The sequence below is a fragment of the Salinirubellus salinus genome (assembly GCF_025231485.1).
Lineage (GTDB): Archaea > Halobacteriota > Halobacteria > Halobacteriales > Haloarculaceae > Salinirubellus > Salinirubellus salinus.
Window position 1 is genome coordinate 3,875,907 of sequence record NZ_CP104003.1, and the last position, 56,702, is coordinate 3,932,608.

Here is a 56,702-nt window from a genome sequence, read left to right on the forward strand (position 1 = left end):
AGACAGCGCGTCGGCGAACCGACCGCTGGGGTAGTGGACGAGCGCGTACGTCGCCCACATGAGCGTCAGGGCAGTGCCGACGGCGAACGGCGAGACCGCGAGGTCCTCGGTGATACGCGGGAGCAGCGGCGGGATCGTCTGGCGTCCGAGCTGGAGGGCCAGCCAGCCGACGGCGAGCGTGACCGAGAGACGCCCTCGATAGCCCGTGAACAGCCGTTCCGGCTCTCGGGGCGAGGGCTCGGTCGGACGCCGCGGCTCGGGTCTACCCACGGTGTGGACGTGCAGGGGGGTCGAATAAAACTGCCGACGCCGACCAGACCGGTCCGGACGACACCCCCGATGCACGGATATGTTTATGTCTCTCGTTCCGTTGCTACTGGTAGAGGACTACATGAGTTCAAGAGCGGTGGACCTCACCCCGACGACGGTCGAGGTGATCCGCAACCAACTGGTGAACATCAGTGAGGAGATGCAGGCGCGGGTGATGAACTCGGCGTACTCGTCGATGTGGCAGGAGGCCGGCGACCTGTCGGCGGCCCTGCTGAGCCCCCGGGCCGAGGTGGCCGGCCAGTCACAGCGGGCCATCCCGATCCACGTGGCGACGATGGTCACGTCGGTCGGGCAGATCGTCGAGCAGACGGGTGGGTACGACGCGCTGGAACCGGGTGACATCCTCGTCCAGAACGACCCGTACTCCGGGAACAACCACCTCCCCGACTTCGTCGTCGCGGAGCCGGTGTTCCACGACGACACGCTGCTCGGCTTCTCTGCCGTCCGTGGCCACTGGCTCGACGTCGGCGGCTCCTCACCGACCAGCTACGCCATCGACACCGGCGAGATACTGAAGGAGGGACTCCGGGTCCCGCCCGCGAAACTGTACGAAGCCGGCGAGCGTAACGACGCGCTCTACCGGGTCATCTTCGCGAACGTTCGTGACAGCCACGAGCGGGTCGGTGACTTCAACGCCCAGCTCGCGGGCGTCAGACAGGGTCGCCGCCGACTCCAGGAGGTCGCCGAGAAGTACGGTGCCGAGACGGTCGTTGCGACCATCGACCGGCTCCTCGACAACGACGAACGACGGATGCGGTCGTGCATCCAGGCGCTGCCCGACGGCGACTACGAGGCCGAGGACTTCCTCGACGGTGACGGCATCGAGGACGAACTGCTGCGCATCCACGCGACGGTCCGCGTCCGCGGCTCGGACATCGAGGTCGACTTCGCGGGAACCGACGGGCAGGTGAACGGCGGCATCAACGCCCCGCCGTCGGTGACGCGCGCGGCGACCCACTACGGCATCAAGTGCACGCTGAACCCCGGTGTCCTCCGCACGTCCGGGGAGTTCCGGCCGGTCGACATCGACGCGCCGCGCCGCTCGCTCGTGAACCCGGAGCACCCCGCGCCGGTCGTCGCGGGCAACCACGAGACCGCCAACCGTGTCTTCGACACCGTGGTCCGGGCCATCGGTACCATCGACGCCGACCTCGTGTTCGGCGCCGGCGAAGGGAGCACGAACGGGCTCACCTACCGCTCGCTGGAGACGAAGGTCGCGAACCGGACGCGTGGGATGGGCGGCGCCGGTGCGTGCTCGACCCGCGATGGCATCAACGGCATCCGCTCGGGCGTCGGCAACACCGGTATCGAACCCGTCGAACGGTTCGAGGAACGGTACGACTACGTCACCATCGACGAGTTCTCCATCGTCACCGACACCGGAGGCGGCGGCCGGTTCCGCGGCGGCAACGCCACCCGCTTGACCACCCGGTTCGCCGACGACGTGGAACTCATCGTCACCAGTGACCGTGCGAAGACCGGTCCCTACGGGGTCGCCGGTGGTGGCGAGGGGGCGCGCGCACGGCACGTCCACGTCACGCCCGACGGCGAGCGCCACGAACTCCCGTCGAAGTGCTCGACGACGCTCGACGCGGGCTCGGCGTTCGAACTGCAACCGGCTGGTGGTGGTGGGTACGGTGACCCGCACGAGCGGCCTCCCGAACGCGTACTCGACGACGTGCTCGACGGGTACATCACCGCCGAAACTGCTCGGGAGACGTACGGCGTCGCCGTCAGTGGCGAGCCACTCGGCGTCGACTGGGATGCGACGGAGGAGCTCCGCGATGTCGAGTGAGCCAACGCGGGACGTACCCCACCGGATAGCTTATGAACACATCCCCCAATCCGAGTACCAATGCACCGAGTGAGCGTCGACACCGGTGGGACTTTCACCGACACCGTGCTGCTGGTCGACGGTGTGGTCCACACCGTCAAGACCCCGACCACCGACGACCTGATAACCGGCATCATGACCGGTATCGAGCGCGCCTGCGCCGACGCCGACGTCTCGCCGGCCGACATCGACCGGTTCACCCACGGGAGCACCGTCGCCGTCAACGCGCTCATCGAGGGCGAAGGTGCGGAGACCGCACTCGTCACCACTCGTGGCTTCCGTGACGTCCTCGAGATCGGTCGCGGGTTCCGGCGGAGCTCACTGCTGTACGACCCCTGTGGCTCCTACGAACCACCGCTCGTCCCCCGCCGACGTCGCTACGAGGTGACCGAGCGGATGGGCGTCGACGGCGAGGTGGAGACGCCGCTGTCGCTCTCGGAGGTCGACGACGTGGTCGCCCAGCTCCCCGACGACGTGGAGGCTGTCGCGGTCTGCTTCCTCCACGCGCACAAGAACGGCGAGCACGAACGACAGGTCGCCGACCGCATCGCCGAACTGGCGCCGGCGCTCGAGGTGAGCATCTCCTCGGCAGTCTCTCCCGAGATACGTGAGTACCGGCGGACGGCGACCACGGCCGTCGACGCCTACCTGAAGCCGACGGTCGCCTCGTACATCTCCCGGCTGGAAGCCGAGTGTGAGGCGAGGGGGCTGACGGCCGCACTCGACATCATGAAGTCCGACGGCGGGAGTGCCCGTTCGGTCATCGCGAAGGAGCGGCCGGTCACGCAGACAGTCTCCGGCCCGGTCGGCGGCGTGAAGACCGCCCAGTACCTCGGCGAGCAGACCGGCCTCCCGAACCTCATCACGTTCGACATGGGCGGCACCTCGTGCGACACGGCCATCGTCATCGACGGCGAACCCGTCGAGACGGCGTACCGTGACCTCCGCGGGATGACCATCAACGGCCCCTTCGTCAACATCGAGACGGTCGGGGCGGGCGGCGGCTCCATCGCCTGGATCGACGCGGTCGACTCGCTCCAGCTCGGCCCACAGAGCGCCGGGTCCGTCCCCGGGCCGGTGTGTTACGGCCGGGGCGGCGAGCAACCGACCGTGACGGACGCGGACCTCGTGCTCGGGCTGCTGAACCCGGAGAACTTCGCAGGCGGCGAGTTCGACCTCGACGCCGCGGCCGCCGAACGCGCCATCCGCGAGCGGGTCGCCGAGCCCCTCGACCTCACGCTCGAGGAGGCAGCCGTCGGCATCAAGACGGTCATCGACAGCAACATGGCCGGCGCCGTCCGCACGGTGTCGGTCGAGGAGGGGTTCGACCCACGCGAGTTCGGACTCGTCGGGTACGGCGGCGCTGGACCCATGCACGCCTGCGACGTCGCGACGGAACTCGGTATCGACACGGTCGTCTTCCCCGACAACCCCGGATTGACGTCCGCGATGGGCTGTCTCCTCTCTGACATCAAACACGACTACGTCCGCTCGGTCGTCACGACCGTGGACGAGGCGGACCACGACGCGCTGAACGCGGTCGTCGACACGCTCCGACGGGAGGGGGTGCGCGACCTCGACGCCGAGGAGGTGCCGACCGACCAGCGCTCGTTCGCCGTCTCGATGGACCTCCGCTACCTCGGGCAGGCGCACAACCTCAACGTCGCGCTCGACGGCGACCGGGTCGACGACGCCTCCCTCGATGCCATCGTCGAGCGGTTCGAGCGCCGCCACGAGGACCGCTACGGCTTCGTCGACGAGCGGAACCCCGTCGAGATCGTCAACGTCCGGGTGACGACCGTCGGGCACACCGCGATCCCGGAACGCCGGGCTGCGGCCGCGGTCGACGCGCCCGTCGACGCCGCGAAGCGTGGCACCAGAGACGTCGTCCTCGACGAGACGACGACCACCGAGGTCCCGTTCTACGACGGCAACGCGGTCGGTCCCGGCCACGAACTCTCCGGACCGGCGGTCGTCGAACTCGACAACTCCACCGTCTGGATCCCCCCGGAGTTCGACGCGACGGTCGACGAGTACCGGAACATCGTCGCTCGTCGGACCGACTGACCGGCGCACAAACTATTTCTCGTCTCGCGGCACCCCTGTCTCATGCACGACGCAGTACGCGACGCGTTTCCGGAGCTGGCGGACCTCGCGGACGCCGACCTCGCCGACCGCGTGGCGCAGGTCTGGGCCGACGGCCTCGCGGCGAGCGACTTCGAGACGCTCGAGGCGGTGCCGTTCTCGCCGAAGTACGCCGAAGACATCGGTGACGTGCGGCTCGTCGACCACACCCGTGACGTGACGCGCTGGGCGACGACGCTCGCCGACACCGCGGTGTCGCTGCAGGACGTCGACCTCGACCGCGACATCGTTCTCGCGGGGGCCGTCCTCCACGACGTCAGCAAACTCCACGAGTACTCGGCGTACGCCGACGGGATGTTCGGCGACCAGGTCCCCCACCCGTACTACGGGGTGCACATGGTCGCGGCCGCGGACCTCCCGACCCACCTCCAGCACATCGTCGTCTCACACAGCGGCTCGACGCCGGTGAAACCAACAACCATCGAGGCGAAGCTCGTCGAGTACGGCGACCTGCTCGCGGTCCACGGGCTGTTCTGGAACACAGCGGAGAAACTGTTTCCCAACGACTGAGCGTCAGTGCGGGAGGTCGGCCGTCGCGCTGCCGGTCAGCACGACGACGTCGTCCCCGGTGGTGGCTTCGAACGTCACGTCCACGACGACGTGGTCGTCCGTGGGTGTCACGTCGGTCACCTCGCCGGTCACGCGGACGGTATCACCGGGCCACACCTGCGCGCTGAACCGCGTCCTGAACCGGCGGACGTGCTCGATACCGAACCAGTCGGTGACCAGCGTGGACGCGAAGCCGGCGGTCAACATCCCCTGTCCGAACACGCTCGGGTACCCGGCGGCCTCGGCGAACGGCTCGTCGTAGTGGATGCGCGCGAAGTCGCCGCTCGCCCCCGCGTACCGAACGAAGTCCTCGCGCGAGAGTGCCTCGACGACGACTGCCGGCCCCGAATCACCGACGGCGACGGTCTCGGCCGCGACGGGGAACGTGCTCACGGCTCCGCCTCCCCGCCGACGGGTCGCCCGGTCTCGATGCGGGTGTTCCGGACGACGACGACGAGGTCGCCGTCGGCGTCGCGGAACTCGGTCTCGAACACGGCGAACGTCATCGTGCCGCCCTCGCCGCCCTCGCGCTGGTAGACCTCGGCGAGCGTCGTCACGCCGGTGAGGACGTCGCCCTCGCGGACGGGCCGCTCGAACTCGTACGCCTGTTCGCCGTGGACGCTGCGGTCGCGGTCGAACCCCAGTTCGAAACCGAACTCCCAGTCCGCGGTCGCGGTCCGGTACTGCGGGAAGTACGACGTCCGGGTGAACGTCAACGGCGCGACCACGGGCTCGTCGCGTTCGGTCGCACGGAACTCGGGGTTGTCGTCGTGTATCGCCCGGGCGAACTCCTCGACCTTCCCGCCCTCGACCCGGAGATTCCGGACTGTGACGTTCGACGTGCCGACCTGTGCCTCGAGGTCGGCGAGTGGGTATCGCGGCATCCTCAGACCCGCGTGAGTTCCTCGCCGTCGCCGACGGTCTCCCGGAAGCTCTCGGCGAGCGACTCGATGGTCCACCCGTCGTCGTTGACGGCGGCCCTGACCGTCGCCGGGTCGTTCATCAACCCCACCATGTCGCCGCTCGCGCGCAGCGAGCAGCCGGTGATGTCGGTCGCCTCGTCGCTCATCATGTACCCCACGAGCGGCGTGACCTTCTCCGGGGGCTTGTTCTCCTGGTAGTTCTGCTTGAACTCCTCGTCGGGCATCGAGGCGATCATCCGGGTGTACGCCGACGGCAACAGCGCGTTCACCCGGACGTTGGTGCGGTGGAGCTCCTTCGCTGCGGTCCGTACCATCGCGAGGATACCGCCCTTCGCGGCGGCGTAGTTCACCTGCCCGACGTTGCCGTTCGTCGCCGCCGTACTGGAGACGGCGAGGAACGACCGCTGGCTGGCGAGGCCGTCGTCGGACTCCTGGGCTCGCTGGCGCCAGTGTGCCGCGAGGTTCCGCAGCAGCGCGAAGTGCCCACGGAGGTGGACGTTGATCACCGAATCGAACTGCTCGCCGGTCATCTTGTAGCAGATGCTGTCCTGCAGGATGCCCGCGAAGTTCACCGCGCCGTCGACGCGACCGTACTCGGCGACGGTGTCGGCGACGAGTTCCTCGGTGTACTCGAGCGAACTGATGTCGCCGTAGTGGGCCATCGCCTCGCCGCCCGCGTCCTCGATGGCGTCGACGACCTGCTGGGCGGGCTGTTCCGTCTCCGATTCTCCGGTGAGCGAGACGCCGAGGTCGTTCACCACGACGCTCGCGCCCGCCGCTCCGAGTGCTGTCGCCGTCGCACGGCCGATACCGTTGCCACCGCCGGCGACGATGCAAACCTTGTCGGTCAACATAGTGTGTGAGAGTTCCACCCACTGGGCAAAAGCGTTGTGTCGGGCACCGAGCCGTCACCCGATTCACCGGTATCTTTTTGCGTCGATACTCGAAAGTCCGGGCATGTGTGCGGCTAGCAACAAGCAGGACGGACTCCACTTCGAGCCATCGCAGCAGGTTCGACTGTTCAACAAGCAGCTCGACGAGTTCCTCAGACAGGAGGTCGAGCCCCTCGAAGACGAGTACGAGCAGTTCCTCGGCGAGTTCGGCGAGCGCAACCGCGTCGACGACGACGGCCGACTCGTCGACGAGTATCTCGAGGTCCGCGAGACCATCCAGCGGCGGTCACACGAGGCGGGCTTCTACACGATGTACATGCCCGAGGAGTACGGCGGCGGCGGACTCTCGAACCTCGAGTTCACGCAGGTCATCGAGCACCTCCACAACCGCAACCCCGACGGCTTCCACGAGCTCATCCTCGACACGCTCTCGGTGCGCCCGGCGGTCATCCCGATGGCCCACGACGACTATCAGCGCGAGAAGTACTTCGACCCCATCATGGCGGCCGACAAGCACCTCGCGTTCGGCCTCACCGAACCCGACCACGGCAGCGACGTGACCTGGATGGATACCCACGCCGAGAAGGACGGCGACGAGTGGGTCATCGACGGGGCGAAGTGCTTCACGACGAACGCGCCCTACGCGGACTTCATCACCGTCTACGCCCGCACGTCGGGCGAGGACGGCGACGCCCGCGGTATCTCGTCGTTCATCGTCGACGCCGACAACCCCGGCTGGGAGGTGGGCAAGATCCAGCCACCGATGGGCACGCAGGTCGGCGAGCAGTCGTTCAACCACTTCACGAACTGTCGCGTCCCCGACTCGCACGTGGTCGGCGAGGAGGGCGAGGCGCTCATCGACGCGATGTCGTGGGTCAACGCCGCGCGCATCCGTCTCCCCGCCGAGGCCGTGGGGCGGTGTCAGTGGATGGTCGAGCAGTGCATCGAGTACGCGAAGGACAGGAAGACGTTCGGCGAGCCCATCGGCGAACGGCAGTTCGTCCAGGGGCACCTCGCGGACATGCGCGCGGACATCGAGATGGTCCGCTGGCTCTACCGCTACGCGGCGTGGGAGATCGACCGCGACAACGACCCGCGGTGGCTGCTCAGCGCCGCGAAACTCCGTGGGGCCGAGCTGTGGTGGGACGTCGCCGACCGCGCCGTCCAGATCCACGGCGGGGCGGGCTACATGCGCTCGCTCCCGTTCGAGAGCGAACTGCGGACGGCACGCGCTGCCCGCATCTACGACGGCACCGACGAGGTCCAGCGCCGGACCATCGCCCGTGACCTGCTGAACCTCTGAGTCGCTACGCGTACCGCTTCGTCAGCGCCTCGATACCGCCACAGAGGACGTCACAGCCCCGCTCGGCCAGCTCGTGTGTGAGCACGAGCGGGGGGAGGAGCCGGATCACACAGCCGTGGCGGCCAGACACCCACACGACGAGGCCGTGGTCGAGACAGTAGCGCTGGAGGTCGGCGACGAACTGGGTGAACGGCTCGCCGTCGTCGTCGTGGAACTCGATGCCCGTGAGCATCCCCTCGCCCCGGACCTCCGCGACGTAGGGACTCGTCTCTCCCGCCGCACGGAGCCGGTCCCGGATCAGTTCGCCCACCTCGCGGCCGTGCGCCAGCAGGTCGTGCGCCTCGATGTACTCGATCGCGCGGGTCCCGGCGACCATGGCGGGGACGTACCCCCGGAAGGTGCCCTTGTGGGTCCCCGGTTCCCACGTGTCGAACTGCTCGTGGAACATGATACCGGAGAGCGCGTGGCCGCCGCCGAGCGCCTTCCCCATCGCGATGGCGTCGGGCGTCGTCTCGGACCACTCGCTGGCGAACCACTTGCCCGTCCGCCCCATCCCGGTCTGTATCTCGTCGACGACGAGCATGAGGTCGTGCTCGTCACAGAGCGCTCTGACCCGCGGCAGGAACTCGCGAGGCGGGACGACGACGCCGCGAGAGCCCTGTATCGCCTCGACCCAGACGCCGATGGGGTCCGGGATGCCGCTGTACGGGTCCTCGAGCAGCTCCCGAAGCTCACGGATGGAGCGCTCGACGGCTTCCTCGGCGCTCACACCCTGCTGGAGCGGGTACGGGTACGGGACGTGCTCGACGCCGGGGACGTACGGCCCGCGACCCTTCGTCTTGTACTTGTTCACGCCGCTGAGCGAGAGGGCGCCGGCCGTCTGTCCGTGGTTCCCGCCGCGGAAGGCGACGAGCGAGGAGCCGTCGCTGTTCGCCCGCGCGAGTTTGATGCTCGCCTCGATGGCGTCGGTGCCGGTCGGCCCGCCGAACGCGAGCCGGCTGTTGCCCGCGAGATCGCCGGGGGCGATGCTCGACAGCCGCTCGAGGAACTCCACGCGTGCCTCGCTCGGGAAGTCGAGCGTGTGGGTGATGCGGCCCGTCTGCTCCTGGACGGCCTCGACGACGTAGGGGTTCGAGTAGCCGACGTTGAGGACGCCCGCCCCCGCCACGAAGTCGATGTAGACGTTGCCGTCGGCGTCACGCAGCGTCGCGCCGCGACCCTCCTCGAAGGCGACGGGGAGCGACCGCGGGTAGGTGACGACCCGACTCTCGAGTTCGAACTGCTGGTCGATCAGCTCGCGAGAACGCGGGCCGGGAACGGACGAGACGTTCGGGGCGTCGGAGAAGTGCAGCTCCTCTATCGGGGGGCCGACTGTCATGGCTGCCCATTCGCCCTGTCCGACAAATAGCTTTGCTCCCCGGTCAGCCGTCGAGGTGGTTCCGGACGGCGGCGAGCCGGTCGCCCAGGAGCGAACGGGTCGCGCCCACCTCGTGGCCGAGACGTACGAGGTCGAACCCCGCGTCGAGTGCCGCCGTCGTCGCCGCGGCCGACGATGCCGTCCGGCCGACCGGGACGCCCGCCGCCGTCGACGCGTCCCGCACGGTCTCGATGGCGGCCGTCACGTCCGGGTGGTCGGTCTCCAGCGGGTGGCCCGCGGACACCGAGAGGTCGCTCGGCCCGAGGAACGTGAACCCGAGGTCGGGGACCGCCAGTATCTCCTCGACGTCGTCGACGGCGGTCAGGTTCTCTATCATCACGCCCACGAGCACGTTCGCGTCCTGCCGGGCGGCGTAGTCCTCGGTGTCGCCGCCCCAGCCGCTCGCGCGGGCGCCGGCGTAGCCGCGCTCGCCGACGCCACCGTCGTACCTGAATCGGGCGGCTTCGACCGCGCGCCTGACCTCCGCGGCGGTCTCCACGCGAGGGACCAGCAGGTTCTGGATGCCGGTGTCGAGCACCTTCCGAACCAGCGAGGGGTCACCGGACGGGAGCCGCACGAGCGGTTCGATGCCCGCGGCGTCGGCCGCCCGCGCGAGCCCCGCGACGACGGTGGCGTCCTCGGGGTGTGGACCGGCGTTCTCGAAGTCGAGCCAGACGAAGTCGAGGCCGAGCGCACCGTACACCTCGACGAACGCCGGGTCGAGCGTCGTGACGCCGGCACCGAGGACGGGTTCACCCCGTTCGAGCGCTCGTCGAAGCGTGTTCGTCGTTCGCCCCCGGTCACTCACTGACGACCACCTGCGCCGGGCCGAACGCACCGTAGTCCGCCTTGTTCGTCGTGATGTCGACGGCTTCCTCGAACGCGTCGAGCCCCCGTACCTCGTGGGTGATACAGTCGGCGATGTCGACCCGGCCGTCGGCGACGAGTTTCGCGGCGAGGTCGCCGGAGTCCGCGTTCGGGCCGAGCGAGACGACGCCACGCAGGGGGTTGATCCACTGGAGCTGCTTCGAGCGCATCTGCCGCGGACTCACCGTCAGCTCGCCGGCGATGCTCCCCACCTGCACGATTCGACCACCGGAACGGAGCATCTGGACCGCCTGCGCGAGCGGGTCGGTCCCCTCGTTGGCGTGCGACTGGTCGCCGCCGACGCACTCGAGGACGACGTCGGCACCGATACCGTCGGTGAGGTCGTCGACGACGGCGACGGGGTCGTCGGTCGAGGCGTCGACACCGATCATCCCGCGTGACTCGGCCAGCTCGGCCTTCTCCGCGTTGACGTCCACCGCGACGACGTCGCTCGCACCCTGCTGGAGCGCGAGCTGGCCACACTGGTAGCCCATCACCCCCGCGCCGGTGACGACGACCACGTCGCCGTCGGCGATCTCGGCGTCCCGAACACAGAGGACGGCGCTGGCCATCGGCTGGAGTGCGGCCCCCTCCGCGTCCGAGACGCCGTCGGGAACGCGACGGAGCGGTCCCGGTGGGAGCGTCAGGTACTCCGCACACGCCCCCGGAGTCTGGAGACCGATGGTGGCTTTCGCCTTGCAGAACTGCGTGTAGCCGGCCTCACAGTAGGTACACGCGTGACACGGGAGCTTTCCGGCGGCGTAGACGCGGTCGCCGACGGTGAACCCGTCGACGTCCGCGCCGACCTCGGCGACCTCCGCACAGAACTCGTGGCCGAACAGCAGGCCATCCCCCGCGGCCATCCGGTCGCGGACGGACTCGTAGTGGACGACCTCCGCCCCGTGGTAGAGCTGACACTCCGTGATGCTCAACTGGACGCGCTTGACGGCCAGCAGCAGTTCGTCGGCCGCCGGCTCCGGAGTCGGTACCTCGGCGACGCGACACTCCTCGAAGTCGTCGCAGACTATCGCTCGCATACCTCCACGATTCGAGGGGGCCGTAATAGCCGTTGTGTCGTTCGGTACCGACAGGCACGCTTAATACCGCCGGCCGACCAGAACGAACGACCGACATGCCTAGAACCCTGACCGACGGCATCGAGTGGATCCAGGGGTGCATCCCACGGCCCGGCCTGACCACCGACTACGTCGCCGACCCGCCCGACTGGTACGAGCCCGAGCGCGAGGTCCACACCTGCCAGAACGCCTACCTCGTGACGGGCGAGCGGACGCTCCTGTTCGATACGCTCTCGCCGGCGAACCGCGAGCACGTGCTCGAGGAACTCGACGTCGCGCTCGACGGCCGCGACCTCGACTACCTCGTCGTCTCGCACCCGGAAGCGCCCCACGCCGGCAACGCGTTCGCCATCCTCGAGCGCCACCCGGAGGCGACGCTCGTCGCGCCCGCCCACGGTAACGAACACGAACTGTACCATCTCGGGGACGCCGAGCAGGTGGCTCCCGGCGACACCATCGACCTCGGGGGGCGCGAGGTCGAGTTCCTCCAGCCGCTGTTCCTCGACCACGCCATGCACATCTGGATGCGCGAGACGACGACTGGAACCTTCTTCCCGGTCGACTGGCTCGGCTTCCCACACATGGACGGTGAGTGTCTGACCGTCGTCGAGGAACTCGACCACGAGGTGACCGTCGACCAGTTGCTCGCGTTCCACGGGCGCGTCTTCTTCTGGTACCAGTACGCCGACGTCCAGAAGACGAACGGCGTCGTCGAGGAGCTCGCCGACCGCTACGCATCGGACGTCGTGGCGCCGGCTCACGGCCTCCCGATCACGGCCGACGCCGGGGCGTTCATCGAGCGGATGACGGCGATCGTCGAGCACGTGAGTGAACGCGGCCGTCTGGACGTGTTCGGGTGACCATGTCCGTCCAGCTCACCGAGGACGTGACGTGGCTCGCCGAGAGCTACCCGCACGGCGAGAAGCACCTCCACGTCTCCGTCTACCTCGTCGAACACGACGACAGCTACATCCTCGTCGACTCGGGCTCGTTCTATCACCGCGAGCAGATCGACGCGCAACTCGCCGAGACCATCGGCGACGCGCCCGTCGACGCGCTCGTCCTCTCACACGCCGACCTCCCGCACTCGGGGAACGTCCCCGAGTTCCGGGACCGCTGGCCCGAGTTGACGCTCGTGTCGTCGTCGGGATCACCGGCGGTCGTCGGCCTCGGCCACGCCGACGTGACCGCCGAGATCGGCGGTACGATGGACATCTGCGGGCGGACGTTCTCGTTCGTCGACCCGCCGCTCGCGGACATCCAGCACTCGACGTGGATATTCGACCACGACTCGGGCGTGCTGTTCACGGCCGACGGTTTCGGCAACTACCACGCACCCGAACACGCCGGCGAGCCGTTCGGGGCCGTCGACGGCGGCGTCCCGACCGCGGACATCCGCGACTACCACCGGGACGCGCTCCGGTGGCTCTGCTACGTCGACCCGGCGCGTATCGACCCGGCCGTCGACGCGCTGTTCGAGGACCTCGACGTGTCGGTCCTCGCCCCGACGCACGGCAACCCGATCGAAGCCGCGGACTTCCCCGAGTACCGGGCACGACTCTGGGCGGCCATCGAGGAGATCTCGCGGACGGACCCCCACGACCTGTAGCTCAGGGTTCGAGCGTCGTCCCCGGTTCCATCACCACGATGTCGACCTGTCCTTCGAGCCCGCGTTCTCGACAGTGGGCGACGAACTCCTCGGGCCGCGTCGACCCTTCGGCGTAGTGCATCGGGACGATGGTGTGGACGGAGGGGGCGAGCCACTCGGCGACGAGTGCCGCCTCCTCGGGGAACAGTTCGGGCGAGTGTTCCGGTCCGGCCGCCCCGACCGGGAGACAGCAGACGGTCGGCTCGTACAGCTCGCCGAACAGCTCGATGTCGCCGAAGATGGACGTGTCCCCGAGGTGGTAGATGGTCTCACCGCCGAACTCGACGACGTACGCTTGGGCCGCACCGACGAGCCGCTCCTCGAAGAACTGCGAGGGGTGGTGGGATTCGAGGACCCGCGCGTACCAGCCGTCGCCCTCGGCCTCCATCCCCCAGACGTACCGGCGGATCAACTCGTCGGGAAGCCGGTCGCGGAGGACGATGCTCGTCGTACAGTCACAGACGATGGGAGCGTTCGCCCGCTGTGCGATGGCGGGCGCGTCGCCGAGGTGGTCGCGCGCACCGTGGGTGACGAATATCGTCTCGACCGCGTCGAAGTCGTCGACCGTGGCGGTCGTGTGCGGGTTTTCGACGATCCAGGGGTCCAGCAGGAGGGTCCGGCCGTCGTCGTCCGCACACTCGAACGCGGCACAGCCGTGGTAGGTCAACTCCATACCCTCGACTCTCGAAGATGGATACTTACCGTTTCTGTCGGTGTCGCTGTCAGTCGCCCGCCCGCTTCGAGACACGCCCCCGTGCTGTCTGGTCGCGGAGGAGCGTGCCGACCACGAGCAGGAACGTGAGCGCCACCAGCCCGGCACACGCGAGGTACTCGGCGCGGAAGCCGAACCTGACCGCGAACGGGAGCGCGACCAGCGGCCCGGCCGAGGAGCCGAGGTCCCCGAACACGTTGTAGACCCCGCCGACCTTTCCCACGTCGCCCTCGGGGCTGATGTCTCCGAGGTACGCCAACAGCGGGGGGCTCGTGCCGCCGACGCCGATGCCGATACAGGCGACCCCGATCAGCGTGACGGGGAGCGTCGGTACCAGCCCGAGTGCGACGAACCCGAACGCGAACGTCGCCAGCGCGGGGAGCGTGATGAACACGCGGTTCCCGACGGCATCGGAGAGCCGTCCGGAGATGAGGGTCGTTCCACCGGAGAACAGGACGCTGAGCGCCATGATGAGGCCGCTCGCGCCGACCGCGGAGAACTCGCCGATGCCGATGTCGTACGTCGTCGCGTAGAGCACGATAGTCGAGAGCAACACGCCCGCGAACAGGAACCGGACGGTGAAGTTCACGACGCCGACGAGGGCGATACGGGGCTCCCGACGGATGAGACCCGGTAGCGCTCGCAGGCTCGTGGTCGTCTCGACCGACGGTCGTAGATCCGGGAGGACGGCGGCGGCGACGCCCGTCGCGACGAGCCCCAGCGTGCCCGCGGTCGCGAACGCCACGTCGTAGCTGTAGAGGTCGGTCAGCAGTCCGCCCGCGACGAGGCCGGTCGGGAATCCGATGCTCTGGGCGCCCCGGAAGTACCCGATCCACTGCCCTCGATTCGCCTCGGAGGTCACGTGGACGACGGTACTGAACGAGCCGACGAACACGAACGCGGAGCCGAAGCCCCAGACCATCCGCGCGGCGACGAACAGCTCGGCGGCACCGAGCAACGGTACCCACTCCGGGTGGAGGCCGAGGACGTACCCGAACGGAGCGGCTCCCTGCAGGCCGAACCCGAGGACCATCGGTCGTCGTGTCCCCATCCGGTCGATGATCTGGCCGGCCGGGGTGTTCATGACGGTCCGCGTGATCCGATTGGCCGAGAGGATGACCCCGACGAGCAACGGTGAGATACCGAGGACGGCGCCGAGCGTCGGCAACGTCGGGAACGCCACGCCGCCCCCGAGCCCGCCGATGAAGACGCCCGCGATGAGGCTGCCGACGATGGTCGGCACGTGGTAATCGTCGGTCTCGGCTGTAGAAGGCATTCGGTGACTCGGCGGAGCGATAGAATCATAAACCGCGTGTGACCATTTAACACTATGGATGCAGACGCTGCCGCCGATTCCGGGGCGCTACTGGACCGGCTGCTGGACGAGGCGGTCGTCGAACCGGCCACGGAGGGCGACCGACTGAGACTGACGGACGGGTTCACCGACCGACTCGACGCCGTTCGAACGACGGTCGAGGATCTCGACTCCTCGGCGCTGCGCGAGCACGTGTCGGCGGTCGTCGACGACGCGGCCGAGGTGGACGCGCTCGTCGACGCCGGCGACCACGACGAGGCGTTGCTCGTCGGGTATCTGGCGGTCGCCGAGAGCGTCCAGTCGTTCACGCACGCCGACCGGCTCCGCGTGCTCCCGGTCGTCGACGCGCTGTGTCGTGAGCCGCCGGCGGCACACGGCAGTCCTGCGGCTTTCACGCCCGTTCACGGTGACCGGCTCCCGTTCCTGCTCCGGGTCCACCCGGAGGCCGTCGTGTACATCTGGCTCGACGACTGCCGGGACTGCGACGAGATGCGTACGACCCTCGACGAACTCTACCACGAGGCGCCCGACGACATCGCGTTCTTCTCCGTCTACGGCCCCGACTCCCCGCGTCTCCTCAAGGAACGGTTCGAGGTACCGGGGGGCCCGGCGACGCTGTTCGTCCACGGGGGGACGGTCGACGCGCGCCTGTACGGTTCACAGTACGAGAGCGTCATCGAGAGCGAACTGCAGACGCTTCGAGCGATGGCGTCGGCGTAGCCGGTCGCGAACGGCTCGCGGTGTGGAACTGACGACGCGGCGCGGGAAGGGGGTGTGACTCAGTCGGCCGCTTCGACCGTCACACGGGGGTCGATGTAGCTGTACAGCAGGTCGATGGCCCAGTTGCCCAGCAGGATGAAGACCGCCAGCAGCAGGAAGATGAACTGGACGACAGCGAAGTCACGGCCCAGCACGGCCTGCACGAGCGCCTGCCCGATGCCCGGCCAGTTGAACACGACCTCCAGCAGGACGAGCCCGCTCAGCGCACGGGTCATCGCGATCGGGTAGAGCGTGAGCGCCGGCAGGCTCGCGTGCTTCGCGAGGTGCCGGTAGCGGTTGAACTTCGGCAGCCCGGTGATGCGCTGGTAGTGGATGAAGTCCTGGCCGAGCACCTCGACCACGCTCGTCCGCATCACGAGCGCCGGCGTGTTGATGTACCGGAGGACGATGACGCTGAACGGCAGGATGTAGTGGAGCGCGAAGTCCTGCGACGTGTACGGCCGCCACCACGGTAGTCCTTCGAACTTCCCCGCGTTGATCGGCGAGAGCATCCCCGAGGAGGGGAACCAGTTCAGCCAGCTCGAGAAGATGACGATCATGACGATACCGAGGAAGAAGATGGGCAGGGTCCCCATCACGACGGTCCCCACGATGCCGAACCGCTCGATCCGGGTGCCGCGCTTGCTCCCGAGGATGGTGCCGATGACCGCGCCGATGACGTACCCGAGGGTGATGGCGGGAGCGACCAGGATGAACGTGTTGAAGATCTTCATCTGGACGAAGTCCCACACCGGTCCGCGAGCGCCGAGCGAGAAGCCGGCGTCGAGCGTGAGCAGGTTCGCGATGTAGCTGAAGTACTGGACGTACAACGGCTGGTCGAGCCCCCACTTCCGAACCAGCTCCTCTGCCGTCTCCGGCGGGATCCCTTCGTACAACATCAAGTCGATGAAGTCCCCCGGCATCAGCCGGAAGAAGAAGAACAGGAACGTGATGATCATCCAGAGGAGGAACACCGTCTGGATCGACCGGTACACGAAGTAACGGCGGCGGCTCATCGGTCGGCCACCTCCACTGCTGCGGCGGTCGGGTGACGGCTCCTGCTGGTGGCCCGTTCAGTCATCGCTCGGTGCCTCCACTCCTTTCGCTGCTGCTTCGTGTTCCTCATGGTCGTAGTACAGGTGACAGGCGACGTGGTGCCCTTCCTCCTGGATGAACGCCGGGGTCCTGTCACAGATGTCCATCCGCTCGGGACAGCGCTCGCGGAAGCGACACCCTTCACCGAGGCCGATGGGGTCCGGCGTCGACCCCTCGAGGGTCGTCCGCTCCCGGTCGTGGTTCGGGTCCGGGATCGGGATCGCGTTGATGAGCGCCTTCGAGTAGGGGTGCTTCGGGTTCTCGAGGATGTCCATCGTCGGCGCCGTCTCGACGATCCGGCCGAGGTACATCACGTTGATGTCGTCGCAGATGTAGCTGACCGTCGAGAGGTCGTGCGAGATGTAGATGATGGAGAGGTCCATCTCCTCTTTCAGTCGCGCGAGCAGTTTCAGGATGACTGCCTGCGTCGACACGTCCAGCATCGACACCGGCTCGTCCGCGAGGATGACGTCCGGTCGCAGGACGAGCGCCCGTGCGATGGCCACCCGCTGTTTCTCCCCGCCGCTGAGTTGGTCGGGGAAGCGGTCGATGTACCGCTCCGGCGGCCGGAGCTCGACCTGTTCGAGCGTCTCCTTGATCCGCTCCTCCTTGTTCTCGATCCCGTGGACGTCGAGCGGGATCTCGAGGGTGTTCCGGACCGACATCTTCGGGTCGAGCGAGTCGAACGGGTTCTGGAAGATGACCTGCACCTCCCGGCGGAACTGCTTCCAGTCCCGCTTGTCGAACGTCGAGATGTCGCGACCCTTGAACGTGACACTGCCGCCGGTCCCGTCGATGAGGCCGAGTAGCACCATCAGGAGCGTCGTCTTCCCACAGCCACTCTCCCCGATGACGCCCTTCGACTCGTTCTCGTGGAGCGTGAACGTGACGTCGTCGACCGCCTTGACCGTCTCGGGCGTGCGACCCAGGAGCGTGTCGAGGATCCCCTGACTCTGGTCGAAGTACTTCTCGAGGTTCTGCACCTCGAGCAGTGGCTCGCGGTCGGTCACGGCGACTCACCCCCGGGGGTCGTCTCCACGGGTCCCTCGTAGAGCTCGTGTACCTCGTTCCAGCGGAAGCAGGCCGCCCGGTGCTCGCCCGCGGTGTCGACCGCCTCGAGCGTCGGTGCACGCTGCCGGCACTCCTCGACGGCCCACGGACACCGGTCGACGAACGTACACTCGGCCACCTCGCCGAGGTGCTGTGGTGGCGACCCCTTGATGGTCCCGAGTTCGCGTTTCGGGTCGCGGACGTCCGGGAACGCCTCCTGCAGGAGGATGGCGTACGGGTGTCGGGGCGTGTTGAACACGTCGTAGACGTCGCCGGACTCGGCGAGCTGTCCACCGTGCATGACGCCCATGCTGTCACACGACTCGAACACGAGGCTGATGTCGTGGGTGATGAGCAGCATGCTCATCTCGTACTCCTCCTGCACCCGGTCGATGTACTTGAAGATCTGGTCCTGCATGATGACGTCGAGCGCCGTCGTCGGCTCGTCGGCGATGATGAGCGAGGGGTTCAGGAACAGCGCGAGCGCGATGATGGCCCGCTGTTGCATCCCGCCGGAGAACTGGTGGGGGTACTCCTTCACCCGCTCGGGCTTGAGGCCGACCGTCTCGAACAGCTCTTTGAACCGCTCGAGCGCCTCCTTCTTGGTCATGTCCGTGTGGACGTCGGCTAGCTCGAGCGCGTGTTCGTCGATGCGTTTCAGCGGGTCCAGGCTGTTCATCGACCCCTGCGGGATCTGTGAGATCTCCTTCCACCGGATCGTCTTGTTCCACTGCGCCTCGGTGAAGTCCTGGATCTCCTCGCCGCGGTACTTGATGGTGCCAGAGACGACCTCGCCGTTGTCGTCGAGCCCGCCGATCATCGCGTTGACGATGGTGCTCTTTCCGCACCCCGACTCGCCGACGAGCCCGAAGTACTCGCCCTCGTCGACGGTGAACGAGACGCCCGAGACGGCGGTCAGCGGTCCCTCGCTGGTCCGGTACTGGATGGTGAGGTCCTCGACTTCGAGTAGTGGTTCGCTCATCGAATCACCCCGCCTCCACGAACGCGGTGTCACCAGCCTGTCCGGTCACGATCTCCTCGTACTTGCGGCCGAACATGAACGCCGAGAGGACGGTCAACGAGATGAGGACCCCCGGTGTGAGTGACCACCAGAAGTTCTCCACGTAGCCGTTCGAGTAGGCGTTGCGGATCATGATCCCCCACGAGGGGACGAACGGGTCGGAGACCCCGATGAACGCCAGCCCCGCCTGCACGAGGATGGAGAAGCCGATACCCAGCGAGAAGAACAGGATCATCATCGGTGCGATGTTCGGGATGAAGTGTTTGCGGACGATGGCCAGCGACCCCATCCCGGTCGCTCGGGCCGCGAGGATGAAGTTCCGCTCCTTTATCTGGAGCACCTGTGACCGGAGGACGCGGGCGCTACTGCGCCAGAGCAGCGCCCCCAACACGAGGATGGTCGTGAAGAGACCGAAGCCGAACAGCGCGAGCAGGACGATGGCGAACGGGATTAGCGGCACCCCGTAGACGAAGTCGGTGAACCGCATCAGGACGTTCTCTACCCAGCCACCGAAGTACCCGGCCGTCACGCCGATGCTGGTACCGATGGTGATGATCATCGCCCCACCGAGCAACCCCGTGATGATCGTCGGCCGGGCCCCGATGATGAGTCGCGAGAGGACGTCCTGTCCGAGGTGGTTCGTCCCGAGCGGGTGCGCCGCCGACGGTGACGACGCGATGAGGAGGAAGCCATCTTCGTCCTTCTGTGTCTCCGTGTAGTCGTAGGGGGCGAGGTAGGGCCCGAACGCGGCGAGGAAGATGACGAACGCGAGGAAGCCGGCGTACAGGGCGATCTCCTTGTCGTTCGTTATCACCGATATGACACCTACCAGCCGGTCAGGGAGGGATGGAATTGCATCACTCACGGGTATGGCTGACATTGCCGCATCCTTTCCGTGTCGGGGTAAATAAGTTTCGCCTCTGGGAACGCGCCTGCACCGGACGTGCACCGAATCGGTCGTCGCTTCGACATTCGGGCGAGACACGACGTGGGTCGGTCACTGCCCGCTGAGATACATTTAACTCGCCACCGACGGACGAGCGAGCATGTCCGGGAGCCTCGATGTCGACATCGACCCGCCAGTCTGCACGCTCACCATCTCGAACCCCGGCAAGCGCAACGCGCTCTCGTCGTCGTTCCTCCCGGAGGTCGGAGCGACCCTGGAGTCGCTCTCCGACCGGACCGACGTCCGATGTGTCGTTCTCACCGGTGCGGGCGACGCGGCGTTCTGTGCCGGCTACGACATCTCCGAGCTGTCGACCGACCAGCGCGACCGCGAACGACTCGTCGAGGACACGACCCGGCAGCTCCGCGAGTTCGACTACCCGAGTGTCGCACGGATCAACGGCGACACCGTCGGCGCCGGGATGAACCTCGCGGGCGCCTGTGACATCCGGGTCGCCGTCGACGAGGCGCGGTTCGGCGTCACACCGGCGAAACTGGGCAACGTCTACAGCTACGACGGCATCCAGCAACTCGTCGACATCGTCGGCCCTGCGGACGCGAAGGAACTGCTGTTCACGGCCGACCTCGTTCCCGCCGAGCGCGCCGCACGCATGGGACTCGTCCACTACGTCGTCGACCGCGAGTCACTCGACGACCGGGTGTCCGAACTGGCCGGCACCATCGGCTCGAACGCGCCACTCTCGCTGTCGGGGATGAAACGGATCGTCAACGCCATCACTGAGCGGGGGTCGTTCGGGGCCGCCGAGCGCGAGTGGGCTGCCCGCATCAGGACAGAGGCACGCGAGAGCCGCGACCACGAGGAGGGGAAACGCGCGTTCGCAGAGAAGCGCGCACCGGAGTTCGAAGGGCACTGAGGGGTCGGCCCCGAAACTATATGTGGTCGAACAGGGTCTCTCGCACATGGTCGAGCCGCTTCGCCACGTAACAGTCGTCGACACGACGCGATTCCTCGCCGGACCGTTCTGCACGCAGCTCCTCGGTGACCTCGGGGCCGAGGTCATCAAGATCGAACCGCCTGGGGGAAGTCCGAACCGGGGGACGACTCCGGCGCAGAACGGGGTCGGCTCGACGTTCATCTCGCGCAACCGGAACAAGAAGTCCATCGTCGTGAACCTGAAGACGGAAGCGGGCCGCCAGCTGATGGAGGACCTCGTCGCCGAGGCGGACGTCCTCGTCGAGAACTTCAGTCTCGGCGTGATGGAGCGACTGGGGCTCGGCTACGACTACCTCTCGACCGAGGTGAATCCGGGACTCGTCTACGCGTCCATCAAGGCGTTCGGTGAGAGCGGGCCCGCGAAGGACCGGAAGGGGGTGGACCCGATGATGCAGGCCGAAGCCGGGCTGATGAGCGTCACCGGCGAGGAGGACGGCGACCCGGTGAAAGTCGGCGTCTCTATCGGAGACATGGGCGCCGGGCTCTACAGCGCCATCGCCATCCTCACCGCGCTCAACTACCGCGACCAGACGGGCGAGGGACAGAAGGTCGAGACGGACCTGTTCGGCACCATCACCTCGTTCATGGAGGAGCACGTCACTGCCTACAGCATCAGCGGCGAGAACCCGGCGCCGGTCGGGACCAAACAGGCGAACGCCGTCCCCTCCGAACTGTTCGAGACGGCGGACGGCCACGTGATGGTCAACGCCTCCATCCCGGCGCTGTGGACCCGGCTCGTCGAGGACGTCCTCGAGGAGGACCACCTCCTGCAGTACGACTCGCTGGAGAGACGGCAGGAGCACTACGACGACATCATGGCCGTCCTGCGGCCCCGTTTCCGCGAGCACCCCACCGTGGAGTGGCAGGCGGTGCTCGACGAGCACGGCATCCCGAACGGCGCACTGAGTCAGGTCAGCGACGTGGTCGCCCATCCGCACGCGCGCGAGCGCGGGGACGTGTTCGACTACGCGGACGACACCGTCGGGGAGGTGACGATGGCGGGCTATCCGCTCCACTTCTCGAAATCCGGGACGAGTGTGCGGTCCGGCCCCCCCAGCCTCGGCGAACACACCGACGAGGTCCTGTCGACGCACCTCGGTCTCGACGCGGAGACCATCGCCGGGCTCCGCGAAGACGGGGTCGTCGCCTGACCTACGGCGCGACGTCCGGAATCCAGTCGTTCACTCGCACGTCGAACTGTGTCACGAGCCGCCGGTTCGACGCCGGATCGAACAGCTGGGCGGCGTAGAACCCCTCCTCGCGGACAGACGGGTACGGGTTCGGCCCCTGCACGTCGTCGTCCACCGTGCCGACGGTCGACGACCACACCGCCGTCCCCTCGAGTGAGGCCCCGAGTTTCGACTCGACCGCGTCGAGGAACGGCTCGGGTTCGAGGAACGTCGACAGGCTCGCGACCTGGTACGGCTCCCACTCGCCGCCCGACCCGGTCCAACTCCGGAGTTCGATGTCGTCCCACCCGTCGCGGACGTCGTCGAGCACCCACACCTCGTCGCCGACGACGCTCGGAACCGTGGAGTTGCCGACGTGGAGGTCGAACCCGGCGGCACGGCGGTCCTTCGCGTCGACGCCGACGCCGACGTACACCGCGTCCTCAACAGGGAACAGGACGAACTCGGCCTCGCCGTAGGTGTTCCGGGTGTTCACCCAGACCTCGCTGTCGGTGGTGAGGAGGTGCGCCGGCTTGGGAAACACCAGCGGCTCGGGCCCCTGGTCGTGCTGGGCCCACCCGTCGCGGTGTTCTTCTGCGGGGGGCTCGCGCCACGCCCGACCGCAGTTGACGATCCGGGAGACGCAGAGCGTCTCCCGAGCGGTACTGCCGTCCCGGTGTCTGACAGTGACTGGCAGTTCGTTCACGGAAGAGCGCTCGTGAGAGCCGAGCATATACCTTCCGTCGGTCGGCCCGGCGTCCCCCCGCTGCTCGAGCCACCTCGGAGAGAATTCTCGGTTCTGAGAGGGTGAAACGGCGAAATGTCGAAAACGCCTACAGAAGTGTTAAGTATTCTGCCCTGTCTTGTCTGGTTGTATGTCATCCAGTGACAAGGGTCCTGACGTCGACCGTCGGCAACTGCTGAAGTTGGTCGGCGCGACGGGTACGATCAGCGCACTCGCCGGCTGTAGTGGTAACGGCGGCGGTGACGACGGTGGTAACGGCGGCGACGGTGGTGACGGTGGCGACGGCGGTGGCGATGGTGGGAACGCGCTCGGCGAACGCGTCCCGCCGCTCGTCATCGAGTTCTGGTCCGGACACCCGGTCTGGGACAACACCGTCCCGCTCGTCCAGCAGCACATCTCCAACGCGCTGGATCACGAGGTACAGGTCGTTCCCGTCGAGGTGGCGAAGATGGTATCCGACGCGTACAACGACCGGCGTAACTATCACTACGTGACGTGGGGTGTCACGCCGTCCGTGACCACGCTCGACCCCGGGCAGTACTGGCTCACCGACCTGGTGCTCACGGCCGCCGGGGCCAACAACCGGCCGAGCGCGATGAACTACGCGAGCTGTGAGTTCACCAAACTCGCCTACGAGCAGGCGGTCGCCGGCGACCCGGAGGAGCGTCGCCGCATCCTCGGCGACTCGATGGTCGTCTTCAGTGAGGACCGCCCGGCCGTGAACCTCATCGCCCGTGACATCTTCGGCGGGGCGCGAACCGACCGTGTCGACGCACAGGGCGTCGGTCAGATGGGTAACCAGGCGTGGAACTCGACGTTCTTCACCTCGACTACCCCCAACTCCGGTGACCGCTGGGTCTACGGGAGCGACGACACCGGCTACTGGGAGCGGACGAACCACCTGATGATCTCGGCAGGTGCCATCGGCATCTACCAGGTGCTGTCCCACTCGCCGTTGCTGCGATACGACGAGAACTGGGAGCTGACGAACGAGCTCGCCGCCGACTACACCGTCGAGGACGACTCGCGGAAGTACACGTTCGAGCTGCTCGAGGACGCCGTGTTCCACAACGGCGACCCCATCACCGCGGAGGCGGTGAAGTTCACGATGGAGACCATCGAGAACAACCCGCTCCCCCAGCGGACGACGCAGAACTACGAGTCGATCACCGTCGTCGACGACAAGACGATCGAGTTCACGTTCGCACAGCCGAACCCGTCGTTCCTCACGGCGCACGTTCCGACGTGGGGCATCCTCCACCCGCCGACGTGGGAGGGGATGGACGACCCGGCGAACTTCGAGCCGGAGCCGCCGATCGTCGGCTCCGGGCCGATGCAGGTGACCTCGTTCACGCAGAACCAGACGGTCGTCTGGGGCCCCCACCCCGAGGGACACCCGAACTACGACGTGAACCACGGCTTCGTCCACCAGCGCTTCCAGAACGCCGAGACGAAGAAGCGGGCGCTGCGTGAGGGCGAGATCGACGTCGCCGGCAACATGACCGGTGCGGGTCTCGAACAGGTGAAGAGCGCGCTCGGCGACGACCTGAAGCGGCTCACCTCCCGCGGCCACGGGGCGTGGCACCTGGCGGCCTCGTACCCACAGGCACCCGTGCGATTCAACGCGTTCCAGGACGCGGTCGGGAAGTCCATCAACCGCAACGAGATCAATCAGGCCGTGTACGCGGGCAACGGCAACCCCGTGACCACGAGCGGACCGTACGTGGACAACAACCCGTTCTACCCGGAGGACAAGAGCCGCGTCCACAACTACACCGACAACCTCGACGGCGAGCCGGAGGCGGCGCGGCAGGTCCTGCTGGACGCCGGATGGGGCTGGGACGACGACGGCAACCTGCGCTACCCCGAGGGCACCGACACCGCACCGCTGTGGCCCGAGGGCGAGGTGCCGAGCGCCGACGAGTTCCCGTGTCTGAACGAGGACGGCGAGTTCGACCAGAACTGGGAACCCTGACGCCACCCCTCGAACCAGGCGGATTCAAGGAGACACGACTTTTCGGCCGGTGCTCCCCTCCGAGCGGCTGCGCTGCAGGCGAAGGTTAATGTCCGGTAGCACCCCTCGATGCACGCATGCCGGTCCGCATCCACGACGCACCGCTCGCGCCAGTCGCGGCGGAACTCCGCGCCACCGACCGGGACGTCGTCAGGTACGTCGACGACTGTTGTGACCGAATCGACGAGGCACAGCCGGAACTCCACGCGCTCGTTCCCGAGCCGTCGCGACGCGAACGCCTTCGAGAGGCCGCCGCCGCGCTCCGTGACGAGACTCCCGCCGACGCTCGGCCCCGACTGTACGGCGTCCCGGTCGGCGTCAAGGACATCATCCACGTCGACCGCCTGCCCACCCGTGCGGGGTCCGCACTGCCCCCGGAACTGTTCGCTGGCCCCGAGGCGACGTGCGTCACCCGACTCCGAGAGGCCGGTGCGCTGGTCGCCGGGAAGACCGTCACCACGGAGTTCGCCGGCGGCGGACCGGGGTTGACCCGGAACCCCCACGCGCTCGACCACACCCCCGGCGGCTCGTCGAGCGGGTCGGCGGCGGGCGTCGCTGCCGGACTCTTCCCGCTCGCCATCGGCACGCAGACGGGTGGCTCGGTCGTCCGGCCGGCCGCCTACTGTGGGGTCGTCGGCATGAAACCCAGTCTCGGGCGGATCCCACGCGACGGCATCCTCGAACGGTCGTCGTCGCTCGACCACGTCGGCATGTTCACGCAGGACGTCGCGGGGATGCGGCTCGCGGCGGCCGTGCTCTGTGACGACTGGGCTGCCGGCGAGGAGCCGGTGGGCGAGTTCCCGGTCGTCGCGGTCCCCGGCGGTACCTTTCTGCAGCGGGCCGGTCCGGCGGCGCGAACGGCGTTCGCGGCACAGCGCCGCCGGCTCGCGGCCGCCGGCTGCGAAGTCCGCCGAGTGGCGGTGCCCGCCCTCGAGGAGGTGACTGGACTGGCACGCGACCACCGACGACTGCACTACGGCGAACTCGCGCTCGTCCACGAACCCTGGTTCGACGACTACCGCTCGTTCTACCGGACGCCGAACGCGGAGGCCATCGCAGCGGGTCGCGACGTGACCGTCGGCCAACTCGCCGCGAGCCGGGCTCGCATCACCCAGCTCCGGGAGACGTTCGACGACCTGCTCGCGACTCACGACGCGGACCTCTGGGTGACCCCTGCCGCACCCGGCCCAGCTCCAGCGACCATCCGAACCACTGGCGACCCGGTGATGAACCGGCCGTGGACCTACGCGGGCGTTCCGGTCGTGACGGTTCCGGCCGGCCAGACACCCGAGGGGCTCCCGCTCGGGCTGCAACTCGCCGGACCGTATATGCGTGACGAGCGGCTGTTGAAGTGGGCCGAGGTGGTCGCCGACGCCCTGTGACGCTGCCTGCAGTAACTATATGTACGTCGCCGAGATGTATCGGTTATGGGAAGCGTTAGCTTGCAGCTCGACGAGCAGGTCGCGACGGTGACGATCCACAACCCGGCGAAGAAGAACGCCCTGAGCTTCGAGGCGACCAAGCAGTTGCGTGACCACCTTCACGAGGTGCAGTACGACGACGACGTCCGCTGCGTCGTCGTCACCGGCGAGGGTGACTCGTTCTGTGCTGGCGCGGAGGTCGGGGGGCTCGCACAGGTCGACTTCGCCGACCACGCGGCGGGCATCGAACAGCGGTTCCACGAGGTCGTCTACACACTGATGCGGATGAAGAAGCCGGCCGTCGCGAAGGTCCGCGGCCCGGCGGTCGGTGCCGGCGCGAGTCTCGCGACGGCCTGCGACTTCGTCTACTCGTCGCCCGACGCCCGCTTCGGGTGGGTGTTCAGCAACATCGGCGTCTCCGTCGACTCCGGCGCGTCGTTCATCCTCCCGCGGCTCGTCGGCACCCGTACGGCGATGGAACTGCTCGCGTCGGGCGAACTGATCGGTGCCGAGGAGGCGTGTGCGCTGGGAATCACGAACGACGTGGTCGACGACCTCGATGGGTTCGTCGCCGACCGCGCCCACGAACTGTCGAACGGGCCCACGCGGGCGCTCGGGGAGATGAAGCGGATGCTGTTGCGGGGCACGCACCGTTCGCTCGAGGAGGTGCTCGACGCCGAAGCGACCTCGCAGACGACGCTCCGCGAGACGCACGACCGGAAGGAGGGGATGGCCGCGTTCCTGGAGAAGCGGGAGCCGGCGTTCGAAGGGCGGTAACGCTATCGGCCGGTCTGCCACTCACATCCCGACGGCACGACCGAGTCCGGCCTCCTTCGCGATGGTCTCGGTCTGCATCTCGATGGTGCCCTCGGAGACCCGCATGACCCGCGCACGACGCAGGATGCGCTCGATGCCGTACTCGTGGGTCAGGCCGTTGCCGCCGAACACCTGGATGGCGTTGTCCGCGGCTTCGAACAACTTCTGCGTGGCGAACCGGTTGGCGATGGCACACGCCTGGATGGCGTTCGTGCCGTGCTCGACCTCCCAGGTGCCGCGCTGGAGGAGGGTCTCCGCGGTGGCCTGCCACGCGACGATGTCCGCGACGAGTCGGCGGACGTGCTGGCGCTGGCCGATGGGGGCCCCCCACGAGGTCCGGTCGTTGGCGTACTCGACACACCGGTCGGCGAGATAGTCCATCAGCCCCGCACACCTGGCGGTCTGTTTGAGCCGCGTCTCGTTGATGTTCTCGAGCGCCAGCGACAGCCCGCGCCCCCGTTCCCCCATCAGGTACCGGTCTGGGATTCGGAGGTCGTTGAACGCGACCTCGGCGTGGTCCCCGTCGTTGAGGAGGATGCGGATGACCCGCTTGACCTCGAACGCCGGGTCGCTGGTGTCGAACAAAAATGCCGAGATGCGCCGGGACTTCTTCGCGTCGGGGTCGGTGACCGCGTACACTTGCCCGAAATCGGCGTACGGGGCGTTCGTTATCCACATCTTCTCGCCGCTGACGACCCACTCGTCGCCGTCTTTCGTCGCGGTGGTACGCATGTCGAGTGCGTCCGACCCGGAAGACGACTCGGTCATCGCGAAACACGCGGTCTTCTCGGCACGGACTGCGGGCCGGAGGAACTCGTCGACGAGGTCGTCGTCGAGGTTCATGTACACCGTCGAGGGACCCGCGCCGGCCTCGACCATGCGGACGTTCAGCCCGAAGCCGTGCGAGTAGATGTGCTGGATGAGGTCGAGTTGTTGCTGTAGTCCGACGTCCATCCCGCCGACCGACTCCGGCATGTGCATCCCGTAGAACCCGGTCTCGGCGGACTTCCGCCGAATCGTGTTGATCGCCTCCAGTGTCCGGTCTTTCAGCCGACCGTCGGGCTGGAGTCCCGCGTAGTCCGGAATCAGGACGTCCTCGTACTCCTCCTCTACGGGACGGACCTCGCGTTCGACGAAATCGTCGATACTCTTCTTCATCAACTGCAGTTCCTGCTCGGTGTCAAACTGACCCATGAAAAGAGTTGTGAGACTGCGGTGATAAAGATTGTCGCTCCGGTGTAGCATGTCGTCTGTGTCGGCGCGCTGGTGGGCACCGCTCCGGGCAGGCTACTCCGTAGTCGGTGTCTCGTGGGTTACCGATGTACGTAGACGCGCTCGTCCTCGACACTCACGTCGAACGTGGGTGTGACGTACTGGTCGTCGGAGACGTTTCGCCCCGTCTCCACGTCGAACTTCCACTCGTGCCACGGGCAGATGACGCAGGGGTGGTCCTCGTCGTACTCCTTGCTGATGCCGTCCGCTCCGACCTCCATCTTGCCGGTGAGCTTCCCCTCGGAGAGTCGGGCTCCCTGGTGGATGCAGAAGTCGGCTAGCGCGTGGTACTCGCCGCCGACGTAGAAGACGACGATCTGGAGCCCGTCGGCGTCGACTATCGCCTGTGAGCCGTCTTCCGATAGCTCGTCGACCGAGGCGACGAAGTGCTTCACGCCTGCGACCTCCGGCGTCGAACACCGACTGACCGCGGACCGCCTGCCCATCCAGTCGCTCTCGGATTCGGGGCGCCGCTCTCGGTCCACCTCGGACCACGCACTGTGTGACTCGCCATAGGTGTCGTGTGTTTCCACACCACAATAATACTACGTTCTTCGCACGATGGCGAACGCCCCGAACCACCTACTCGAGCAGCGGCCCTCGCGTCGAGCGACTGGGTCGTCGACTGCTGCGAGGCCCGCCGGCCGGTCTCGGCCGTGCGCTCAGATGTCGATGCCGAAGACCGAAGCGCCCGTCTCGCCCATGATACCCCGGACGGTATCGGCGTCGAAGTGCCCTCGGATACGGTTGAACAGCTCGCTGGGCGGGTCGAAGTCCTTGTGTGGCATGTCGGACGAGTACATCACGGAGTCCGGGCCGATCATCTCGATCGCCCAGGCGATGTGCGCCCCGTTGCGCGCCGTGTGGCCGAGCGGCTGGGTCGTGTAGTAGAACCGCTCCGCCATGTACTTCGAGGGGAGCTTGTCGAGATACGGAATCTCGTCGTCGAACTCGAGGTAGTGATCGTCGAGCCGCCACATCAGGTACGGAATCCAGCCGACGCCGGCCTCCTGCACGACGAACTCCAGGTCGGGGAACCGGTCCGGAACGCCCCGGAACAGCATCGTCGTGAGGTTCCACATGTGCGTGAACGGGTGGCTGATGACGTGCTCTTCGGCGTACGTCTCGTTGTTGAACCGCTGGGTCGGAAACGCGTTCGTCGTCGCGGGAGTCGACGAGTGCATGAGGACTGGGAGGTCGTGGCGCTCGGCGGCCTCGTAGATCGGGTCGTACATGCGGTGGCCGAGCGGTGGCACGACGCCCGAATCGGGGAGATAGACGCCCCGCATGTCGGACTCGGAGGCCCGCTCGTCGATCTCCTCGGCGGCCGCTTCGGGGTCGTGCAGCGCGACGAGAATCGTTCCGACGAGTGCGTCCGTTCCGTCCAGAATCTCGTCGAGCAGCCAGGAGTTGTACGCGTTCGCCAGCGCGACCGCGATTCGGTCGTTGTCGACCGTCGCGATGTTCAGGTTGAGCGTCGGCCCGACGACGCCCCCGTCAAGCCCGAAATCCTCCAGTTCGGCGAGTTTCGCGTTCAGGTCCCACGTGTCGTAGTCCCGCTGTTCGAACCCCGGTGTGGGCATCGTGTTCGAGTAGATCTCGGTTCCGTAGTTCTGGGCGTACGAGAGGATACGTCGGCTGTCGGAGAATCGGTCGTCGAGATACGGCACGAGGTCGTCGACGCGTTCGGTAACGTGTGCGTCCCCGTCGAACACGTAGTCTAGTTGGTCGAGTGACGTGACCTTCTCAGCCTGTTTTGACATCGTGAAAGATTTAGAACGGTGATTGATAACTCTTTGCGCCGCAGCCACGCCGGTCGCTCGTGGTCGGCCGTTCGACACGGGATGCCGTTCCCGGCATCCTGGAGGCCCCCCTCGTCGACACAGGTAAGTCGCGAACGTACAATCTGCACCGTATGGCCGATACCCCGCCGATCGAGAGCTTCGATTTCGCGGCGACGGAGTGGGAGAGCTACGAACAGTTCGAAGCCGAGTTCGAGTGGGCCGTCCCGGAGCCGTTCAACACGGCGACGGCCGTCTGTGACCACTGGGCGTCCGATTCCGACCGGGTCGCGTTGTTCTACGAGACGCCGGCGGGCGACGCCCAGACGGTCACCTACCGTGAGCTCCAGGCCGACTCGAACCGCCTCGCCAACTACCTGCAGGGCCGGGGCGTGACACGCGGCGACCGCGTCGCCGTGACCGGCGCGCAGAAGCCGGCCGTGCTGAGCGCGCTCGTCGCCACCTGGAAGCTCGGGGCCATCGCGGTCCCGATGAGCCGGCTGCTGGGGACCGAGGGATTGGCCCACCGGCTGGAGCACTCGGAAGCAGTCGTCTTCGTCGTCGACGAGGGGAACGTGGACGCGTATCGCGCGCTCCCGGACGAGGTGACCGCGGACGTCGCGCCACTGACCGTCGACGTGGCGGACCCGCGCGGCACGGAGACCGACCTGCTGGACGCCATCACCGGGGAGCCGGCGGTGTTCGAGCCGGCCGCAACGCACCCGGAGGACGTCGCCACCATCCAGTACACCAGCGGGACGACCGGCGACCCGAAGGGCGTCGCGCTCGCCCACCGGGTGGTTCTGGGTCAACTCCCCGCCTACTTCTTCACGCACCGGAACACCGTCATCACCCCCGACGAGGTCGTGTGGGTCATCGCCGAGTGGTCGTGGATCGGACTCTACGCGCACATACTCCCGAGCCTCTTCTACGGGATTCCCGTCGTCGCCCACCCCCGTGAGCGGTTCGACCCCCGACGGGTGTTCGAGCTCATCGAGAAGTACGGCGTGACGTACTGCCGGATGACCCCGACCGCGGTGCGGATGATGATGCAGTTCGACGACGCCGAGTCGTACGACTGCAGCAGCATCCGACAGCTCGGTATCGGCGGCGAGAAGTCCAGCCAGGACGTGGCGGCGTGGGTCGACGAGGTGTTCGACGGCCCGGTCGTCAACTCGGCCTACGGGCAGACCGAGACGCTACTCGTGACCGGCGAGTGCGCGGCGCTCGGCAAGACCCGCGAGGGGAGCAACGGGGTCCCGGTCCCGTGTCGGACCGTCGCGGTGCTGGACCCCGAGACGCTGGAGGAACGCCCCTCCGGCGAACTCGGAGAACTCGCCGTCTACTACGAGGGCGACGTGGCGAGCTTCAGCCGCTACTGGAACGACCCCGAGGCCACCGCCGAGAAGGTCCGTGACGGCTGGCTGCTGACGGGTGACCTCGCGACGCAGGACACCGACGGCTTCGTCTGGTTCCACAGTCGGAAGGACGACGTCATCATCTGTTCGGGCTACCGTATCGGCCCCACCGAGATCGAGGACTGTCTCGCCGCGCACCCGGCGGTCGCCGACGCGGGCGTCGTCGGTGTCCCTGACGAGACGCGCGGCGAGATTCCCAAGGCGTTCGTCGTCCTCGCCGCGGGCGAGACGCCGTCGGACGCGCTCCGTGAGACCCTCCAGACGCACGTGAAGGACACCCTCGCGAAGTACGAGTACCCGCGGGAGCTCGTGTTCATCGAGGACCTCCCGAAGACGACGAACGGAAAACTGAAACGGTCGCGGTTGCGCGACCTGTGATCAGGTACCGACGATCCCCGACTCCCGCAGTTCGGTGAGTCTCTCCTCGGAGTAGCCCGCGACCTCGACGAGCACGTCGGCAGTATCGGCGCCGAGCTCGGGTGAGGGCTCGACCGTCGGCCGGTCGCTAGCCGAGAACTGCATCGGCAGCCCGGGCACCGGAATCTCCGAGCGCCCTGCCCCACGGTTCGGCACCGGGTTCAGCATCCCGCGGTGGGCCAACTGCGGGTCGGTGAGCACCTCCTCGAGGTCCTGCACGGGTGCACAGGCCACGCCGCCAGCGTGGATCCGCTCGACCGCTTCGGCCTTCGTCTGCCCGTCGAGCCACGCCTCGATGGCCGCGTCGATCTCGTCGTTGTGCTCCGTCCGCTGCTCGAGGGTGGCGAACCGTCCCTCCTCGAGCCAGTCGGAGCGACCGATGAGCTCGGCGAGCTTGCGCCACTGCGGGTCGGTCGTCGCGGCGATAGCCACGTAGCCGTCGTCGACCGCGTAGACGTTGTAGGGTGCCGCCAGCCCGGAGTGACGGTTGCCCGTACGTGCCGGCACGTCGATGTTCGCGAGCGTCCGTGCCAGTTTGGGTATCAGCATCGGATACGTCGTGTCGAACATCGCGACGTCGACGTACTGTCCCTCGCCGGTCCGCTCCCACTGGAACAGCGCGCTGACGACGGCGGTGGCGAGGTGGATGCCGCCGAGGAAGTCACAGATCGACGGTCCTGCCTTCACCGGTGGCCCGTCGGCGAACCCCGTGGAGTGGATGATGCCGCTCATCGCCTGGATGGTGAGGTCCATCGCGGGGTAGTCGCGATACGGGCCGTCGTCGCCGAACCCGGAGCCGTGGCCGTAGACCAGCTCCGGGTTGACGGCGCTGAGGTCCTCGTAGCCGACGCCGAGACTCTCCATCGTTCCAGAGGAGAAGTTCTCGACGAGCGCGTGGGAGTTCCGCACGAGGTCCTTCAGCACCTCGGCCCCGGCGTCGGACTTGAGGTCGACGACGATACCACGTTTGTTGGCGTTCAGGAACTGCTCGGCGATGGACTCGTCCTGCCCCCGCCGGAGCGTCTCGCCACCGGGGGGTTCGACCTTGATGACCTCGGCGCCGAGGTGTGCGAGGACGAGTCCGCAGTACGGCCCCTGGTAGATATGTCCCAGGTCGATGACTCTGATACCGTCGAGCGGCTGATTCGACATTGCTGGTCTCGAATCGGGGTACTCGTACGTAAAGATGCCGCGGGGGGCGCGACGGCCACCGTGGCTAGCGGAACGCTGAAATACGCGACCGACGGACGTGATACCAACACTCATGGCAGAGCTAGTTCCTCCGCTCTCGGAGTCGCTGGAGCGGAACGCGAGGTGGTTGTCAGAGAAGACGGCGATACGGCAGGTGGACGCCGACCGGTCGCTGACCTACGGCGAACTCGACGAGCGAGCGAGCGCGTTGGCGGCCGCGCTCGGCGACCGCGGGCTCAGGCGCGGCGACCGCGTGGTGTTCGCCCTGTTCAACACGCTCGAACTCCCGGTCACGCTCTACGGCTGTCACAAGCGTGGGCTCGTCCCGGTCGCGGTGAACTGTGGGCTCTCCGCCGGTGACTTCGCGTACATCTTCGACGAGATACGTCCGGCTGCGGTCGTCTACGACGAGGCACTGACGGAGACGGTCGAGCGTGCCGTCGAGGGGCTCACACGCCCGCCACACCGGGTCGTCGTCGGGGGAACGGGAGCGGACGCCACGCCGTTCGACCGACTCCTCGATGAAGAGGCGTCGGCCCCGGTAGAGCCGGTCGCCGTCCCGCCGGACGACGTCGCGTACATGTTCTACACCAGTGGGACGACCGGGAACCCGAAGGCCGTCGCTCACTCGACGGCGAGCGGCCGGGAGCGCACCCACACCGGTATCACCTCCGGGCGGATGCACCGCGAGACGGTCTGTCTCTCGCTGCTCCCGCTGTTCCACGGTGGTGGGCTCGATTCGGCGCTCCGGGCCTCGGTCACGGTGGGCGGGACGCTGGTCGTCGGCCGCGACGTCGACGTCGACGACGCGCTCGACGCCATCGAGCGGTACGGGGTGACAGACGTGCGGAGCGTGCCGACGCTGACCGGGCGGTTCGTCCGCCACGAGGACATCGACGAGCGCGACCTCTCGACCGTCGAGTCGTGGCGACTCACCGGCGGGGTGTTGACAGAGCGCGCCGCGAGGACGTACACGGAGACGCTCACACCGAACCTGTTCAACGCGTACGGCTCCTCGGAGTCGGGGACGAACGCTATCCTCCAGCCAGAGGACCTCCCCGAACACGCCGGGTCGGTGGGGAAGCCGACGCTCGGCGACGAGATTCGGGTCATCGAGTACGACCCCGACCGGACGGTCGGCCCCGACGAGACGGTGCCCGACGGGACGCGCGGCGAGGTCGTCGTCCACACGGCCCAACTGTTCCGCAGCTACTACGAGAACGAGGCCGAATCCGCCGCTCGTGTGCGGGACGGCTGGTACTACACGCACGACATGGGTGTCGTCGACGACGGCTATCTCACCATCGTCGGCCGGTGTGACAACCACGTCCTGAGCGGCGGCGAACTCGTCTCGGCGGCCGAAGTCGAGTCGGTGCTCGAGTCCCACGACGGAGTCTCGGCGGCCGTCGTCGTCGGCACGCCCGACGAGGAGTGGGGCGAGCGCGTCACGGCGTTCGTGGCCACGGACGGCTCGGTCACCGAGGCCGACCTCGAGGCGTTCTGTCGCCATACCGACCGCCTCGCGAACTACAAGCGGCCGCGGACGTACCACCTCGTCCCCGACGTTCGGCTGACGGACACCGGGAAGAAGGCACGAGGCCACTACGAGGCTGTCGCACGCGGTGACGCTCCCGAGGCGTGAGTCGGGAACCGGCACGGCCACCGCGGTAAACGATTAAGAGCGACAGCCGCCATGGTATGACATGGTAGAGTACAGCGCGATAGACGTCTCCGTCGAGGACGACGTCGGGACGCTCACCTTCGACCGCCCGGAGAAGAAGAACGCGATGAACCCCCGTCTGCTCGAGGAGATGGGCGACGCACTCGGTGACCTCCGCGACGAGGTGCACGTGCTGGTCGTCACGGGCGCCGGCGACGCGTTCAACGCGGGGATGGACTTCGACGAGTACTTCGAGGCGGCTCGTGCGGCCGGGCCGCTCGCTGTTCGAGAGGCCAACCGGCTCCACAAGCGGGCTCTCGTCCGTCTCTACGAGTTCCCGGCCCCGACCGTCGCCAAGGTCAACGGCTGGGCGCTCGGCGGCGGGTACATGGCGATGTCGCTGTGTGACCTCGCGATCGGCAGCGAGGACGCGAAACTCGGGCTCTCGGAGATCAACTTCGGTATCGCGGCGGGCGGCGGAACGATGTGGTCGGTCGCCCACACGATGAACCGTCGCGACGCGCTCTACTACACGATGACCGGCGAGCCGTTCACCTGTGCCGAGGCCGTCGAGATGGGCGTCATCAACGAGGCAGTGCCCGCGTCCGAGCTCGACGGGCGAGTCGACGGACTCGTCGACCGGCTGCGACAGAAAGATCGGTTCGCGCTGGAGTACACTCGCCACTACTACGACAAGGTCGTCGAGATGGACTTCCCAGAGGCGCACGACTACGAACTCGCGAAGGGAGAGGAGATGAAGTACCTCCAGGGATACGAGTTCCTCGACCGTGGCGTCAGCGGCTTCACGCAGGACCGTTACCGCCCCGGTGCTGGGGAGGATTATCCCGACGACGAGTAGGCGGCGCCCGAACAGTGAAGCCGTCTCCCGGAGAGACTCGACCACGATGCCGACCGGACTAGAGGCTGCCGTCGACCGCTACGCGCGGCACCTCGGCTACTCGCTCTCCGACGCCCGGGTCGTGGCGTTCGCCGAGACACTCGCCGAGTACGACGAACGACTCGAGGAACTGGACGCGCTCGTCGACCTGCCGGAGCCCCCCGAGCGCGAGCACTGGTCCCCCGACGCCGAGACCGACCCGAACGGCGCGTTCCTGACGCGGTGTGACGTCGGTGGCGGCGACGGCCCACTCGCGGAGGTGACCGTCGCGGTCAAGGACAACATCGCGGTCGCGGGGATACCCACGACCGTCGGTTCGCCCGCGATGGAGGGGTTCGTCCCGCGCACGGACGCCACGGTCGTCGAACGACTGCTCGATGCGGGTGCCCGCATCGTCGGCAAGGCGAACCTCGACGAGTTCGCCCACGGCCGGCACGTGGACTCGATGCCGTTTCGACGGGCGAAGAACCCACGCGACCCGGCGTACCAGCCGGGGAGCTCTTCGACCGGGAGTGGCGTCGCCGTCGCCGACGGGCTCGCCGACCTCGCGCTCGGCACCGACAACGGTGGGTCGGTCCGGTATCCGGCGGCGTGGTGCGGTGTCGTCGGCGTGAAACCGACCCGAGGGCTCGTCCCGCACCACGGGTTCGTCCGCGGATCGAAGACCTGTGACACGATCGGCGTGCTGGCTCGCACGACGGGCGACGTCGCCCGTGGGCTCCAGACGATCGCGGGCGAAGACCCTCGCGACGACACGACCCACGGCGCAGTCGTCGGGGACTACGTGGCGGCCGTCGAGCGTGGCCGGACGAGCCCTCCGGACGACCTCGTCGTCGGCCTCCCCGAGCAGTTCTTCGGCGAGGCGCCGGCGCTCAACGAGGTCGCGCGGGGCGCACTCGACCGGCTGGCCGACGCCGGTGCGGAGCTGCGGCCAGTCTCGGCCGACGGGGTGGAGCACGCCCGGCTGGCGTACGGGGTGTTGACCCGGGCGGAGTTCGGCACGTACGTGCGGACTGGTGCGACCGACCCCGGCCGGGTCGCGCTCCCCGACCCGGACCTCGCGGCGACACTCCGCGACCGGCTCACGAGAGACACCAGCGCGTTCCCGGACCGGGTGCTGCTCGCGACGTTGTACGCCGAACACCTGACCCAGGCGTACGGTGACCGACCGTACGCGCTCGCCCACCACCTCCGACAGCGAGTCACCGACGGACTGGACGCCGCGCTCGCCGAGGTGGACGTGCTCGCGTCGACGACCCTGACGGCGTCGCCGCCGCGACACGACGAACCCATCCCGGAAGCCGGCGGGAACACGATGCCGGCGAACGTCGGCGGGCACCCGGCCGTCAGTGTGCCCTGTGGCGAACACGACGGGTTCCCGGTCGGGTTGCAGTTCCTCGGGGGCTGGTTCGACGAGGCGACCGTCCTCCGGGCGGCCGCGCACGCCGAGACCGTCCTCGGGTAGCCCGTCACCGGTCGAACAGCGTCCCGAGGCCGACCTCGGAGTAGTCGACCTCGAGCGTCCGCAGCGCGTCCCAGAGCGTCGCCTGGTTGCTCGTCACCACCGGCTTCCCGAGGTCGGCCTCGACGTACTCGATCGCGTCGGTCACGTGGTAGTTGGTGCAGCTGAGGAAGACGCCGTCCGCGTCCGAGAGGTCCATCGCCGCGAGCTGTCGGTAGGCCTGCTCCGGGAGCTGTGCCCCGTGGCTGCGCCGGTCGAGGTCCGACCCCGCGATGTCGATGCCGAGGCCGTCCGTGGTCGTGACCTCGAAGCCGACGCCCTCGAAGAACCGCTCGGCCCGCGTGTTCAGCTCCTCGACGTACGGTGTAGCGATGGCGACGGATTCGAGTTCGAGGGCCTCCATCGCTCGCCGGACCGCGGCGGCCGTCGTCACGGTCGGCACCCCCGAGATGGCCTCCAGTTCGGCCTCCAGTTCGGCGTCGTGGCCCGCGCCGTCCATGAAACTGCCCGAGGTACAGCCGTACGCGATGACGTCGACGTCGGCCGTCGCGAGCGACCTCGCACACCGGTCCGCGTCCGCGGTCATCTTCTCCAGTTCGTCGAGGTCGTCGCTCTCGCGGTGGGCCTCCTGGTCGAGGTACATCCGTGAGACGTGGACCGAGACGCCCTCGGGGAGGTGTCGGTAGAAGTCAGGTTCGTTGACGGTGTTCGTGGACGGGACGATCAGCCCGATCCGGCCTCGCCAGCCATACATGGCCGAGAGTTGTGGTTCTTCCACTTATACTCTCGCCCGACGACGCCGACCGCGACCCGCTGACGGCGCCGTGGCCAGCTCCCGCCCGAACGGTTAACTGCTCTCCCAGACGTGTGAGGACATGGCGACACTCCCCCTCGCGACCATCGGGGACGCGTACGCGAGTACCTACCTCTGGGACTGCTTCCGGGGGCTCACCGACATCGGAAGCCGGATGGCGGGCCACGAGGGGGAAGCAGCGGGGGTAGGCGTGCTCGAAGCCGCGTTCGCCGACGGCGGCCAGCGTGCCGTCACGGTCACTCCGTTCGACGTGCCGGGGTGGTGGCGTGACTCCTCGCGACTCACGCTCGTGGGAGATTCGACACGGACGTTCGACGCCGCTCACCAGCTCCTCGCGCTTCCCGGCTCGCCCCCCGGCGAGGTCACTGCCCGGCTCGTCGACGTGGGATACGGGACGCCGGACGAGGTCACGGCCACGGACGTGGATGGCGCGATCGTCCTCGCGTCGAGCCGCAACCCCCCGACGATGGCGCGGCCGTGCAACCGGACCGAGAAGTACGCGTGGGCGGTCGACGCGGGGGCTCGCGGGTTCCTCTACTGCAACGACGCACTCGCGGGGGGGATACCGGCGACGGGCAGCGTCCGGTTCGGGAGCGAGATGCCGGGCCCGGTTCCAGCGGTCGGGGTGAGCCGCGAACTCGGCGAGCGGCTCCGCCGACACGCCGCCGACGACGGTAGCGTGCGGCTGCTGGTCGACTGTCGTACCGAGCCGGCCGTGAGCCGGAACGTCGAGGGAGTCGTCGGCCCGGCGTCCGGTCCGGAGATCGTCGTGACGGCCCACACCGACGGGCACGACGTCGGTGAGGGGGCCCGTGACAACGCCGCCGGCGCCGCGCTCCTCGCCGAGGCAGGCCGTCTCCTCGCGAGCGAGGACATCGAGCTGGCCACCCGGATCCGTTTCCTCTCGACCGGCGCCGAGGAACTGGGGCTGCTCGGCTCGCGGGCGTGGGTCGAGACGAACGGCACGGCCGACGTCGCGGCCCACGTCAACGTCGACGTCGTCGGGTTCAGCCGCACGATGCGCGCCGAGGGGCCGGCTGCTGTCGCGGAGGCGTTTCGGGCTGCGGCCGCCGAACTCGGCGTTCCGAGGGACCCCGTCGGGACGGCGGACCCGTACGGCGGCGTCTGGCCGTTCTGGTACAGCGACCAGTGGCACTTCGCCACCCGGGGCGTACCCTCCGTCACCTGCCGGTCCGTGGCCGACGCCGGCCGCACTGCACTCGGCTGGGGACACACGCACGCCGACACCGCCGACAAAATCGACCGACGCGACCTCCGTGACCTCGCCATCCACCTCGCGACCGGGCTCGTGCGTCTCGCCGAGCGGGCCGACGGGCTGGACCCGATTCCGGGCTGCGCGGTCCGGGCGCGGATCCCGGACGCCACCGCCGAGTACCTCCGGCTGGACGGGCGATGGCCGTGGTAGCCGCCCACGCTCACGTGGCCCCCGACCGAACGCTTAAGCCCGATGCCGGGGAGCAGACAGCCTGAGACACGTGGTATCGCTCTCCTCGCTGTTCGGTGACGACGCGGACGTCCTCCACAGTCGCAACTTCCAGGTCCTCATCCTGGCGAACGCGATGGGACCGACCGGGTTGGCGCTCGTCTCGCCGCTGCTCCACACGCTCATCGGCCCGTTCGAGACGACGCCGGCGAACATCGGGCTGCTGATGTCGGCGTTCACCGCGCCCGGTATCGTCATGATACCGCTGGCAGGACTGCTGTCCGACCGCTACGGGCGTAAACCGACGATCATCGCGGGGTTGTTGATAATGGGGGGCGCGGGTGGCGCCATCGCCCTCACGACCGAGTTCCACGTGGTCCTCGGGCTGCGGCTCCTCCAGGGCATCGGGAGCGCCGCCGTCGTCCCCATCGTCATCTCCAGCATCGGCGACCTCTACGAGGGAACACAGGAGGCGACCGCACAGGGGTTCCGCTTCACGAGTTCGGGTCTCGCCCAGCTGTCGATCCCGCCCGCGGCCGGCGTCCTCGTCGGGGTGGCCTGGCAGTTCCCGTTCCTGCTGTACCTGTTCGCCATCCCGGCCGCCGTTGGGACCTACCTCTGGTTCGAGGAGCCGACACCTCGCGCGGCGGCGGCCACGGCGGCCGAGTCGACGGTCGACAGTGACCGCCCCTCGCTTCGCGGGCTGCTCGGCTCCCGCCGCGTCCAGGCGATGCTGCTCGTTCGCGGGCTCCCGGGTGTCCTCTGGGTGGGCTTCCTCACGTACAACTCCATCATCGTCGTGGAGTTCATCGGCGGGACACCGTCGGAGGCGGGGGTGCTCGCGGCGGTCGCCAGCCTCTCGTTCGCCGTCGCCGCCACGCAGGCCGGCCGCGTCACCGCGCTGTTCGACAGCCGCTTCTACCCGCTCGTCGCAGCGAACGTCGCACTCGGTGGCGGCTACGCGGTCGTCGTGCTCGCCGGCTCGTTACCGGTCGCGCTCGCGGGCATCGCCGTCTCGGGAAGCGGCTTCGGCCTCATCCTCTCCATCTACCGGAGCATCATCACCGGGCTCCCGCCCGCGGCGCTACGCGGCGGGCTGGTCAGCCTGAGCGAGGCGTTCGGCCGGCTGACCATCACCGCCGCTCCCATCGTGATGGGAGCGCTCGTCGCGGCGCTGACCCCCGACCTCGGCTTCCAGGGTGCGGTTCAGGCGGTCGGGCTGGCCACGGCTGTCGTGGTCGGTGGCGGGAGCGTCCTCGGGCTGGGTATCGCGAGGGCTGCTCCACCCGTCGAGTAGGCCAGGCGTCACGCCGTCCAGTCGGGGCGCTCGCGCGGGACGAACCTCCCGTGGCCTTGCGTGCCGACGATCTCGCCGTCGTCGGCCACGAGCTCGCCGCGGACGAACGTCTGTTTCACCCGACCGGTCACCTCCCGCCCCTCGTAGATGCTGTAGTCGGCCGCCGATGCGTTGTCGGCAGCCGCGATGGTGTACGTCTCGTTCGGGTCGAACACGACGATATCCGCGTCGGTCCCCGGGTCGAGCGTCCCCTTCCCCGGGAGGCCGAAGGTGCGCGCCGGGTTCGTACTCGTGAGGCGGACGAGAGACGGGTAGGAGAACCCGCGTTCGTCGACGGCCTCGTCGTGGAACACGGGCAACGAGGTCTGCAGCGAGTTCGCGCCGTTGTGGCTCTCCCACCAGGTCGGCCCGACCTTCGTCTCACGGGTGTACACCGTGTGGTCGCTGGAGACGACCGAGAGCGTCCCGTCGGCCAGCGCCTCGAACAGCGCGTCCACGTCGTCGGGCTGGCGGAGCGGCGGGGCCACCTGGGCGAGCGCGCCGAGGTGCTCGTGAGCGCTCGAGTCGAGGACGGTGTAGTGCGTGCAGGTCTCCCCGCGGACGAGGTCGGCCGGGTATCGCGCGAGCGCCGCGGCCGCCGCCCGAGACGAGGTGTGGAGCCCGTAGTACTGGACGCCGTGTTCGACGGCGAGGCGGGCGACCGAGTCCGCCGCCATCGCCTCCGCGTAGTCGGGTCGCGAGTGGGGGTACCACACGGAATCGCCCCGCCCCTCGCGCGTCAGTCGTTCGGCGTGGGCCGCACACACCGACGGGTCTTCGGTGTGGCCGACGGCCACGCCCCTCGCGTCCGCCAGCCGCTCGAACAGTTCGTCCACGAAGCCGTACGACAGGTCCAGCCCGTACGAGGAGACGGTGAACAGCTTGAACGAGGTGACACCGTCGTCGCACAGCCGGTCGAGGTCGTCGAACACGGCGGGGTCCTCGCGCGTGATGCCCGCGTGGAGCCCGTAGTCGACGAGCGAGTCGGCGAGGAACGACCGTCCCTCGCGGACGGCCTCGTGGAGCGACCCGTCTCGTTGCCACGCGAACGAGACGACCGTCGTGACGCCGCCGAGCGCCGCGGCCCTGCTCCCTTCGTCGGCCGTCTCGATGGAGGCCAGTCCATCGATGTGGACGTGGGGGTCGACGACCCCCGGCAGGACGAGCCGGTCCGTCGCGTCCACGTACCGACTCGCCGTCGTGAACTCGCCCCCGGTCCCGATCGCGGCGATGACGCCGTCGGCGATGGCGAGGTCGGCTTCGAGGGTCCCGCTCGGTGTCACCAGCGTCCCGCCGGTGATGACGGTGTCGAAGGACATACCGGAGCGACGCCGGCGGGGGGCTAAAGTGTATCCAGCCGTCCGGTCAGTAGCCGACGACGTGGCCGTCGCGCCGTGGGTCGGTTCCGCCCACGAGTCCCTCGTCCGTCCGGTAGACGATCTGACCGCTGCCCCAGTCGCGGCCCCGCTCGTGGAAGTACGTCTCCTCGTCCACGACATCGTGCCCGCGGTCCCGGAGCGCCGCGACGGTCTCGGGCGGCAGCCGCGCCGTCTCCACCGCGACCTCGTCCGTCGAGAGGATGCGGAACCGGGGCAGGTCCAGTGCAGCCTGTGGGTTGTATCCCGCGTCGAGCATCGCGGTGAGCAACTGGACCTGGGCCTGGGGCTGCATCGCGCCGCCGCAGACGCCGAAGGTCGCGCGGAACGCCCCGTCCTCACGGAGCATCGCCGGGACGATGGTGTGGAACGGCCGCTTGCCAGGTTCGAGGCAGTTGGCGTGGTCGGGGTCGAGGCTGAACCCGCTCGCACGGTTCTGCAGTGCCGCCCCACCGACCACGAGGCCGCTCCCGAAGCCGTAGAAGAGGCTGTTGATGAGCGAGACGGCGTTGCCGTCGGCGTCGACGACGGCGACGTAGACCGTGTCGCCCCACCCGGCGGCACGAGGGCCGTAGGCCCCTGCTCGCGGCCCGATCTCGTTCGCACGCTCGGCCGCGTACGCCTTCGAGAGCATCGGCTCGAGCGGTATCTCGGTCGAACGGGGGTCGGTGAGATACGCGTCCCCGTCGGCGAACGCGAGTTTCAGCGCCTCGATGAGCGTGTGGAGTCGGTCGGGGTCCGCCACGTCCGACGGGAGGTCGACCGACTCGACGACGTTGAGCGCCTCGAGTGCGACGGCTCCCTGTCCGTTCGGCGGGTGTTCGAGCACGTCGATGCCACGATAGGTCGTCCCGATAGGGTCGGTCCACTCGCCGCGGTGGGCTTCGAGGTCTGAAAGCGTCAGGAGGCCGCCGTCGGCGCGGACGGTCTCGACGACCTCGCGTCCGAGCTGGCCGCCGTACAGACGGTCGACTCCCTCCTCGGCGATGGCCGCGTACGTCTCGGCGAGCGGCGGGTTCCGGTGGTGGGCGCCCGGGCCGAGTGGTTCACCGTCCCGGAGGTAGCACTCGGAGTGCGGGAAGCCGCCGACGAGTTCGGTGAGGTGTCGCCACCGTCGAGCGACGCTCTCGGTGACGACGACGCCGGAGCGCGCGTACTCGATGGTGGGCGCCAGCGCCCGTGCGAGGGAGTGCGTCCCGTAGCGGTCGAGGAGTCGCTGCCAGGCGTCGAGCGCCCCCGGAACCGTCACCGAGAGGCCGCCGCGACGTGGCACCGACGGGGTGGTCTCGTCCTCGGCGTCGGGCAGTCGCTGGCGGTAGCGCTCGACCGTCGCTGCCGCTGGCGCGCCACCACTGCCGTTGAGCGCTTCGTACCGACCGTCGAACTGGGTCAGCGCGAACGCGTCGCCCCCGATGCCGGTGTTGTGGGGTTCGACGAGGCTCAGCATGGCCGCGGTCGCGACGGCCGCGTCGGCCGCAGTGCCCCCGTCCCGAAGCACGTCGTACCCGACCGTCGCCGCCAGCGGGTGGCTGGTGGCGACCATCCCGGTCGGCGCCATCACCGCCGACCGACGTGAGGTGTACGTCCAGGGGTACGCGAACGTCATGGCTGGCAGTCCGTGCCGGACACGGGGTGCATCACACCACCCTCTCCAGTTCACGCCGCGCCTGTCGGAGTTCGTGGACCACGGCGTTCTCCGCCCGCTTCAGCCGGGTCAACTTGATGCGGTAGTCGTCGCCGCGCAGGTCGTCGAGCACGGTGACCGCGTGGAGCCTGGGGTACGGCGGGATGGTCTCCGGGGGGTCCTGCTCGAACCGGCCGCGCCGCGCGTAGTCGAGGGGAACGAGCCGCCGGGCGAGCGCCGTCATCGCTGCGACGCCGGTGCTATCGGCGACGCGCCCGCCGTCGAGCGCCTCGTAGAACCGGTCGACCGTCGCCGCCAGCGCGTCCAGTTCGGCGCGAACCGAAGACAGGTCGTAGTGGTCGCCAGCGCGCGCGTCGTACCCGTCGACGACCGCTCTGTGTCGCTCGACCGTCGCACGGTAGTCGAGCGGCAGTCGCTCCCCGGTCAGGAGCCGCGCGACGACGAGCAGATAGACCCTGATGTCGCGCGTCAGGACGTCCGGGTCGGCCTTCTCGAGGGTGTCTGCCGTCCGGTGCCAGGCCTCGGCGTTCCCCCCGCAGCCGCCGACGTAGTTGTACCCACGGGCCTCGCGCACCGCCTCGGGGATGCCAGACGACAGCGCCATCAGCCCGGTGACGCCGAGGTTGGAGAAGGAGTAGTCTCCGGCCTGTGGCGCCCGCTTGCCCGTCGAGGACTTCCCCGCGACGTCCTCGATGGCCCCGCTGCAGAGGTCGGCGGCCTCGGCCATCCAGTAGGTGGAGTTGAACTCCGTCGCGTCCTTCGCGCCGGCGCTGTCGAACACGACGTGTGCGACGCAGTCGTCGAACAGGTCGGCGGCGAACCGGTCGACGAACCACGTGCTCCCACCGTAGCGGCCCCCCTCGTGTCCCGGCCAGAACGCGACCTTCAGGTCGCGACGGAGGTGGTCGCGGTGGTCGTTCAACACCCGCGCCACCTCGACGATGCCGGCGTTGCCGGTCGCGTTGTCGGTCACGCCGTAGTACCACGAGTCGAGGTGGCCGTGGAGCAACACGAACTCGTCGCCCTGTGGGTCCGTCGCCGTGACCGTGCCGACGACGAGGGGACACTCGAACCATCCCTCGTCGAGCTCGGCCGTCACCGTCAACTCCGTCCCGTCGTCGAGGCGCTCGGCCAGCCCGTCTCCGACGCGTCGCGAGACCGCGACCACGACGAGCGAAGAGCGACCGGGTTCTCCGGCCTGTGGAACCCCGCCCCAGGCCGGTGCGGCCGTCAGGCTGTGGGGTTCGTCGGGTGCCGGGTGGACCAGGACGAGCCCTGCGGCGTTCCGGGCCTCCATCGCCCGGATGAACTCGTTGGCGTCGTGGCCTGCGGTGACTCCCTCGGCTACCACGACCGTCCCCGCGAGGTCACCGTCGAGCGGGGTGCCCGCGAGGCGGTCGTCGAGGTCGTCTCCCGCCGGGACGGTCTCGTGGACCGCGGGGCCGGCCACGGTCGTCGACCGGGAGAACGCGAACGCCTTCACGGCGGGCGGCTCCGTCTCGAACTCGGCCTCGGTTCCCGACGCCTCCCAGTCACCGACCCCGACCGCTGCCGCCCGTGGCACGCTCAACCGGAGTTCGGGTTCGTATCGCTCGTACGGGATGCCGTACTCGTCGAAGCGCTCGGCGATGTAGTCAGCAGCCGCGCGCTCGTCCGCGGAGGGGGAGACACGCCGGAGCGTCGAGAACCGTTCCAGCATGGCCCACGGCTTCTCCCGCGAGACGGCGTCGTACAGCGTTCGCTCGAATCCGGTGACGCCGGGCTCCTCGCGGTCGTACAGCTGGTACTCGTCTGCTGCCATGGTCCGCCCGTCGTAGTGTGAGGAGTTAGCGTTTGCCACTACTCGGGTGCCCCACTCGGAACGGGTCGGTGTCACGGGGGTATCGATTTATGCCAGTGACTGCCACAGTATCCGGCATGTCCACCCCACGGGAACTCCGGCCACCGACGGCCGACGAGCTCCACGCGGCGGCGGCCGTTCACCACCTCGATCTCTCGGCCGACGAGGTCGAGACGTTCTCCGAGTTCGTCGCCGACACCGTCGAGACGTACGCGGCGATCGACCGCCTCCGGCCATCCGACCGGGGGGCGTCGCCGGAGCGCGAGTACCGGCGCCCGACGCCGGACGAGGACCCGCTCAACGCCTTCGTCTCCGTCTGTGAGGTGCAGGGGGCGGACGACGGGCCGCTCGCCGGCTACTCGGTCGGGCTGAAGGACAACGTCGCCCTCGCGGGCGTCGAGATGACGTGCGGGGCCAGTCTGTTCGAGGGGTACGTCCCGTCGACAGACGCGACGGTGGTCGAGCGACTGCTCGACGCCGGCGCGACGGTCGCCGGCAAACTCAACATGGAGGCGATGGCGTTCGGTGGCAGCGGTGGACTCTCCGACTTCGGCCCGGTGCGGAACCCTCACGACCCGGCGTACCTCAGTGGCGGGTCGTCGAGCGGCTGTGCCGCAGCGGTCGTCTCGGGCGCGGTCGACGTCGCCATCGGCACCGACGCCGGCGGGTCGATACGGCGGCCGGCGGCGTGGTGTGGCTGTGTCGGCCTCAAGCCGACCTTCGGGCTCGTCCCCTACACAGGTATCGTCGGGCAGGCGTACACCGTCGACCACGCGGGGCCGATGGCGCGGACGGTCCGCGACTGCGCGCTGGTGCTCGACGTCGTCGCCGGGGCGGACGGCCGCGACCCGCGACAGTGCGCGGTCGAGGTCGGCGCGTACGCCGCCGCGGTCGAGACCGCGACGCCCGATGACGTGACCGTCGCCGTCGTCGAGGAGGGGTTCGGCCAGAACTCGGACGGGGTGGCCGTCGACGCCGCGATCCGCGACTCGCTGGCCGGGTTCGCGGCGGCCGGTGCGACCGTCGGTGACTGCTCGGTCCCACTCCACGAGGACGCCGGGGCCATCTGGACGGCCATCAACCTGGAGGAGATGACGGCGATGGTTCGCGCCGAAGGCGTCGGCCACTTCGTCACCGGGTCGTTCGACGCCGAGTACGCCGCGGCGTTCGCCGAGGCGCGTCGTGGACGGGCCGACGAGTTCCCCCCGACGCTCAAACTCACGCTCGTGACGGGACAGTACCTCGCCGACGCCTACCGCGGCCAGTACTACGTGGCGGGGAAGAACCTCCGACGGCGGCTCGTCGACGCGTACGACACTGCACTCGCGGACGCCGACGTGCTCGCGATGCCGACCATCTCCGAACTGCCGTACCGGGTGCGTGAGGGGCTCTCCGACGCCGAACAGATCGACCGCGCGCTGGGCCTCCTCCAGAACCGCGCCCCGTTCAACGCGAGCGGCCACCCCGTCGTCTCCGTTCCCGCAGGGGCCGTCGACGGGTTCCCCGTGGGTGTGAGCTTCGTCGGGCGTCGGGGCGACGACGAGACGGTACTCCGTGTCGCCGCCGCCTTCGAGCGGACCGTCGAGTCGTGAGCTACCGTTCGACCGCCGTTCGCGCTTGCACCCCTGCGATGTGGCCCAGTCCGAACGCGGCCATCAGGCCGTTGCCGGGGAGATAGCCGGACGGCCCGGTCCCACTCAGGCCCATCGCGGAGCCCCCGGCGGCGTACAGCCCCTCGACCGCAGACCCGTCGGCGCGGAGGACTCGTGCCTCCGTGTCGACGACCAGCCCACCCTGCGTCTGCATCAGCACCGCTTTGGTCTTGGTACCGTAGAACGGCGCCTCGAGGGTGTGTCGGTACTCCGCTCGGCCGACGGCGTCCGGCTCGCCCGTCGCGATGGCCTCGTTGTACGCGTCGACCGACCGGCGTGCGCCTTCGGGGTCACAGCCCAGTTCCGCGGCCAGCTCCTCGACGGTGTCGGCTCTGGTGTACGCACCGAGCGCGACGGCCTCGTCGAAGTCGCCGAAGCCGGCGGCCTCGGTCTTCTCGTAGATGCGCTCGTCGAAGAGCTCGTACGTCGCGTCCTGTTCGACCACGTGGACGGAGAAGTCGGCCGGGCCGAGCCCCTCGTTGCCGAACCGCTCGCCGTCGCCGTTCACGATGATACCACCGTAGAGGACGATGGCGTACGGCGAGACGGCGCCCACCTCCGCGAGCGTCGCGTGCGCCTGATAGGAGTCCATACAGCCGAGTTCGCCGCCGAGTTCGGCACCGAACCGGATGCCGTCGCCCGTGTTCCCCTCCGCGCCGTAGTGGGGGGCGTCCTTGATGGCACCGCACCACTCGTCGAGCATCCGCTTGTTCGCGCCGAAGCCGTCCGTCGCGAGCACGACAGCGTCGCTCCTGATGGCCTCCTCGCTCTCGCCCGCGACGACACCGACGACCGCACCGTCCTCGGCGACGAGTTTTCGAACCGGCGTGTTCGTCAGCAGCTCGACGTTCGGGACCGCCTCCACCCGCTCGAGGAGTTCCGCCACGACGTTCGACCCGTGTTGCCCCTCGACTGAGTGCATCCGTGCCTCGGACTGACTCGGGTACTTGAAATCCTCGACGTAGATACAGGGGACGTCCCAGTCGTCCATGAGCCAGTGGACGACCCGTGGCATCTCCTCGGCGAGACGTCTGACGACGGCCTCGTCGGCCTCGTAGTCACAGCCTTCGAGGACGTCGGTCGCGAGGGCCTCGGGTGCGTCGTCGACCCCCGCGGCCTCTTGGAGCCGCGTTCCGGCCGCGGGGATGAGCCCCGTCGACAGTCTCGTGTTCCCGCCGGCCTCGGGTTCTTTCTCCAGTACCGTCACCGTGAGGTCGGTCGCTTGTGAAGCCGCGAGAGCGGCGGTGAGTCCTGCCCCACCGCCTCCCGCGACGACGACGTCGGTCTCGACGTCCCACGACACCTCCGAGACGTCACACACCTCCGAGGCTCCGTCTTGCACCGTCCCCTGGTGGAACTCGTCCATGCGTGTAGTTCACACTGGTCGTGTAATATTCCTTAGCATCGGTCCGTCGGCCGTCACGTCACCGTGTCGACCGGTCGACCGCGAGGAACCGGTCGCTGGCTCTCCGTCAGCCCCTCGATTCGGGCGGTGCCGTCCACTCGCCCCCGTCGTCACGTGGTTCGTACCCGATGGTCTCGCGGGCGTACGCCAGGTCGTCGAGCCAGCGACGGTCGTTCGCGCTGACGCCGTAGAAGTGGTCCCAGTCGACGGTGTCGTCCCGAAGGCAGCACTCGACCAGATGCGCGAGGTCGCGCCGGGATTGCCAGAGCGCCTTCATCCGTGCGACCTGTTCGGCGTACGCCGAACTGTCCCGTTCCCACCGTCCCGCCTCCCACCCTCGTTCGGCGTCGCCGTAGGGGTGGTCGAACCGGGACGAACGAACCGCACCGATTCTGAGCGCGTAGAACCGGATTCCGTGTGCTTCCGCCGCGAGACGGCCGAGGTCCTCCCCGTACGCTTTCGACAGTCCGTAGCGGGAGTCCGGTCGGTGCGGTTCGTCGTGTCCGGCGACGACGTCGGTGCCGTGATACACCGCTGGTGCGTTCTGCACCTCGACCATCCCGACCACGTGGTTCGAGGACGCGAACAGCAGCGAGTCGACCCCGGCGTCGACCGCCGCCTGGTAGACGTTGTTGATCCCGCGGAGGTTCGACTGGAGACTGTCGGACCAGCCGAGTCCCCGGTCGTCACCCCGGAACGCGTCGTCGGCCTCACGAATCAGCGCGAGGTGGACGACCGCATCCTGCCCCTCGAAGTACGGCCGGATCGCCTCGTACTCGCGTACGTCGGCCTCGACCGTCTCCCCGGGCCCGTCGTGTGCCACGACGTCGAGGAGCGTGAAATCGTACTGATCAGCCGAGAGGTGGTCCGTTATCGCCGTTCCGACACGGCCGGCTGCACCCGTGACGAGTACGTCCATAGCGTTCCGACCGATGGGCGGACGAGGGCTTAGCTGTACCCGCTCTGTGTCCCCACAGCCTCCCGTGGAGCGCCGGCGGAGTCTCTCGGTCGGCGCACCGGCGCACCGACGGGGCAACAGTTATCGAGGCCTCCCCGAATCACCGAACATGGACCTGACCTGGTACGGCCACGGCACGTGGCACGTCGAGCTCGGCGGACGGACGTTCCTCGTCGACCCGTACTTCGACCCCGCGTACACGGATGCGGTTCCGGCGGACCTCGACCCCGACTACGTGCTCCTGACCCACGCACACCGGACCCGACGACACGACCTCGACGCGTTCTCCGAGGCGACGGTCGTCGCCAACACGGAGCTCGTCAACTTCCTGCCGACGGCACACGACCTGGGTCCGTTGCACCCGCTGAACCTCGGCGGTATCCTCGATGCCGACGGCGCGTACGTCCTGATGGTCGGCGCCGAACACGCGCACGGACTGCGGCGGAGTTCGTACCTCGCGCCCGACCTCGCGTACGAGCCCAACGAGATCAACGTCGGCCCCGCAGTGGGCTACGTCTTCACCGACACCGAACCCACGCACACGCGCCCGGTGGACGCGTCGACGTTCTACTACACCGGCGAGACGCAACTGCGCTCGGAGATGCGCGACGTCGTGGGGGCCTACCTCCGCCCCGACGTGGTGGCGACGCCCATCGCGGAGGTGCCGGGGATGGAAGGCCGGTCGACGATGGGGCCCTGGCAGGCAGCCATCGCCGTCGACTGGCTCGCCCCGGCGGTGGTGCTCCCGATGGTCGCGCCGTCCGAAGACGCCTCACGAGCGCGGTTCGAAGCAGAGCTGGCCGCGCTGGGCTGTGACTCGGCGTCGGTGTTCCTCGCGCCGGGCGAGACGTTCAGCGCGTGACCGAGACTCACTCGGACGGAGCGACGGCGTCGCGGAACCGCCACTTGATGTGCGCGAAGTCGAACGGTGGCCGCTCGTCCGGGTCGACCGGCTCCACGTCGCAGACGACGACCGTGGCCTCGTCGGAGGCGACCGCATCCGCGTACGCCGCCTCGAAGTCGTCTGTGGTCGAGACGTGGGTGGCGGCCAGCCCCACGTCGCGAGCGACGGCGGCGAAGTCGACCGTCCGTGACGCGGAGGGCTGGCCACCGGTCGTCCCGTACTGGCCGTTGTCCCAGACGACGACTGTGAGGTTCGGGGGGTTCTGGTCGGCGACCGTCGCCAGCGCGCCGAGCGACATGACCATCGAGCCGTCGCCGTCGAGGACGGTCACCGGGTCGTCGAGCGCGAGTGCGAGCCCCAGCCCGATGGGCGTCGTCGAACCCATGCTCCCCCACTGGTAGAAGTTCCGAGCGCGGTCCTCGACGCCCGCGAGGACGTAGGAGGCGACGCCGAGGTTCGAGACGATGGCGGCGTCGGGAGTGATGGAGAGGAGGCGGGCGGTACACTCGTACTGGTCGGCAGGGGTGTCAGTATTCATCTTTGGCTCCGATGAGGGTGGACTCGAGCATCACAACGTACGGCTCCTCGGTCGAGAACGCCGACTTGGCGGCCATGTCGACGTCGCGAGCGACGGTGTCGGTCTCTGCGAGGCTGTGGTTGCGGATACCCATCGTGTCGAGCAGCGCGGGCATGTTGTAGCCGAACGGTACCTGCGCGAGGTTGAACTCGCCGAGGTCGCCACGCCGCGAGACGAGCCCGAGGAAGGGGATGCGCGCGGGTTTGCTCAGTGAGCCGATGGCGTTCAGCGTGTTCGCGAGCCCGCTCGACTGGACCAGCAGTGCCCCGCGCTGGTGGCCGAGCCACCCGCCCGAGAGCACGCCGATCGCTTCCTCCTCGCGGGCGACGTTCACCGCGGTGAACCAGTCGTCGTCCTCGACCGCCTCGATGATACCCCCGAGCGCCGTGTCGGGGAGGTACACCACCAGTGAGATGGAGTTCTCTTTCAGTACCGATAGCACATCCGCTTCCCATGCCATACTCGGTGCAACCCGAGCGACGGCTTAACTGTTTCTGCCGTGTCCCCCGGTCGCACGACGCGTCGGCGTCGGTTCAGATGACGCCGGCACCCCGGAGCTCGTCGATCTCTCCCGCAGAGAGCCCGAGCACCCGCGCGAGCACGTCGGCCGAGTCTTCGCCGACGCGCGGCGAGTCGGTGACGGGGACGTCCTCGCTCCCGGCGAACTTGATCGGCATCCCCGGGACGGGGATCTCCGGGCGACCACCGCCCTTGTTCGGGACGCGATTGAGCATCCCACGGGCCTCCAGCTGTGGGTCCACGAGCAACTCCTCGAGCGTCTTGACCGGGGCACAGGGGATGTTCGCCGCACGGAGCTGTTCGACGGCCTCCTCCTTCGTCTGCCCGTCGCACCACTCCTCGACCATCCCGTCGATCTCGTCGGTGTAGTCCGTCCGGCTGGCGAGCGTCGTGAAGCGCTCGTCGTCGAGCAGCTCGGGACGGTCCATCAGTTCGACGAGCCGTTCCCACGCCCTGTCGGTCATACAGGCGATCGTGACGTAGCCGTCGTCGACTGCGTAGGCGCTGTACGGTGCGACGGCGAGCCCAGAGTGCCGGTTGCCGGTGCGCGGTGGCGCGCCCTCCTCGCGGATGTGCGAGGCGATGGGGGAGGTGAGCGTCGGGTAGACGCAGTCGAACATCCCGACCTCGACGTAGTCGCCCTCGCCGGTCCGCTCGCGCCGATAGAGCGCGGCCACGATCCCCGCCGCGAGGTGGATGCCACCGAGGAAGTCACAGACGGCCGGGCCCGCCTTCACCGGGGGGCACTCGGGGTAGCCGGTCGTGTGCATCACTCCCCCCATCGCCTGGATGGTGAGGTCCATCGCCGGATAGTGCTTGTACGCGCCGGTGTTGCCGAACCCCGACCCGTAGCCGTAGACGAGTCGCGGATTGACCTCGGAGAGCACGTCGTACCCGACGCCGAGTTCGTCCATCTTCCCCGGCGAGAAGTTCTCGACGACCACGTCGGTCTCCACGACGAGGTCCTTCAGGAGCGCCTTCCCCTCCTCGGTCTTGAGGTTCAGTACGAGGCCGGCTTTGTTCGAGTTGAGGAACTGCACCTCTGGCGTCTCGCCGTCGGCGCTCCGCGCACGGACCGCCTCGCCACCCGGTGGCTCGACTTTGACGACGTCCGCGCCGAGGAACGACAGGATGAGCCCGCAGTACGGTCCCTGATAGACGTGTCCCAGGTCGAGGACACGCACGTCTTCGAGTGGCCGCTGCATGCCGGGTAGACCCGGTGGGTCGTCAAATAGGTGCCGGTGGGGTGGGTCGTTACACCGGCGTGAAGACGGGGACGGCGAACGCCCCGTCTTCGGACGGTTCGAAGCGGACCTCGACCGAGACACCGACGGCCACGTCCGCCGGGTCGCAGTCGACGAGGTTCGTCATCAGTCGTGGCCCCTCGTCGAGCTCGACGTAGGCGTTGACCAGCGGCAGTTCCGCCTCGGGCCAGCCGGCGACCTGATGGGCGACCGTGTAGGAGTAGACGGTGCCCCGCCCGGACGCCACGAACCACTCGACGCCGTCGCCGAGACAGTCCGGACAGTGCGCCCGAGGGTAGACGTAGACCAGGTCGCAGTCACGACACCGCTGGATGCGTAGCTCCCCGTCCAGCCCCCCAGTCCAGTACGGTTCGTTCTCCGGGGTGACGACGGGACTCGGACGCGGCTCCCACGTCATCGGTCTTCACCCCCGAGGACGAGCGTGACGGAGCCGTGTCGCGTGGCGATGCTCCCTCCCGTCCCGTGCGCGACGCCCACGTCGGCGTCGACCTGCACCTCCGGGTTCGCCTCGCCTCGGAGCTGTCGGACACACTCGATTATCTTGGTCATCCCGCCGCGGTTCGGGTGGTTCGAACAGAGGCCCCCACCGTCGGTGTTGAACGGCAGGTCGCCGTCGGGCGCCTGCAGCGTCCCGCCCTCGACGAACGTGCCGCCCTCGCCCTTCTCGCAGAAGCCGAGGTCCTCCAGCGTCTCGACGACGGTGATGGTGAACGAGTCGTAGATGGAGGCGTAGTCGACGTCGTCGGGGCCGAGACCGGCCTCGGCGAACGCCCGGCGGCCCGAGTCGACGGCGCCGGTTCGGGTGAGGTCGATGCGGCCGGCGTCGTGGTGGGCGATGGCCTCGCCGTGGCCCAGCACCTCGACACACTCCCGGTCGAGCTCGTCACGCACCGCGTCCGAGACGACGACGAGCGCCCCACCGCCGTCGGTGATGACACAGCAGTCCATCAGGTGGAGCGGGTCCGCGACCATCCGCGAGCCGACGACGTCCTCGATACTGACCGGGTCCCGGAACCGGGCGTGCTCGTTGTACTGCGCGTGGTGGGCCGCGGCGACCCGCACCTCGGCGAGTTGCTCGCTCGTGGTGCCGAACTCGGCCATGTGGCGCCGGGCGGCCATCGCGTAGTGCGCGAGCGTCGTCGCGCCGTAGAGCCGTTCGTAGGTGTCCTGCACGGCCGTCAGTGCACGGACACCCGTCCCCGTCGCCTGCTGGGCCGACCGGGGACGGCCGGCGAGCGTCACGAGCGCCACGTCGCACTTGCCGTCGCGGATGGCGCTGACCGCGTGGCCGACGTGGCTCATGTACGCCGAGCCGCCGAAGTCCGTCGAGTCGGCGAACGCGACGTCGAGCCCGAGGTAGTCGGCCATGATGAGCGGCGTGAGCGACGGGAGGCCGTCCTCGTGTTCGGGGACGCCGGCGGTGAGGTAGCCGTCGACGTCGGCCTTCGAGAGGCCGGCGTCCTGGAGGGCCCCCCGAGCGACCTCCGCGTGGAGCTGTTCGGTCGACTTGTCCGGGGCGTTGCGGGTCGGATGCTCGTACGCGCCAGCGATGTACACTGGCTCTGCGGTATCCATGGGCGTGGTGACCCTCGCCGGTACGTAAAGGTTTGCTACCGAGGGCCACAGCGCGGCACGGCGTCGTCCCGGTGTGGCTCTCGCTCGCACGCTGCATAGAGTTATAACCCCGTCCTCCATACCGACAGAGCGATGGAGGCCGTAACGGACACCGTAGAGCTATCGGCACAGCAACGGCTCGTTCGCGAGAGTATCCGTGATATCTGTGACGGCTACGACGACGAGTACTGGCGACAGAAGGACATCAATCAGGAGTATCCGCAGGAGTTCGTCGACGACCTCGGCGCCCACGGCTGGTTCGGCATCCTCGTCCCCGAAGCGTACGGCGGCGCGGGCATGGGCACGCCGGAGTCTGTCGTCATGATGGAGGAGATCGCCGCCAGTGGCGGCGGCTTCGCCGGCGCACAGGCGGTCCACGGGGGTATCTACAACTCGGTCCCGATCGTCCGCTACGGCAGCGAGGCGCTGAAGGAGGACCTCCTGCCGCGGGTCGCCGCAGGCGAGGCAGCCATCCAGTCGCTCGGCCTGACGGAGCCGAACGCCGGCTCGGACTCGACCTCGATCGAGACGCGTGCCGTACGTGACGGTGACGAGTACGTCGTCGACGGCCAGAAGATCTGGACTTCTCGAGTCGACGCGACCGACTACGTCGTGGTCGTCGCCCGGACGACGCCCAGAGCCGAGGTGGCGAAACCGACTCGCGGCATCTCGATGTTCCTCGTCGACCTCGACGCGGCCCTCGACGCCGGTACGCTGGAGAAGCGAGCCATCCCGAAGACCGCGAGCAACGCGGTCCACGCGTTCGAGCTCTGGTTCGAGGAACTCCGGGTCCCCGAGGCGAATCTCATCGGCGAGGAGGGACGAGGGTTCTACCAGCTGCTCGACGGCCTCAACGAGGAGCGCATCGTCATCGCGGCGGAGTGCCTCGGGCTGGGCGAACTGGCCATCGACCGTGGCGTCCGCTACGCCCGCGACAGGGAGGTGTTCGGACGACCGATCGGGCAGAATCAGGCGATCCAGCACCCACTGGCCGAGGCGTACGCACGCGTCCAGGCCGCGAAGGCGATGACGTATCAGGCGGCGGACGCAGTCGAAGGGGGCGACAGTCGAGAGGTGGGCGCTCGTGCGAACGTGTCGAAGTTCCTCGCAGCCGACGCGGCGTTCCAGGCGGCCGACGCTGCCGTCCAGACGCACGGCGGCTTCGGCGTCGCCCGCGAGTACGACGTGGAGCGCTACTTCCGGGAGGCTCGACTCACGCGGCTGGTCCCCATCACGCAGGAGCTGGTGCTCAACTACGTCGGCGAGAAGGTGCTCGACCTCCCGAAATCGTACTGAGATAGTTATGACACGGACATGAACGACGAAGCTACGAACGACGACGAACGACGCGTGATCGCCGGCTGGCAGGGTCGGTACTTCGAGGACTTCACCGTCGGCGACGTGTACAAACACCCGTTCGGCCGGACCCTCACCGAGACCGACGACGTCTGGCTGACGAACATCACGATGAACGTGAACCCGATGCACTTCAACGAGGTGTACGCCGCCGAGACGGAGTTCGGTGAACGGCTCGTCAACGGCCTCGTCGTCATCGCGCTCGCCGTCGGCATGAGCGTCATCGACGTGTCGATGAACGCGACGGCGAACCTCGGCTACGACGACGTGCGTCACGAGGGGCCGGTGTTCCACGGCGACACCCTCTTCGCCGAGAGCGAGGTCATCGAGACGAGAGAGAGCAGTTCCCGCGAGCACGTCGGTATCGTGACGACAGAACTCCGGGCGTACAATCAGGACGGCGACCGGGTGCTCTCGCTCACCCGGACGCCGATGGTGCTCAAACGCGAGTACACGGCGCCGACGCCCGAGCAGCCTCCCGGGTGGCCCGAGGGCATCGGCGTCCAGCGAGGTGAGTGAGCCGCCGTGTCCCGGGTGACCGAACGACTCGAGGGTGACGTGCCCGTGCAGTCGGCGACCACCGCGGCGTCCCTCGTCCGGGAGACGGCGACGCTGGCGGTCAGTGGCTTCGGTCGCGTCGGCTACCCGAAGGCGGTCCCACTGGCGCTCGCCGAGAGCGGCCGTGACCTGTCGCTGACGGTGGTGAGCGGTGGGAGCGTCGGCGAGGAGATCGACACCGAACTGCTCGCAGCCGACGCCATCGAGCGGCGGTTCCCGTACCAGGCGACGCCCGAGGCGCGTGAGGCCGCCAACCGGGGCACCGTCGCCTATCAGGACCGACACATCGAGGCGTTCGGCGACGAGGTCCGACAGGGCCACTACGGGGCCGTCGACGT

At 68.4% G+C, this 56,702-nt stretch carries 52 protein-coding genes (2 of these 52 cut by a window edge); 23 read left to right on the forward strand and 29 right to left on the reverse strand.

What is annotated here, in order from left to right; genetic code table 11:
- Positions 1–270, reverse strand: partial view of an MFS transporter gene (locus N0B31_RS20185; RefSeq protein ID WP_260593445.1) — the 5' end (the start) only. It extends 942 nt beyond the left edge of the window; the window shows 270 of its 1,212 coding nt (coding positions 1–270); it begins with the start codon at positions 268–270; the stop codon falls past the left edge of the window.
- A gap of 85 nt (positions 271–355) precedes the next feature.
- Between N0B31_RS20185 and N0B31_RS20190 the strand changes: the two genes are divergently transcribed.
- Genes N0B31_RS20190 through N0B31_RS20200 form a run of 3 tightly spaced genes read left to right on the forward strand, consistent with a single transcriptional unit; the run spans position 356 to position 4,819 of the window.
- Positions 356–2,125 (forward strand): hydantoinase B/oxoprolinase family protein, encoded by a 1,770-nt coding sequence (locus tag N0B31_RS20190; protein WP_260593446.1) that lies wholly within the window; start codon positions 356–358, stop codon positions 2,123–2,125.
- Between the two features lie 60 nt (positions 2,126–2,185).
- Positions 2,186–4,231 carry a hydantoinase/oxoprolinase family protein gene (locus N0B31_RS20195; protein WP_260593447.1) on the forward strand — a complete coding sequence of 682 codons (2,046 nt, stop codon included), beginning with the start codon at positions 2,186–2,188 and terminating at the stop codon, positions 4,229–4,231.
- Between the two features lie 42 nt (positions 4,232–4,273).
- Entirely contained in the window at positions 4,274–4,819 is a 546-nt protein-coding gene (locus tag N0B31_RS20200; protein WP_260593448.1) for an HD domain-containing protein, read from the forward strand.
- 3 nt (positions 4,820–4,822) lie between these two features.
- On the opposite strand, the gene N0B31_RS20205 is transcribed toward N0B31_RS20200, so the two are convergent.
- The 3 genes from N0B31_RS20205 to N0B31_RS20215 are packed head-to-tail and all read right to left on the reverse strand — an operon-like array spanning position 4,823 to position 6,635.
- On the reverse strand, positions 4,823–5,251 hold the full coding sequence (locus tag N0B31_RS20205; protein WP_260593449.1) for a MaoC family dehydratase: 429 nt from the start codon (positions 5,249–5,251) through the stop codon (positions 4,823–4,825).
- Entirely contained in the window at positions 5,248–5,742 is a 495-nt protein-coding gene (locus N0B31_RS20210) for an FAS1-like dehydratase domain-containing protein (protein WP_260593450.1), read from the reverse strand. Before N0B31_RS20210 ends, N0B31_RS20205 begins: the two co-directional genes overlap by 4 nt.
- A gap of 2 nt (positions 5,743–5,744) precedes the next feature.
- A complete protein-coding gene (locus tag N0B31_RS20215) occupies positions 5,745–6,635 on the reverse strand; it encodes an SDR family oxidoreductase (RefSeq protein ID WP_260593451.1) in 891 nt (296 codons plus the stop codon).
- Between the two features lie 103 nt (positions 6,636–6,738).
- Here N0B31_RS20215 and N0B31_RS20220 point away from each other — a divergent pair, with 103 nt between their 5' ends.
- The gene (locus tag N0B31_RS20220; protein WP_260593452.1) at positions 6,739–7,977 is read left to right on the forward strand and encodes an acyl-CoA dehydrogenase family protein; all 1,239 of its coding nucleotides are present in this window, start codon (positions 6,739–6,741) and stop codon (positions 7,975–7,977) included.
- A 4-nt stretch (positions 7,978–7,981) separates the two neighbouring features.
- Here the strand turns inward: N0B31_RS20220 and N0B31_RS20225 are convergent, their stop codons facing one another.
- From N0B31_RS20225 to N0B31_RS20235, 3 genes are read right to left on the reverse strand one after another with little or no spacing between them, the layout of a single operon-like run.
- Complete coding sequence (locus N0B31_RS20225) at positions 7,982–9,355, reverse strand: aspartate aminotransferase family protein (protein ID WP_260593453.1); 1,374 nt, start codon at positions 9,353–9,355, stop codon at positions 7,982–7,984.
- A gap of 43 nt (positions 9,356–9,398) precedes the next feature.
- Positions 9,399–10,202: an HpcH/HpaI aldolase family protein gene (locus tag N0B31_RS20230; protein WP_260593454.1), complete on the reverse strand. Its 804-nt coding sequence runs from the start codon at positions 10,200–10,202 to the stop codon at positions 9,399–9,401.
- A complete protein-coding gene (locus tag N0B31_RS20235) occupies positions 10,195–11,298 on the reverse strand; it encodes a zinc-dependent alcohol dehydrogenase (protein WP_260593455.1) in 1,104 nt (367 codons plus the stop codon). Before N0B31_RS20235 ends, N0B31_RS20230 begins: the two co-directional genes overlap by 8 nt.
- Before the next feature lie 95 nt (positions 11,299–11,393).
- Between N0B31_RS20235 and N0B31_RS20240 the strand changes: the two genes are divergently transcribed.
- Both N0B31_RS20240 and N0B31_RS20245 read left to right on the forward strand, forming a co-directional pair.
- Positions 11,394–12,197 carry an MBL fold metallo-hydrolase gene (locus tag N0B31_RS20240; RefSeq protein WP_260593456.1) on the forward strand — a complete coding sequence of 268 codons (804 nt, stop codon included), beginning with the start codon at positions 11,394–11,396 and terminating at the stop codon, positions 12,195–12,197.
- 2 nt (positions 12,198–12,199) lie between these two features.
- Positions 12,200–12,946, forward strand: coding sequence for an MBL fold metallo-hydrolase (locus N0B31_RS20245; protein ID WP_260593457.1), 747 nt, complete (start codon positions 12,200–12,202; stop codon positions 12,944–12,946).
- A 1-nt stretch (position 12,947) separates the two neighbouring features.
- Here N0B31_RS20245 and N0B31_RS20250 read toward each other — a convergent pair whose 3' ends face one another.
- Together N0B31_RS20250 and N0B31_RS20255 are read right to left on the reverse strand one after the other, a co-directional pair.
- Positions 12,948–13,658 carry an MBL fold metallo-hydrolase gene (locus N0B31_RS20250; protein WP_260593458.1) on the reverse strand — a complete coding sequence of 237 codons (711 nt, stop codon included), beginning with the start codon at positions 13,656–13,658 and terminating at the stop codon, positions 12,948–12,950.
- Positions 13,659–13,707: 49 nt separating this feature from the next.
- A complete protein-coding gene (locus N0B31_RS20255; RefSeq protein ID WP_260593459.1) occupies positions 13,708–14,973 on the reverse strand; it encodes an MFS transporter in 1,266 nt (421 codons plus the stop codon).
- A gap of 54 nt (positions 14,974–15,027) precedes the next feature.
- On the opposite strand from N0B31_RS20255, the gene N0B31_RS20260 reads away from it, so the two are divergent.
- A complete protein-coding gene (locus tag N0B31_RS20260) occupies positions 15,028–15,732 on the forward strand; it encodes a thioredoxin family protein (RefSeq protein WP_260593460.1) in 705 nt (234 codons plus the stop codon).
- A 59-nt stretch (positions 15,733–15,791) separates the two neighbouring features.
- Here the strand turns inward: N0B31_RS20260 and N0B31_RS20265 are convergent, their stop codons facing one another.
- The 4 genes from N0B31_RS20265 to N0B31_RS20280 are packed head-to-tail and all read right to left on the reverse strand — an operon-like array spanning position 15,792 to position 19,751.
- A complete protein-coding gene (locus N0B31_RS20265) occupies positions 15,792–16,787 on the reverse strand; it encodes an ABC transporter permease (protein WP_260593461.1) in 996 nt (331 codons plus the stop codon).
- Positions 16,788–16,844: 57 nt separating this feature from the next.
- Positions 16,845–17,876 (reverse strand): ABC transporter ATP-binding protein, encoded by a 1,032-nt coding sequence (locus N0B31_RS20270; RefSeq protein WP_260593462.1) that lies wholly within the window; start codon positions 17,874–17,876, stop codon positions 16,845–16,847.
- Positions 17,873–18,898 (reverse strand): ABC transporter ATP-binding protein, encoded by a 1,026-nt coding sequence (locus tag N0B31_RS20275; protein WP_260593463.1) that lies wholly within the window; start codon positions 18,896–18,898, stop codon positions 17,873–17,875. Before N0B31_RS20275 ends, N0B31_RS20270 begins: the two co-directional genes overlap by 4 nt.
- Before the next feature lie 4 nt (positions 18,899–18,902).
- Positions 18,903–19,751, reverse strand: a complete 849-nt coding sequence (locus tag N0B31_RS20280; RefSeq protein ID WP_260593464.1) for an ABC transporter permease — start codon at positions 19,749–19,751, stop codon at positions 18,903–18,905.
- A gap of 232 nt (positions 19,752–19,983) precedes the next feature.
- Between N0B31_RS20280 and N0B31_RS20285 the strand changes: the two genes are divergently transcribed.
- Both N0B31_RS20285 and N0B31_RS20290 read left to right on the forward strand, forming a co-directional pair.
- Positions 19,984–20,757 (forward strand): enoyl-CoA hydratase/isomerase family protein, encoded by a 774-nt coding sequence (locus tag N0B31_RS20285; RefSeq protein ID WP_260593465.1) that lies wholly within the window; start codon positions 19,984–19,986, stop codon positions 20,755–20,757.
- A 46-nt stretch (positions 20,758–20,803) separates the two neighbouring features.
- A complete protein-coding gene (locus N0B31_RS20290) occupies positions 20,804–21,988 on the forward strand; it encodes a CaiB/BaiF CoA transferase family protein (protein ID WP_260593466.1) in 1,185 nt (394 codons plus the stop codon).
- A gap of 1 nt (position 21,989) precedes the next feature.
- Here the strand turns inward: N0B31_RS20290 and N0B31_RS20295 are convergent, their stop codons facing one another.
- On the reverse strand, positions 21,990–22,712 hold the full coding sequence (locus N0B31_RS20295) for a DUF2848 family protein (RefSeq protein ID WP_260593467.1): 723 nt from the start codon (positions 22,710–22,712) through the stop codon (positions 21,990–21,992).
- A gap of 169 nt (positions 22,713–22,881) precedes the next feature.
- On the opposite strand from N0B31_RS20295, the gene N0B31_RS20300 reads away from it, so the two are divergent.
- From N0B31_RS20300 to N0B31_RS20310, 3 genes are all read left to right on the forward strand, one after another.
- Positions 22,882–24,726 (forward strand): ABC transporter substrate-binding protein, encoded by a 1,845-nt coding sequence (locus tag N0B31_RS20300; RefSeq protein ID WP_260593468.1) that lies wholly within the window; start codon positions 22,882–22,884, stop codon positions 24,724–24,726.
- A 116-nt stretch (positions 24,727–24,842) separates the two neighbouring features.
- Complete coding sequence (locus N0B31_RS20305; RefSeq protein WP_260593469.1) at positions 24,843–26,147, forward strand: amidase; 1,305 nt, start codon at positions 24,843–24,845, stop codon at positions 26,145–26,147.
- A 45-nt stretch (positions 26,148–26,192) separates the two neighbouring features.
- Complete coding sequence (locus N0B31_RS20310; protein ID WP_260593470.1) at positions 26,193–26,963, forward strand: enoyl-CoA hydratase/isomerase family protein; 771 nt, start codon at positions 26,193–26,195, stop codon at positions 26,961–26,963.
- A 21-nt stretch (positions 26,964–26,984) separates the two neighbouring features.
- Here the strand turns inward: N0B31_RS20310 and N0B31_RS20315 are convergent, their stop codons facing one another.
- The 3 genes from N0B31_RS20315 to N0B31_RS20325 all read right to left on the reverse strand — a co-directional run bounded on the left by N0B31_RS20315 (position 26,985) and on the right by N0B31_RS20325 (position 30,037).
- Complete coding sequence (locus N0B31_RS20315) at positions 26,985–28,196, reverse strand: acyl-CoA dehydrogenase family protein (protein WP_260593471.1); 1,212 nt, start codon at positions 28,194–28,196, stop codon at positions 26,985–26,987.
- A gap of 119 nt (positions 28,197–28,315) precedes the next feature.
- A complete protein-coding gene (locus N0B31_RS20320; RefSeq protein ID WP_260593472.1) occupies positions 28,316–28,759 on the reverse strand; it encodes a Rieske (2Fe-2S) protein in 444 nt (147 codons plus the stop codon).
- Between the two features lie 177 nt (positions 28,760–28,936).
- On the reverse strand, positions 28,937–30,037 hold the full coding sequence (locus N0B31_RS20325) for an amidohydrolase family protein (RefSeq protein ID WP_260593473.1): 1,101 nt from the start codon (positions 30,035–30,037) through the stop codon (positions 28,937–28,939).
- A 152-nt stretch (positions 30,038–30,189) separates the two neighbouring features.
- On the opposite strand from N0B31_RS20325, the gene N0B31_RS20330 reads away from it, so the two are divergent.
- The gene (locus N0B31_RS20330) at positions 30,190–31,851 is read left to right on the forward strand and encodes an acetate--CoA ligase (protein WP_260593474.1); all 1,662 of its coding nucleotides are present in this window, start codon (positions 30,190–30,192) and stop codon (positions 31,849–31,851) included.
- Here the strand turns inward: N0B31_RS20330 and N0B31_RS20335 are convergent, their stop codons facing one another.
- Complete coding sequence (locus N0B31_RS20335) at positions 31,852–33,042, reverse strand: CaiB/BaiF CoA transferase family protein (protein ID WP_260593475.1); 1,191 nt, start codon at positions 33,040–33,042, stop codon at positions 31,852–31,854.
- Positions 33,043–33,154: 112 nt separating this feature from the next.
- Here N0B31_RS20335 and N0B31_RS20340 point away from each other — a divergent pair, with 112 nt between their 5' ends.
- The 3 genes from N0B31_RS20340 to N0B31_RS20350 all read left to right on the forward strand — a co-directional run bounded on the left by N0B31_RS20340 (position 33,155) and on the right by N0B31_RS20350 (position 37,104).
- Entirely contained in the window at positions 33,155–34,723 is a 1,569-nt protein-coding gene (locus tag N0B31_RS20340) for a class I adenylate-forming enzyme family protein (RefSeq protein WP_260593476.1), read from the forward strand.
- 61 nt (positions 34,724–34,784) lie between these two features.
- Entirely contained in the window at positions 34,785–35,600 is an 816-nt protein-coding gene (locus N0B31_RS20345) for an enoyl-CoA hydratase-related protein (protein WP_260593477.1), read from the forward strand.
- A 46-nt stretch (positions 35,601–35,646) separates the two neighbouring features.
- Positions 35,647–37,104 (forward strand): amidase, encoded by a 1,458-nt coding sequence (locus N0B31_RS20350; RefSeq protein ID WP_260593478.1) that lies wholly within the window; start codon positions 35,647–35,649, stop codon positions 37,102–37,104.
- Between the two features lie 4 nt (positions 37,105–37,108).
- Here the strand turns inward: N0B31_RS20350 and N0B31_RS20355 are convergent, their stop codons facing one another.
- Positions 37,109–37,855 (reverse strand): maleate cis-trans isomerase family protein, encoded by a 747-nt coding sequence (locus N0B31_RS20355; protein ID WP_260593479.1) that lies wholly within the window; start codon positions 37,853–37,855, stop codon positions 37,109–37,111.
- 121 nt (positions 37,856–37,976) lie between these two features.
- On the opposite strand from N0B31_RS20355, the gene N0B31_RS20360 reads away from it, so the two are divergent.
- Positions 37,977–39,341: a M28 family peptidase gene (locus N0B31_RS20360; protein WP_260593480.1), complete on the forward strand. Its 1,365-nt coding sequence runs from the start codon at positions 37,977–37,979 to the stop codon at positions 39,339–39,341.
- A gap of 70 nt (positions 39,342–39,411) precedes the next feature.
- Positions 39,412–40,656: an MFS transporter gene (locus N0B31_RS20365; protein ID WP_260593481.1), complete on the forward strand. Its 1,245-nt coding sequence runs from the start codon at positions 39,412–39,414 to the stop codon at positions 40,654–40,656.
- Positions 40,657–40,664: 8 nt separating this feature from the next.
- On the opposite strand, the gene N0B31_RS20370 is transcribed toward N0B31_RS20365, so the two are convergent.
- From N0B31_RS20370 to N0B31_RS20380, 3 genes are read right to left on the reverse strand one after another with little or no spacing between them, the layout of a single operon-like run.
- Positions 40,665–42,014, reverse strand: coding sequence for a dihydroorotase (locus tag N0B31_RS20370; protein WP_260593482.1), 1,350 nt, complete (start codon positions 42,012–42,014; stop codon positions 40,665–40,667).
- A 46-nt stretch (positions 42,015–42,060) separates the two neighbouring features.
- The gene (locus N0B31_RS20375; protein ID WP_260593483.1) at positions 42,061–43,677 is read right to left on the reverse strand and encodes a gamma-glutamyltransferase family protein; all 1,617 of its coding nucleotides are present in this window, start codon (positions 43,675–43,677) and stop codon (positions 42,061–42,063) included.
- Between the two features lie 31 nt (positions 43,678–43,708).
- Entirely contained in the window at positions 43,709–45,517 is a 1,809-nt protein-coding gene (locus N0B31_RS20380; protein WP_260593484.1) for a M28 family metallopeptidase, read from the reverse strand.
- Positions 45,518–45,633: 116 nt separating this feature from the next.
- Here N0B31_RS20380 and N0B31_RS20385 point away from each other — a divergent pair, with 116 nt between their 5' ends.
- Positions 45,634–47,148: an amidase gene (locus tag N0B31_RS20385; RefSeq protein ID WP_260593485.1), complete on the forward strand. Its 1,515-nt coding sequence runs from the start codon at positions 45,634–45,636 to the stop codon at positions 47,146–47,148.
- 1 nt (position 47,149) lies between these two features.
- On the opposite strand, the gene N0B31_RS20390 is transcribed toward N0B31_RS20385, so the two are convergent.
- Positions 47,150–48,574, reverse strand: a complete 1,425-nt coding sequence (locus tag N0B31_RS20390) for an FAD-dependent oxidoreductase (RefSeq protein WP_260593486.1) — start codon at positions 48,572–48,574, stop codon at positions 47,150–47,152.
- A 106-nt stretch (positions 48,575–48,680) separates the two neighbouring features.
- Positions 48,681–49,532: an NAD-dependent epimerase/dehydratase family protein gene (locus N0B31_RS20395; RefSeq protein WP_260593487.1), complete on the reverse strand. Its 852-nt coding sequence runs from the start codon at positions 49,530–49,532 to the stop codon at positions 48,681–48,683.
- A gap of 148 nt (positions 49,533–49,680) precedes the next feature.
- Between N0B31_RS20395 and N0B31_RS20400 the strand changes: the two genes are divergently transcribed.
- Positions 49,681–50,433: an MBL fold metallo-hydrolase gene (locus N0B31_RS20400; protein WP_260593488.1), complete on the forward strand. Its 753-nt coding sequence runs from the start codon at positions 49,681–49,683 to the stop codon at positions 50,431–50,433.
- A gap of 7 nt (positions 50,434–50,440) precedes the next feature.
- Here N0B31_RS20400 and N0B31_RS20405 read toward each other — a convergent pair whose 3' ends face one another.
- The 5 genes from N0B31_RS20405 to N0B31_RS20425 form a co-directional block, all read right to left on the reverse strand.
- A complete protein-coding gene (locus N0B31_RS20405) occupies positions 50,441–51,013 on the reverse strand; it encodes a thiamine pyrophosphate-dependent enzyme (protein WP_260593489.1) in 573 nt (190 codons plus the stop codon).
- Positions 51,003–51,512, reverse strand: a complete 510-nt coding sequence (locus N0B31_RS20410) for a hypothetical protein (protein WP_260593490.1) — start codon at positions 51,510–51,512, stop codon at positions 51,003–51,005. The genes N0B31_RS20405 and N0B31_RS20410 overlap by 11 nt, the downstream gene beginning before the upstream one ends.
- A 73-nt stretch (positions 51,513–51,585) precedes the next feature.
- The gene (locus N0B31_RS20415) at positions 51,586–52,776 is read right to left on the reverse strand and encodes a CaiB/BaiF CoA transferase family protein (RefSeq protein ID WP_260593491.1); all 1,191 of its coding nucleotides are present in this window, start codon (positions 52,774–52,776) and stop codon (positions 51,586–51,588) included.
- A 49-nt stretch (positions 52,777–52,825) separates the two neighbouring features.
- Positions 52,826–53,233 carry a Zn-ribbon domain-containing OB-fold protein gene (locus N0B31_RS20420; RefSeq protein WP_260593492.1) on the reverse strand — a complete coding sequence of 136 codons (408 nt, stop codon included), beginning with the start codon at positions 53,231–53,233 and terminating at the stop codon, positions 52,826–52,828.
- Entirely contained in the window at positions 53,230–54,411 is a 1,182-nt protein-coding gene (locus tag N0B31_RS20425; protein ID WP_260593493.1) for a thiolase domain-containing protein, read from the reverse strand. Before N0B31_RS20425 ends, N0B31_RS20420 begins: the two co-directional genes overlap by 4 nt.
- Positions 54,412–54,543: 132 nt before the next feature.
- Here N0B31_RS20425 and N0B31_RS20430 point away from each other — a divergent pair, with 132 nt between their 5' ends.
- The 3 genes in view from N0B31_RS20430 to scpC are tightly spaced (at most 18 nt apart) and all read left to right on the forward strand, a layout consistent with a single transcriptional unit that may run on beyond the window.
- A complete protein-coding gene (locus tag N0B31_RS20430) occupies positions 54,544–55,746 on the forward strand; it encodes an acyl-CoA dehydrogenase family protein (protein WP_260593494.1) in 1,203 nt (400 codons plus the stop codon).
- An 18-nt stretch (positions 55,747–55,764) separates the two neighbouring features.
- On the forward strand, positions 55,765–56,325 hold the full coding sequence (locus N0B31_RS20435; protein ID WP_260593495.1) for a MaoC family dehydratase: 561 nt from the start codon (positions 55,765–55,767) through the stop codon (positions 56,323–56,325).
- 15 nt (positions 56,326–56,340) lie between these two features.
- A protein-coding gene (gene scpC, locus N0B31_RS20440; protein WP_260593496.1) for a succinyl-CoA:acetate CoA-transferase ScpC crosses the window boundary here: on the forward strand, positions 56,341–56,702 show its beginning. Its footprint extends 1,066 nt past the window's final position; 362 of the gene's 1,428 nt are visible here — the first part of the coding sequence; the start codon lies at positions 56,341–56,343; its stop codon lies beyond the right edge, outside the window.

Bases quoted from the DNA above. Each gene is read 5' to 3' on its own strand.
- N0B31_RS20190 (WP_260593446.1), top strand. From the start codon at position 356: ATGTCTCTCGTTCCGTTGCTACTGGTAGAGGACTACATGAGTTCAAGA.
- N0B31_RS20195 (WP_260593447.1), top strand. From the start codon at position 2,186: ATGCACCGAGTGAGCGTCGACACCGGTGGGACTTTCACCGACACCGTG.
- N0B31_RS20200 (WP_260593448.1), top strand. From the start codon at position 4,274: ATGCACGACGCAGTACGCGACGCGTTTCCGGAGCTGGCGGACCTCGCG.
- N0B31_RS20210 (WP_260593450.1), bottom strand. From the start codon at position 5,742: ATGCCGCGATACCCACTCGCCGACCTCGAGGCACAGGTCGGCACGTCG.
- N0B31_RS20215 (WP_260593451.1), bottom strand. From the start codon at position 6,635: ATGTTGACCGACAAGGTTTGCATCGTCGCCGGCGGTGGCAACGGTATC.
- N0B31_RS20220 (WP_260593452.1), top strand. From the start codon at position 6,739: ATGTGTGCGGCTAGCAACAAGCAGGACGGACTCCACTTCGAGCCATCG.
- N0B31_RS20225 (WP_260593453.1), bottom strand. From the start codon at position 9,355: ATGACAGTCGGCCCCCCGATAGAGGAGCTGCACTTCTCCGACGCCCCG.
- N0B31_RS20235 (WP_260593455.1), bottom strand. From the start codon at position 11,298: ATGCGAGCGATAGTCTGCGACGACTTCGAGGAGTGTCGCGTCGCCGAG.
- N0B31_RS20240 (WP_260593456.1), top strand. From the start codon at position 11,394: ATGCCTAGAACCCTGACCGACGGCATCGAGTGGATCCAGGGGTGCATC.
- N0B31_RS20245 (WP_260593457.1), top strand. From the start codon at position 12,200: ATGTCCGTCCAGCTCACCGAGGACGTGACGTGGCTCGCCGAGAGCTAC.
- N0B31_RS20250 (WP_260593458.1), bottom strand. From the start codon at position 13,658: ATGGAGTTGACCTACCACGGCTGTGCCGCGTTCGAGTGTGCGGACGAC.
- N0B31_RS20255 (WP_260593459.1), bottom strand. From the start codon at position 14,973: ATGCCTTCTACAGCCGAGACCGACGATTACCACGTGCCGACCATCGTC.
- N0B31_RS20260 (WP_260593460.1), top strand. From the start codon at position 15,028: ATGGATGCAGACGCTGCCGCCGATTCCGGGGCGCTACTGGACCGGCTG.
- N0B31_RS20265 (WP_260593461.1), bottom strand. From the start codon at position 16,787: ATGAGCCGCCGCCGTTACTTCGTGTACCGGTCGATCCAGACGGTGTTC.
- N0B31_RS20275 (WP_260593463.1), bottom strand. From the start codon at position 18,898: ATGAGCGAACCACTACTCGAAGTCGAGGACCTCACCATCCAGTACCGG.
- N0B31_RS20285 (WP_260593465.1), top strand. From the start codon at position 19,984: ATGTCCGGGAGCCTCGATGTCGACATCGACCCGCCAGTCTGCACGCTC.
- N0B31_RS20290 (WP_260593466.1), top strand. From the start codon at position 20,804: ATGGTCGAGCCGCTTCGCCACGTAACAGTCGTCGACACGACGCGATTC.
- N0B31_RS20300 (WP_260593468.1), top strand. From the start codon at position 22,882: ATGTCATCCAGTGACAAGGGTCCTGACGTCGACCGTCGGCAACTGCTG.
- N0B31_RS20305 (WP_260593469.1), top strand. From the start codon at position 24,843: ATGCCGGTCCGCATCCACGACGCACCGCTCGCGCCAGTCGCGGCGGAA.
- N0B31_RS20310 (WP_260593470.1), top strand. From the start codon at position 26,193: ATGGGAAGCGTTAGCTTGCAGCTCGACGAGCAGGTCGCGACGGTGACG.
- N0B31_RS20315 (WP_260593471.1), bottom strand. From the start codon at position 28,196: ATGGGTCAGTTTGACACCGAGCAGGAACTGCAGTTGATGAAGAAGAGT.
- N0B31_RS20325 (WP_260593473.1), bottom strand. From the start codon at position 30,037: ATGTCAAAACAGGCTGAGAAGGTCACGTCACTCGACCAACTAGACTAC.
- N0B31_RS20330 (WP_260593474.1), top strand. From the start codon at position 30,190: ATGGCCGATACCCCGCCGATCGAGAGCTTCGATTTCGCGGCGACGGAG.
- N0B31_RS20335 (WP_260593475.1), bottom strand. From the start codon at position 33,042: ATGTCGAATCAGCCGCTCGACGGTATCAGAGTCATCGACCTGGGACAT.
- N0B31_RS20340 (WP_260593476.1), top strand. From the start codon at position 33,155: ATGGCAGAGCTAGTTCCTCCGCTCTCGGAGTCGCTGGAGCGGAACGCG.
- N0B31_RS20345 (WP_260593477.1), top strand. From the start codon at position 34,785: ATGGTAGAGTACAGCGCGATAGACGTCTCCGTCGAGGACGACGTCGGG.
- N0B31_RS20350 (WP_260593478.1), top strand. From the start codon at position 35,647: ATGCCGACCGGACTAGAGGCTGCCGTCGACCGCTACGCGCGGCACCTC.
- N0B31_RS20355 (WP_260593479.1), bottom strand. From the start codon at position 37,855: ATGTATGGCTGGCGAGGCCGGATCGGGCTGATCGTCCCGTCCACGAAC.
- N0B31_RS20360 (WP_260593480.1), top strand. From the start codon at position 37,977: ATGGCGACACTCCCCCTCGCGACCATCGGGGACGCGTACGCGAGTACC.
- N0B31_RS20370 (WP_260593482.1), bottom strand. From the start codon at position 42,014: ATGTCCTTCGACACCGTCATCACCGGCGGGACGCTGGTGACACCGAGC.
- N0B31_RS20375 (WP_260593483.1), bottom strand. From the start codon at position 43,677: ATGACGTTCGCGTACCCCTGGACGTACACCTCACGTCGGTCGGCGGTG.
- N0B31_RS20380 (WP_260593484.1), bottom strand. From the start codon at position 45,517: ATGGCAGCAGACGAGTACCAGCTGTACGACCGCGAGGAGCCCGGCGTC.
- N0B31_RS20385 (WP_260593485.1), top strand. From the start codon at position 45,634: ATGTCCACCCCACGGGAACTCCGGCCACCGACGGCCGACGAGCTCCAC.
- N0B31_RS20390 (WP_260593486.1), bottom strand. From the start codon at position 48,574: ATGGACGAGTTCCACCAGGGGACGGTGCAAGACGGAGCCTCGGAGGTG.
- N0B31_RS20395 (WP_260593487.1), bottom strand. From the start codon at position 49,532: ATGGACGTACTCGTCACGGGTGCAGCCGGCCGTGTCGGAACGGCGATA.
- N0B31_RS20400 (WP_260593488.1), top strand. From the start codon at position 49,681: ATGGACCTGACCTGGTACGGCCACGGCACGTGGCACGTCGAGCTCGGC.
- N0B31_RS20405 (WP_260593489.1), bottom strand. From the start codon at position 51,013: ATGAATACTGACACCCCTGCCGACCAGTACGAGTGTACCGCCCGCCTC.
- N0B31_RS20410 (WP_260593490.1), bottom strand. From the start codon at position 51,512: ATGGCATGGGAAGCGGATGTGCTATCGGTACTGAAAGAGAACTCCATC.
- N0B31_RS20415 (WP_260593491.1), bottom strand. From the start codon at position 52,776: ATGCAGCGGCCACTCGAAGACGTGCGTGTCCTCGACCTGGGACACGTC.
- N0B31_RS20420 (WP_260593492.1), bottom strand. From the start codon at position 53,233: ATGACGTGGGAGCCGCGTCCGAGTCCCGTCGTCACCCCGGAGAACGAA.
- N0B31_RS20425 (WP_260593493.1), bottom strand. From the start codon at position 54,411: ATGGATACCGCAGAGCCAGTGTACATCGCTGGCGCGTACGAGCATCCG.
- N0B31_RS20430 (WP_260593494.1), top strand. From the start codon at position 54,544: ATGGAGGCCGTAACGGACACCGTAGAGCTATCGGCACAGCAACGGCTC.
- N0B31_RS20435 (WP_260593495.1), top strand. From the start codon at position 55,765: ATGAACGACGAAGCTACGAACGACGACGAACGACGCGTGATCGCCGGC.